Here is a 57,671-nt window from a genome sequence, read left to right on the forward strand (position 1 = left end):
ACCAAGAAAGGAAATTCTACCGGACAGAGAAATATTCATTTTTCTACCGGATTGACTTTTGATAAAGCGTTCAGCCTGCCTAAGATGCAAAATCACTATGGAGTAAGTGACGCGGTAGACAGTTGGGGGGAAAAGGGGTATTTGCCGACGAATAATACTCTGAAAGATTTCTTCCGTACGGGACTGACATCCATCACTTCCGTATCCGTAAGCTATGGAAATGAAAGCCTGCAAACTTACTTCTCTTATGCCAATACAACCGGAAAAGGGATTATTGACAAGAATAAACTGAGAAAACACAATTTCAATTTGCGTGAAACAGCCACCATGTTCAATAAACGTCTGAAACTGGATGGTAACGTTAATGTCATGAAGCAAACGGTAGAGAATAAACCCGTTTCAGGTGGTTTCTATATGAATCCGTTGGTAGGACTTTACCGCTTTCCCAGGGGAGAGGATTTATCTTATTATAAAGATAACTTTGAAACCTATGATGCCGAAAGAAAACTAGGTGTGCAAAACTGGCATACGTTTACCGAGGACTTTGAACAAAATCCCTATTGGATTGTGAACCGCATACAAAGTAAGGAAACACGTACGCGCGTCATCCTTTCCCTTTCAGCCAGTTTCAAAGTAAATAACTGGTTGACAATTCAGGCTCGTGGCAATATGGATTATTGGAGTGATAAGTTACGCCAGCAATTCTATGCCACTACCGCTACCGCTTTGTGTGGAGCAAACGGACGTTATATTGAGATGGACTATCAGGAGACGCAGATGTATGGCGACGTCATGGCTATGTTTAAGAAAACCTGGGGGGACTTTACACTGGATGCAGCCATTGGTGGCAGTATCAATGATAGAGTTACCAACTCCACGCGCTATGACTCGAAGAACGCTTCTTTGAAATTTGCTAATGTGTTCAATATAGCCAATATCGTAATGAATAGCTCCGCCAGTATCGACCAAAAAATAGATGAACATCGACAATTGCAATCTCTCTTTGGAACGGCACAGATTGGCTATAAGGAAAAAATATTCCTTGACTTGACAGCCCGCAATGACTGGGCGTCCACTCTCTCTCATACAACGCATGAAAAATCAGGTTTCGCTTACCCTTCCGTCGGTCTTTCCATGCTGCTCGATAAATGGGTAAAGATGCCCGAATGGGTTTCTTTTGCAAAACTGCGTGGTGCTTACAGTAAGGTAGGTAACGATATTCCACCGCATATAACCAATCCCTCGTCACATGTTAATGCCGGCGGAGAGATACAGGCGAATGATGCAGCCCCTTTTAGAGAAATGGAACCGGAAATGACTCATGCCATCGAATTTGGAACGGAATGGCGATTCTTCCAGCATCGCTTGGGAGTCAACCTGACTTTTTATCGTACCAATACTTATAATCAGTTTTTCAAACTTCCTGCGCTTGCCGGAGATGAATATGCTTTCCGATATGTAAATGCCGGAAATATTCAGAACCGGGGATGGGAATTAACACTGAATGCAACTCCGGTGCTGACCTCTGATTTCAGTTGGAAAACTTCTCTGAACTTCTCTTCCAATAAAAATAAGATTGTGAAGCTGCATGATGATTTGCAGGAGATGGTCTATGGCCCTACCAGCTTTTCGTCCAGCTATGCAATGAAACTTATCAAAGGCGGCTCTATCGGCGATATTTATGGCAAAGCTTTTGTGCGTGACGACAAAGGAAATATTGTCTACGAAACAGAAGGCGATAATAAAGGGCTTCCGTCAGTGGAAGGAGACGGCAATACGATAAAAGTAGGAAATGCCAACCCCGTCTTTATGATGGGATGGAACCATACCTTCTCTTACAAAGGTTTCAGCCTTTACTTCCTGCTCGATTGGCGTTACGGCGGCAAAGTGCTTTCACAGACACAGGCAGAAATGGACCTTTACGGAGTCTCTGAAGTAACGGCCGATGCCCGTGATAAAGGATATGTCATACTCGAAGGGCAGAAAATAAACAACGTAAAAGGATTCTACAAGACAGTGGGCGGACGTGCCGGAGTGACGGAGTACTATATGTACGATGCCACCAACCTGCGATTGCGCGAGGTGTCGTTAAGCTATAATCTCCCCAAGCAATGGTTGCAGAAAACGAAAGTCCTGAAAGATGTGCAGCTTGCGTTTGTAGCCCGCAATCTCTGTTTCTTGTATAAGAAAGCTCCTTTTGACCCGGATTTAGTACTTTCTACGGGAAATGACAACCAGGGTATCGAAGTATTCGGAATGCCCACCACCCGGAGTTTGGGCTTCTCAGTGAAATGTGAATTTTAAAAGTAGGAGAGAGGAATGAAGAAGAAATATATACATCTATACCTGATAGGATTACTGCTGCTTTCCGTCGCTTGTACCGGAAACTTCCGTGACTATAACACCGACTTGTCCGGTATCACGGACGACGACCTGATTATTGACGATAACGGCTATGGAATCCGCATAGGAATTATCCAACAAGGCATTTACTTTAATTACGACTTCGGAAAAGGAAAGAACTGGCCTTTCCAGTTGATACAGAACCTGAATGCGGATATGTTCAGCGGCTATATGCATGACGGCAAACCATTGAACGGCGGTTCGCACAACTCCGACTATAATATGCAGGATGGCTGGAACAGCGCCATGTGGACACATATGTACTCCTATATCTTTCCTCAAATATACCAATCGGAGAATGCTACCCGTAACACGCAACCGGCTCTGTTCGCTATCACCAAAATCTTAAAGGTAGAAGCCATGCATCGGGTAACGGATTATTACGGCCCTATCATCTACAAAAACTTCGCCAACGCAGCCAACCATTATCGTCCCGACACCCAAAAGGATGTCTATTATGAATTCTTCAATGAGCTCGACTCTGCCGTTGTTGCCCTTACCGGCTACATAGAGGAAAATCCGGATGCTAACGGCTTCGCCCGTTTCGATATTCTGCTGGATGGCAAATATTCCTCCTGGATGAAATTCGCCAATTCCCTGCGCCTGCGTCTTGCCATGCGTCTTGCATCTGTTGCTCCCGGTAAGGCACAAACTGAAATTGCAAAAATAAAGGAAAACGACTACGGTTTCTTTGAAATGGTAACTGAGGGAGCGTCAGTCTCCACCCAATCTGGATATACCAACCCGTTAGGAGAACTCAACCTCGTTTGGAATGAAACCTATATGAGTGCCCCGATGGAATCCATCCTGACAGGCTACAAAGACCCCCGCTTAAAAGCCTACTTCACACCTTGTACGGACGCAGCACTCAACAAAGGATATCGTGGCATCCGCCAGGGAACCTGCTTTGCCCACAACCATTATGCCGGACTGTCAAAACTCTCTGTCACCCAATCTACCGACGCCCCTCTGATGACCGCCTCGGAAATTTGGTTCCTGCGCGCTGAAGCCGCTTTACGTGGATGGACAGACGAAGATGAAGAAATCTGCTATCGGAACGGAGTGATTACTTCTTTCCAACAATGGGGAGTCTACGGTGTAGAAGACTATTTGCAAAGCGAACTGACTGCTTCGGACTTTATCGACACCTACGACGAAGAAAATAACATCGAAGCCCGTTGCAAAGTCTCCCCAAAATGGAGTCAGCAGGACGATAAAGAAACGAAACTCGAAAAGATAATCACTCAAAAATGGATTGCCATGTTCCCCGAAGGCTGTGAAGCCTGGGCTGAACAAAGGCGAACCGGCTATCCACGCCTATTCCCCGTGCGCTTCAATCACAGCAAAAACGGATGCATAGATACGGAAATCATGGTACGCCGTCTCAACTTCCCCGGCACCCTGCAAACAGAAGACCCGGAACAATATCTTGCCCTCGTTGAAGCTCTGAACGGAGAAGACCATGGCGGCACCCGTCTTTGGTGGGATACAGGAAATAACAACCTGGAATAAAAAATCTATGAAAGTAATGTGTGTATATGTATAGGTTTAACTAATTTTGCACCTTCATTTAAACACATTTATTCATGAAACAGATTATTTCTGCTTTTTTCCTCTGTATGCTGCTTTCTGCCGTACCGGAATTGCGGGCGCAAAACATTCAGTTACATTACGATTTTGGACGCTCTCTGTACGATAAAGACCTGAAAGGCCGTCCCTTACTGACCTCTACCGTAGAGAAATTCCATCCCGACACTTTTGGAAGCACCTATTTCTTCGTAGATATGGACTATACTTCCAGCGGAGTAGCTTCCGCCTATTGGGAAATAGCCCGTGAATTGAAATTCTGGAAAGGCCCTTTCTCCGCCCATCTTGAATATAACGGCGGCCTGGCCAAAGAATTTTCCTACAACAACGCCTACCTGGCCGGAGCTACCTACACTTTCAACAACACCTCTTTCACCAAAGGCTTCAGCCTGACTGCCATGTACAAGTACATCCAAAAACATAAATCGCCCAACAACTTCCAGTTGACAGGAACCTGGTACATACACTTCTGTAACAACCTGCTGACATTCTCCGGCTTTGCCGACTGGTGGCGCGAAGAAACTGCCTACGGAAAAACAATCTTCCTCACCGAGCCGCAGTTTTGGGTAAACCTGAACCGTATCAAGGGAGTAAATAAAAACTTCAACCTCAGCGTAGGCTCTGAATTAGAATTAAGTAATAACTTCGGTAATCGTGACGGCTTCTACGCCATCCCGACACTCGCCCTAAAATGGACATTGAATTAAATGAAAACAGACCTGATTTACGGTGTAGAAGACCGTCCGCCTTTTAAAGATGCCCTGTTTGCAGCCCTGCAACATCTTTTGGCTATCTTCGTCGCCATCATCACCCCACCGCTTATCATCGCAAGTGCCCTGAAACTGGACGTAGAAAAAACGAGCTTCCTGGTTTCCATGTCCCTTTTTGCTTCGGGAGTATCCACCTTCATCCAATGCCGTCGCATCGGCTCGATAGGAGCGGGACTACTCTGCATCCAGGGAACCAGCTTCTCCTTTATAGGCCCTATCATCGCTACCGGACTCGTCGGTGGCTTGCCCTTAATCTTTGGCTCCTGCATGGCTGCCGCACCTATCGAAATGATTGTCAGCCGCACATTCAAATACCTGCGCAACATTATCACCCCGCTGGTATCCGGTATCGTCGTCCTGCTCATCGGGTTAAGCCTGATAAAAGTCGGCATCGTTTCCTGTGGCGGCGGATTTTCCGCTATGGATAACGGCACATTCGCCACTTGGGAGAACCTCTCAATCGCAGCACTGGTACTCCTGAGCGTATTATTCTTTAACCGTTGCCGGAACAAATACCTGCGTATGAGCTCCATCGTACTCGGACTCTGCCTGGGCTATGGCCTTGCCTTCGCCCTCGGGAAAGTCGACATGAGTGCACTCAACATAGAAATGCTGATGAGCTTCAACATCCCGCAACCTTTCAAATACGGCATTGACTTCAACGTCTCTTCCTTCATAGCCATCGGCCTGGTCTATCTGATAACAGCCATCGAAGCCACCGGAGACGTAACCGCCAACTCCATGATTTCCGGTCTTCCGATAGAAGGAGACGCCTACCTGAAACGAGTTTCCGGTGGAGTAATGGCAGACGGATTCAACTCTTTCCTGGCCGGAGTATTCAACTCCTTCCCGAACTCCATCTTTGCCCAAAACAACGGTATCATCCAACTCACCGGAGTAGCCAGCCGCTACGTCGGCTATTACATAGCTGCCATGCTGATACTTTTAGGACTATTCCCCATCGTAGGAGCCGTATTCTCCCTGATGCCCGACCCCGTATTGGGTGGCGCCACCCTGCTAATGTTCGGCACAGTAGCCGCAGCAGGTATCCGCATCATTTCCTCACAGGAAATCGGTCGTAAAGAAACTCTGGTATTAGCAGTCAGCCTTTCTTTGGGATTGGGTGTAGAATTAATGCCGGACGTATTACAACAAGCCCCCGAAGCGATTCGAAGCATATTCTCTTCAGGAATCACCACCGGCGGCCTCACTGCAATTATAGCAAATATAGTAATACGGGTGAAAGAAAATTAAGTATCAGGTATCAGTATTAAGTATTAGCCGTAGTCGATTAATACTTGATACCTAATTCTCAATACTTAAATTACTCATTTTATCAGTAATATGGAAGGGGAAATCAGGATACTCGTAAAGACTGAAACGAGGTTCGGTTTCCCCTTTCGTATAGCTCCATATAGAAGCATAATCTTCCGGGTCTTCCCCCATTCGTGCCAACTGGCGCAGGTAAGCCGCCAACGACTTATTCTCCACAATATAAATCTGTCCCATCTGATTGATAATCGGACTATGATGGCGCGTGCCATCATGCTCAAAACGCAGAATACGTTTCCCTTCTTCCGTCAGTCCCACCAACTGGAAAGTCATACTCTTACCGATAGCCGGCAAATTCAATACGCTACGGTCTGTAGCAAGGAAAGGTAAATGATGCTTTCTCATAAAGCGTCTCAACTGCTTGGCGACATCCTCTTTGGTCTCCTCTTCCGTTCCCACTTTCGTCTCCAAAATCCGATACAACTCTTCCGCCTGCTCCGAAGTCATCCGTCCATATATCTTTTCCTCCTGCTGCTCCTGCATCGAACGACTGTTCGGCGCAAATACCGCATAATTCTCATTGAATCCCTTCACGGAAAAAGTATAATAACACATCACTCCCAAAGAATTGAGCACCTGCCGAAGCCGTGTAGTATGTCCCCGTCGCGAAGCCGCCACCGTATATACCAACTGATTCGTAATAATCCATCCCGCAGAAAGAATCTTCCGAATCGCCTCTTTAGCTTCCGGCGTCACCTCCAGCGGTGTCTGAAAATGCGTCTGAATAATAAACTGCTTCACCCCGACAGCCGAAGCCTTCTCCTTAAACTCACGCAAAAGTTCCACCAGCCCGTCATTGATACGCATCGGCAAATAAGCCAACAACCGCGACCCCAACCGTACCCGTTGCAACTCCGCATATTTCTCACCTTCCGGCCGTTCAAGATTCGCTTTCTGCTTACGCACAGCCATCCGATACACCGCATCCAAAATATGCTGAAGCGTCTTATTCTGACTCATCAACGCATCCCCACCGGTAATAAGAATATCCCGCAACTGCGTATCCTCTTCAAAGTATGTCATCAACCGCCGTAACTTGCGGTCCCACGACTCCTTCGGCCGTAAAGACTCAAACTCAAAATTCAACCGTTCACTCTGAAAATCATACATCCGCTGGCAAGAAGCACAAAGTCCGCCGCAAGCCCTTCCCATCGTATCAGGAATAAGAATAGCCACTTCCGGATACCTCCGGTGAATATTATGCCCGTCCGGCAACAACCACCCCGCCGCATTCGGCTTCCCAGACTCTACAATATCTTCTTTCTCCCACGCATGAATATTCCCATACGTCTCCACCAACCGCGGCGAATAAAGAATATAACTCCGAATTGCATCGTCATTATACCCATATCCCGTAACATTCAGCAACGACAAATAATAAGGAGTCGCAAAAAACGGCATCCCCTTCTTCCGGGCCCGATAAAGCAAATACATAGTCTCCGACGAAAGCGAATTTCCCAAGAACCGGTTCAACTCCCCCGGACTCTTCACCGCCATCGCCAAATGAAAGCGGAAATCATTCCACCACTCACTCACCAACCGGTACTTCTCCTCATAACTCATCCCATCCTCAAAGTGAAAACGCACCGAAGGCTTCGACTTCCTGTTCTCAATCTTCTGAATCAGCAAATGCAGCATCCGTTCCTTATTCTCGTCCCGCACCTCGCGTACCTCTTCATCCAACCCCGTTTCCCACCGGTCATTCCGATTCTTAATACGCTGAACCGACGGCAAAGGTACTGCATCCCCCTTCAACCGACCGAACATCTGAAAAATCTCAATAAACAAATCCGTCGGCATCTCCATATTCTCCAACGTCCCCGTCAGAAACTCATAAAGCAACCGAATCGTCCGTACCGGCATATCCTGTCCCGTAGACAGTTCATGCACATCCACTCCATCATACTGAAGTAAAAGTCGAATTTGCTCCCTCGCCTCCTCCGCAGCCTCATTCTTCATACCACAAGCCCCCAGGAATTTCAGCAATCCAGCCTTAAAGTCGTCAACAGTAACGCTCCCCTCAGCTATCTCCACCAACTCCGGTATCTCCTGATTATAAATTTGTTTCAACTGTGAAAAAGTAAGCGTAAGCATTTTCTTTTGTTTCATAAGCAATCTATCTTTTTTTTATTATTGTTGTTTATTACAAAGTATAAGTCTAAAACATGAGTACTCCCCACACCCCGCATGGTTTCCCCGGCCTCGTCTGAACGGCGTCAAGCGTAGGTCTTATTCCCGGCGTTAAGAAGGGCAGACTGTTTGAGCGAAGCGAGTTTCTGCCCTTTAGCCGGGGATGAGACCGAAGTAGCCGGGCAGACGCAGCCTTGATTTTTTCTTTTTGGTACTTTTTCTTTTGTATCAAGACAAAAGAAAAAAGTACATAAAGATAACAAAAAAAGCGGAAGTACAAAACCCCCGCTTTTTCTATCATGTCAATCTTTACGATTTTCTAACATTTAAAGCAACTTATTTTTTCGTTTCCGTGTCATCATTCTTCCGTTTCGGCTCTTTCTTAGCCAGCAGAACGATATTATAAACATAATCCGTCATCCACTGCTCCGAATACCCCAAACGCTCTTTGTACTGACGCACAGCCGCCGCCGTCTTATGCACATCATCCGCTTTCCACACCGTCTTGGTGCAAACATCATGTACCGTCTTCTGCGTCATGCCGTAAAGAGCCTTCTTGAAGATAGACGGCATACGGAACTTCCACTGCATCAGATTCCCCATCAACATCATCAAGTCATTAGAGAATCCCTGATACATAAACAAATACGACTGAATATCATTCTGTGTACGGCAATTACGTTTCACCGAAGCATCTATCTCTTTAAAGAAACTCTCCTTCAGCCCATAATCCTGCATCAACATCTTGCGGGAAGCCGCCTTCTCCGCCAGCCCCAACTTACCATTCTGCGTAGGTACCTTAAACAAACGTTTAAAATTAGCCACGTCCGGCAAGAAGCGGATATTTGTAATACCAAGATTAGTGGCGATAACTGACTGGAAATAAACCCGTGTCAGAGATATGAAATCTTCTACATTGCCGACTTTCGTTTCATCGGATTTCTTCTTGAATAAACCAAATAAGCCCATTGTTATAGTTACAATTTTATTATTTACAATTTACTATTTGAACGTGTGGCAGTCATACTACATTCCAACCACCTGATGCTTTGCGCGCAAAGGTACAAAAACAGTTGGGTTTTACCAACATTCCAAGTCCTTTTCGATGTCCGGCATTGTCTCTTTTTTGAAAACCGGACTCTGAATCCCCGCTTTCTTCTGCGCCCGGTAATCATTGAGCAACCGGATTGCATACTTCCCGAGGAAAAGAATAGCAACCAAGTTACAGATAGCCATCAATGCCATTGTGACATCTGCCAGACTCCATACCATATCCAGCGTAGCCAGCGAACCGAAAAGCACCATCCCGCCGACTAAAATCCTGTACGCATGAAGCACCCACTTCCTTTGAGTAATAAAACGTATATTAGCCTCTCCATAATAATAATTTCCCAAGATACTACTGAAAGCAAAGAAGAAAAGAGCCACAGCCACAAAGATACTCCCCGACGCACCAATCTCATTCGTCAACGCCTGTTGAGTAAGCTGCACCCCGTTTGCCGAACCATCCAACGGCGCCCCGCTGAACAAGATAATAAAAGCCGTACATGTACAAATCAATAACGTATCCGTAAAAACCGCCAAAGTCTGTATCAACCCCTGCTTTACCGGATGGCTGACATGAGCCGTAGCCGCCGCATTCGGAGCCGAACCCATACCGGCCTCGTTACTGAACAATCCCCGCTTAATCCCCTGCATCAACGCGATGCCGACTCCGCCTGCCAACGCCTGTTCCCATCCGAAAGCATGACTGACAATAAGCGCGATCACATCCGGTAAATGCCTGATATTAAGAACCACAATCACCAACGCCAAACCGATATACCCCAACGCCATCACCGGCACAATCACACTACTGACACGGGCAATCCGGTGAATACCGCCAAAGATGATAGCCAACGTCAGAATCGTCAGCACCCCACCCAATATAGCATGATTGAAACCGAACGCATGCTCCGCAGCGGCGCAAATCGTATTACTCTGCACAGAATTGAACGCAAACCCGAAAGTAACGCTAATCAATACAGCGAAAAGCATCCCCATCCACGGCTGTTTCAAGCCCTTCTTCATATAATAAGCAGGTCCGCCGATGAACGAATCCTTCCCCCGTATCTTGTACAACTGCCCCAGTGTAGATTCAATAAAAGCACTCGAAGCACCTAGCAAAGCAATCACCCACATCCAAAAGATAGCCCCCGGACCACCGATAGCGATAGCCGTAGCCACTCCCGCAAGATTTCCCGTCCCTACACGACTGGCAATAGAGATTGCAAACGCCTGAAAAGACGACACATGTTTCTCTCCGTGTTTCCCTTTTCCGGCAGATTCGCTAAGTAATACAATCATTTCGCGAATCATGCGGAACTGCACGAAGCGTGTCCGTATGCTGAACCAAACGGCACATCCTAAAAGCATGATGATTAGGATATACGTCCAAAGAACATCATTTATTTCATTGATAAAAGTCATAGTTAAGTATTAAGTATCCCAATATTGTGTGGCTATTCGCTTTTCATCCGGAAGTAAAATTTATGATTTTCGAATACAGGCTCCACAATATCATAACGAACAAATTTGGCAAGCAGATGTTCAGCAGCCCGGCGTGAAACTCCTGCTTGGCGGCAATAGCGATTGAGTGAAAGCAAAGTCCCCTGTTCCAGCTGGTCCAGTAAAAGCTGTTCGCGCTCGGTGTAGCGGATAAGTTCCCCGCGTGGGCTGTCACTCTGCTGCCATACACGTAGATGTATAGTCGTTGCCAATATATTTTCGTCTTTGATGCGGAGATAGGCGAGCGGTTTGCCTGTTTCGTCTTTGGCATATACCGGTTTGTGCGGCGTTTCTTCAATCGTAGCCACTAAGACCTGTCGTCCTTCCACTATATATGTTTTCAGGGTATATTCCACTTCCGGCACACAGTAAAGTTGCGCGGCAGCTTCAATCATATATTTCTCCTCTTCGGAGCGTACCCCTGCAATTTTCCCATTGTCTTTTACACCAATAAGTAACCGTCCTCCGTCGGTGTTGGCAAAAGCAGAAAGAGTCTTGGCTATTTTGCGTGCATCGGAAATTTCGAACTTAAAATCCTGTTGTTGATGCTCACCTTCAGCAATCAGTGCATGTATATAATCGGTATCTGTAAGCGGTTTCATGGCTGCAAAGGTAGATAAAAAAGGTGAAAACCCCTTTTTTTGCATAATTTTCGAGGAATAATTCAAAAAAAATATTGTTTTTATGCGTTTATTTCGGGAAACAGTGTATTTTTGCGGCACATTATTAACGAAAAAAATAAAAGGATTATGAAAGAATTGGTAGAAAAGGTAGCAGCTCTTTATGCTGACTTCTCAAAAGATGCTAACGCTCAGATTGAAAACGGTAACAAAGCAGCAGGAACTCGTGCTCGTAAGGCTTCTTTGGAAATCGAAAAAGCAATGAAAGAATTCCGTAAAGCATCTTTGGAAGCTTCTAAGAACTAATAGTTAGAAGACTACTAAGATATTAGAAAAATGGGAGGGTCTATCGTAAGCGATAGGCCCTCTTTCTTTTTTCTAATTGGTTGAAAATTCATTTTCATACGGTTATGGATTAATTCATTCCACAAGCTCTTGTCTTATGCATCTCACTATAAAATAAACTAAGAACCTATATGGATGATGTATTTGGTTATTCACATTTTTCACATCATGCTAAGTTGCTTATTCACAAATGTTTCCTGTGAATAAACAGTGCTGTTTTCATTCTTCACTACCCTTCACCCTCTTCACCAATCGGGTATTTACTTATTTCATCAATTTCCGTTTTTTGTCAAACGTTTAGCAAAAAAATATTCGTTTTCTTTCAATATAAGAATTAGCCTTTCTTACTACTTATAAATCAATGTCTTATCGTATATTTTGTTTCTATTTACTAATCGCCGACTATTGTTGTCTATCTAGCCAACTAGAGTCGGCTCTTTAGACAACAATAGTCAGCTAGATAGACGACAATAGTCGGCTTCTTATATGCAAACTATTTAATTTGATAAGATTGCCATAGCTGAGACGAAGGCTACGAACTGTGAAGGTACAAACTGCGAAAGTGTGAACACTGTGAAGGCGTGAAGACCATGAAGAAGAGGTTTCCTCTTTATCTGTTCACCGGGAACACCTATCAGACAGATAATTATCTTCCAGTGAAGAAAGTGAAAGAGATGAATTCAACTTTATTGTGTCTTTCGTCATTTTCGGTGCGATTCGTTCATTTCCGTACGGTTTCTAGTGAATAAAGAACTTTATGGAATCATTGAAAATGAATACTAGAATCAAATTTAATCGTATATTTGCGCAGGTAATCAGAACGGGAATTTATGAACGAAAATGTCTTGGCTAAACTGAAGATACTTGCGGAATCTGCGAAGTACGATGTTTCCTGCTCTTCCAGCGGCACAGTGCGCTCCAACAAACCGGGGACACTAGGCAATACTGTGGGAGGATGGGGGATATGCCATAGTTTTGCCGAGGACGGGCGGTGCATATCACTGCTGAAAATCATGCTTACCAATTACTGTATCTACGATTGCGCCTACTGCATCAACCGCCGTAGCAACGACCTTCCACGCGCCACCTTCTCCGTATCCGAATTGGTGGAGCTGACGATGGAATTCTATCGTCGCAACTATATAGAAGGACTATTCCTAAGCTCCGGCGTTGTCCGCAACCCGGATTATACGATGGAACGCTTGGTGCGTGTTGCCAAAGACCTGCGCCAGGTGCACCGCTTCAACGGATATATCCATCTGAAAAGTATCCCCGGCGCCAGCCGCGAACTGGTGAACGAAGCCGGACTGTATGCCGACCGTCTTAGCGTTAACGTAGAAATTCCCAAAGAAGAAAACCTGAAACTGCTTGCACCGGAAAAAGACCATAAAAGCGTCTTTGCCCCAATGAAATATATCCAGCAAGGTGTACTGGAGAGCAAGGAAGAACGGCAGAAATTCCGCCATGCCCCGCGCTTCGCACCTGCCGGACAGAGTACGCAAGTCATCGTCGGCGCCACTTCCGAGTCGGATAAAGACATCCTTTTCCTCTCGTCGGCACTCTACAACCGTCCCACGATGAAACGTGTCTACTACTCCGGCTACGTCTCCGTAAATACCTACGACAAGCGTCTGCCCGCATTGAAACAGCCGCCGTTGGTACGTGAAAACCGGCTTTACCAAGCCGACTGGCTGCTACGTTTCTACCAGTTCAAAGTAGACGAAATAGTGGACGACTCCTATCCGGACCTTGACCTCGAAATAGACCCGAAACTCTCGTGGGCCTTGCGCCATCCCGAACATTTCCCCGTCGACATCAATAAGGCGGATTACGAAATGCTTCTCCGTGTGCCGGGCATCGGTGTGAAATCGGCGAAGCTGATTACCGCTTCCCGGCGTTTCTCCCGACTGGGCTTTTACGAATTGAAAAAGATAGGAGTAGTGATGAAGAAAGCGCAATATTTCATCACCTGCAAAGAACTCCCCCTGCAAATGCAGACCGTGAACGAGCTTTCCCCGCAACGGGTACGCACCTTGCTACTGCCGAAACCTAAAAAGAAAGTGGACGAACGCCAGTTGATGCTTGACTTCGGAGAATGAACATTTATATCTACGATAAAACCTTTGACGGTCTGCTGACTGCTGTCTTTGACGCTTATTTCCGCAAGACCTTTCCCGATGAACTCTTGTCGGAAGGAGATGCTTTGCCCTTATTCTATGATGAGTTGCATACGGTGGTCACCGACGAAGAGAAAGCCGCCCGCGTATGGCGTGGATTACAGAAGAAAGTTTCGTCCTCGGCATTGGGTTGCCTTACTCAAAGTTGGCTGTCGGAACTGCCGGAAGTGGGAATCCTTATTTTCCGCTATATCCGCAAAGCGATTGATGCTCCCTGTTCCGTTGAAACCAATTTTGCCGACCCGGATGTCCTGCAACTGGCGCAAATATGGAAAAAGGTAGATGGAGAACGGATGCATCTGATGCAGTTCGTCCGTTTTCAGAAAGCGGCGGATGGAACGTTTTTCGCTGCTTTTGAACCGCAATTTAACGCATTGCCGCTTACTGTCCACCACTTCAAAGACCGCTTTGCCGACCAGAAGTGGATTATCTATGATATGAAACGCCGCTACGGCTTTTATTACGACTTGCAGGATGTGGCAACGATTTCTTTCGATGATGACAGCCGCGAATCCCATCTGATTACGGGGATGCTTGACGAAAGTCTGATGGATAAAGACGAGAAACTCTTCCAACAGCTTTGGAAAACATATTTCAAGGCGATTTGTATAAAAGAACGCATGAACCCGAGGAAGCACAAGCAGGATATGCCTGTGCGCTATTGGAAATATTTGACGGAGAAGCAAAAGTGAAAATCACCATAAGGCAACTTTCCCTAAATTGTCTATTTCTAATTTGGCACTTATACCCATCGCTTTAAAGACTTTAGCTAGCGTGGAAAGAGTTAAGTTTTTCCCACTTTCTATGCGGGAGATTTGGGCTCTTTGTACACCTATCAGATTTCCTAGTTCTTCTTGAGTGAGATTTTTGGATTGTCTGGCTTTTTTTATGGCTTCTCCAATAAGGAAAGATTGTAAGTCCTCTTCAAATTTATCACGTGCAGGAGTTCCCTTCTTTCCTATATGTTTATCTATAATTTCTTCTTCTGTATAAAACTTCATCTTTTCCATATTCTTATTTTTTAGAATTAAAATATATTTTTCTTATCTCTTCCGCTTTTGTTATTTCTTTGGAAGGAGTCTTCTGGGTTTTCTTTATAAATCCATGGGTAGCAATGACTAAAGTATCTACTCCATCCACTTTATCTCAAAAAGCTAATAGTCTATATTGGTTTTTGTTATAGAGTGTCCTGAACTCCCATATATCTGTATTGTCTAATTTTTTAAAGAGTTCCGGGTCTATAACAAATTTAGACTTTGCTATTTTGTAAATAATTTTATCTTTTACTTTTGGGGGCAATTGGTTAAGAAAATTGTCCGCTTCTTCTGAATATACTATTTTAAATTTTGCTTTTGCCTCCATGAATTTATTTTTTTACGTAGCAAAGGTACTGAAAATAGTTCTATATATGGAAACATCCGAGACGTTTTTTTAAGGAGTTATATGTACTTTTCTCTTATTCAATTCTTTGCACCGTTACGTCCGGAAATTCCTGTATCAGGGAAAGCAGATGCCCTTCATCATTGTTACGCTTGGACTTGATAACCATTGTCACTTGATAAAATTCCGATTCGCCCGGATGCAATGTTTCCATTTCGTAGGAGACTATCAGATAGTCCTTGGAGTTGAATCTGTCCGCTATCAGTTTCAGCGTGTCTTTATTGGCGGTAGAGAAAGAAACCAGGGAACTTTTCATGCCGATACTTTTGAAAAGGTAACTAAGCAGTTCCAGTCCGACGAGAGTCAGCACCATGGCGGCAATACCGATGGTGTACATTCCTGCGCCGACTGCCAGTCCGATACCTGCCGTTGCCCAAATACCGGCAGCGGTCGTCAGTCCGCGGACGATCTGTTTCTGAAAGATAATAGTTCCTGCACCGATAAATCCGATGCCGCTGACGACTTGTGCCGCTACACGACTGGGATCGAGCGTGACGCTGCTTTCTTTGATAATCTCTTGAAATCCGTATTGGGAAACAATCATAATGAGGGCACTGCCCAGCGAAACGAGGAAATGAGTGCGGTATCCGGCTTCTTTGGCGCGATATTCACGGTCTAGTCCGATAATGGCTCCAAGTATTCCGGCAACTAGCAAGCGTAATACAAAATCCATATTCAACATCATACGTTCGGTCTCCTTTCTGTTTTTAATTGTTTGTGGAAAAAATGCTTAGACCTATAAATATACAATTATTTCCTCTTTTTGTGTCATTAATTTAGTAATATTTGAACGTAGCCGTTGCATTTTATCGTATATTCGCACACCAAAATGAATGTTTAACTCCGTGATTGAGCGAATAATGAAGAAAAGAATATTTTATATAATCAGCTTTTTGGTTATCTTTTGTATAGAGGTATTGATAGCTTTGTATGTACGTGATAATTTCGTGCGTCCTTACGTCGGCGATGTACTGGTCGTTGTATTGGTGTATAGTTTTGTGAGGATATTTCTTCCGACAGGGATACCCCGGATGCCGTTTTATGTCTTCCTTTTTGCCTGTTTTGTGGAAGTGCTCCAGTACTTTCAGTTGGTGGAGACATTGGGAATTACGAATCGTGTAGCCCGAGTTGTTTTAGGTTCTACGTTCGATTGGGCGGATATTGCCTGTTATGCGGTAGGATGTGTGCTTATTATTTTATTTGAACGATTGTTTCAACGGAAATAACAAAAAAGTATTTCAACGAGCATAACAAAAAACGGTGTGAGAATCGTACATACGACCATCACACCGTTTTTTTATTTTATAGGATACTGCTTGCCTTCTTATCGGCTTTCAATCTCCAATACACCTTTCGCCAATCCTTTTCCCGTAGCTTCCAGTGTGATTTTTCCCGGCTTGTCCGTTGAAGAAACGATAGCAGTCATCATGCCGTTGAATACCTTCATCTTCGGAGTTTGGAACGATTCGAGCGAAGCAGGGTTGCCATTGGCTCCTGCGCGGTATGTTCCTGCGCCTTTCACTTTGAAGCTGATAAGATTGTCGGCCAGCGGACATAGATTTCCGTCTTTATCCACTACTCTGACGGTGACAAATGACAGGTCTTTTCCGTCCGCTTTAATTTGTGCGCGGTCGGGAACCAGTTCGATATGATGCGGTTTTCCGGCTGTGTGGATTTCCTTTTCGGCAACGGCTTTGCCGTCTTTATCATAAGCCACCACTTTCACTGTGCCCGGCTCATATTTGGTGTCCATCCACATCAGGCGATAACGCTGCTGACGTTTGAGGTTAGCCATTGAAGCCGAATCGGCACTGTTGTCTATCGTCACGGAGAGATCTTTCGTGCGTTTGCCTTGACTCTTGCCGTTGATAAACAGTTCGGCGGATGGATGGTTGGTGTAGACAAATACAGGTACTACTTCTCCTTCGTGTCCTTCCCAATTCCAGTGGGGTAGGATATGGAGCGTTTCTTCTTCCTTGTTCCAATGACTGCGATAGAGATAATAACGGTCTTTCGGCAATCCGGCAAGGTCGATGATGCCGAAGAGGGAAGAGTGGCTGGGCCAGTCAGTATAATAAGGAGTCGGTTCACCCAGATAGTCGAATCCCGTCCATACGAATTCTCCGATGCAATAGGGCAGGTCTTCATGCTGAATGAAATCATCTTCGGGCAGATTAGACCATCCGCAGTGTTCTACGTCATAAGAAGAAGCCTGATGGTCGGGATATTTCTGCATGGAACGGCGGGCAACAGGCAGTTTGTATACACCGCGTGAGCTGAGTGTAGAAGCCGTCTCACTGCCCAGGATAATCTGCTGCGGGAGTTTCTTGTAATTCTCCTGATACTTGTGCGGACGATAGTTGAATCCGGCTATGTCCATCACGGCAGCCATATTGTTGTTTACTACGGCATCAGGAGCGTCCATACCTTGAGTGACGGGACGCGTAGGGTCTTCACGGTGGCAGATGTCTTGCAGGAAACGGGAAAGTTTCGGGCCCCGGTCACCATTCCACTGGTCGGGAACTTCATTGCCAATACACCACATCACCACACTGGGACTGTTGCGGAATTGATGAAGAAGATTTACCAAATCCTTCTCTGCCCATTTGTCGAAAACTTTGTGATAACCGTTCTGTAATTTGGCACCTTTCCATTCGTCGAATGATTCCGACATCACCATCATACCCATTTCGTCGCAGGCACGAATCAATTCCGGCGCAGGCATGTTGTGGGAAGTGCGGATGGCGTTGCAACCCATATCCTTCAAGATACGTATCTGCCGACGGATACCGGCTTCGTTGGCAATGCCGCCTAAAGGCCCTAAGTCATGGTGATTGCAGAGGCCTTTGAACATAGTGCGTTCTCCGTTCAGATAAAATCCTTTGTTCGGGATGATTTCGATGGAACGGATACCGAAAGGCGTGGTGTATTCGTCTTTCAGCGTGTTTCCTTCGTACACTTTGGATACGGCGGAGTAGAGTGACGGTGAGTCAGGCGACCAAAGCAGGGGAGCGTCTACTACGAAGTTCTGTTCAAATACTTTTCCGTCATACTTCGTTCCTTTCTCCCCGCTGGTGGCTACTACTTTGCCGTCGGGAGTTTTCAACTCGGTCACGATGCGATAATCCGTGAGGGACTTGCCGGACGGAATTTCGAGACTGGTTTTCAAGTTTACCTTGGCAAACTCCTTTTTCACGACCGGAGTAGTCAGTTGCGTTCCCCATGTCGGGATGTGGGCGTCTTCGTTAATCACCAGATGAACATTCCGGTAAAGACCTGCGCCCGGATACCAGCGTGAAGATTCGGTTTCGTTCTCCAGGCGGATGGCTAATGTGTTCTGTTCATTCGCTTTGAGGTAAGGGGTAGCGTCGATGCTGAAGGAGTTGTAACCATAGGGCCAGTAGCCGGCTTCTTGTCCGTTGATGTAGACACGGGCGTGGCTCATGGCTCCATCAAGAATAAGAGTTGCTTTCTTGCCGGAAGAGAAACCCGGAGCTTCGAAGTTCAGGCGATACCAGCCCACTCCGACAAAGGGAAGTCCGCCGGTACGACCTGCGTGTTCCAACGCTTCTTTCTGTCCGTCTTGGGTGATGGCTACTTTTTGCTTGTCGTTGTCGATGCTGAAAGGGCCGTAGATAGCCCAGTCGTGCGGGACGGTGACAGATTGCCACTTGGTGTCGTCATACTGTTTCTGACTGAAATTCTTGTCGTCTTCACGAGTGAATTTCCATCCTTTCTCAAAGGTTTGTGAGGTACGTACTTGTGCGTTGACAAGTGTCGGCAAAGCTACCAGGAGAGCTGCTGCGATTTTAAGATGTTTATTCATATATATGGGGGTTAGAAAATGTTTTTCATTTTTTGTTTTGGGTTATGTGTTGGCTTTCACTTCGTCTTTTGTTTCGTCTTTCGGAATTTCTTTGGCGTCGGACGGGTTCAGGCTGCTTCCGCAGTATTTGCAGAATTCGGCGTTGTCCTCATGCCCGGAACGGTGGCAGTTGGGACATTCTTTGTCTCTTCTGCGCTTGTAATCTTTCATCATAGAAGCCGATACGATACCCGTCGGCACGGCGATGATGGTGTAACCGATAAGCATCACGCAGGCGGAAAGGAACTTTCCCAAACCGGTGGCGGGAGTGATGTCTCCGTAGCCTACGGTAGTCATGGTGACGATGGCCCAGTAAATGCTGTTCGGGATATTGTTGAACTGGGAATTGGGTTGCGTACCTTCAATCATGTACATCAGTGTCCCGATGGACGTCACCAGGATGACGACAAACATGAAAAACACCGCTATCTTTTTGCTACTTTCGCGAAGGGCGGTGAGCAGTCGTTCGCCTTCGTTCAGGAAGTTGAATAACTTGAATACACGGAATACCCGTATCAACCGGAAGGCACGGATGATGAGCAGATAGCGTGCGCCCGGGAAAATCAGACCGATATAGAGCGGCAAGGTAGCCAGTAGGTCGACGATGCCGAAGAAGCTAAAAATGTATTTTCGGGGACGGGGCGAGCAATAGATTCTCGTTAGATACTCGAAGGTAAAGAAAGCGGTGAAAAGATATTCTAGTATGACGAATGGAGTGGACAGGTATGTGGGAAGCCCTTTCAGGCTTTCGATAATGACGAGTAACACACTGGTCAGGATACAGCCGATAAGAATCACATCGAACAGTTTTCCTGCGGGAGTGTCCGATTCGAAGATGATGACGTATAACTTTCGTTTCAGTTTATCGTCATGCAAAAAACGTTGGATTCTTTCTTTCAGTTTCATAATAAAAATGTGTCTCGGATGAAATACTCTATTCTTTCATTCTTTGTCCTTTGTTCTTTGTCTTTTCTCCTTTCTCCTTTGTCCCGGCTTATCAGACGTGTTCTGACGATATTAATCAATCACCCAGTTTTTGTTGTAGGCAACTGTCTTTTGCGGGTCGTAGTACATTCCTTCTTGTGTGGGAATATGGAGAATGTAAGTCTTTCCGGTTTTGTTCTTCAGTGAAGTGTCACGCAGCCACGGGTTGGCGTCACGGAGTTGTGCGTAGGTGATGCCTTGTTGCTTGGCGTAGTCGCTCAAGTTGTCGATGGGGGTGCTGACGGTCACTTTCTTGTACGGGATGGGCGGGTAGAGATGTTCTCTTTTCAGCAGGAAGCCGTAGCGCTGCGGGTTGTTGAATATCTCTTTGGCAGCCAATAGGCGAAACATATAGCGGGAGGTTTCTTCTACCAGCCATAAGTCCATGGCATGACTTGCCAGTTGCTTGTCGAGTTGGGAAGAGATACGTGCCTGTCCGGCGTTGTAGGCGGCGGATACGGCCATCCAGTCACCATATTTGGCGTATGCTTGTTTGAAGTATTTGCAGGCGGCGACGGTTGCTTTTTCAATATTGTAGCGTTCGTCTACATTGTCGTTTACTTCCAGTCCGAATTCCCGTCCGGTGGTGGGCATGAACTGCCATAGTCCGGCAGCTCCGGCAGGGGAGCGGGCGATGTTGTTCAGATTACTTTCAATCACCATCAGGTATTTGAAGTCGTCGGGGATACCGTTCGCTTTCAATATCGGTTCCACGATGGGGAAGTAACGGTTGGCACGCTTTATCAGAAGCATGGTAGTGGAGTGCATATAGGTAAAAGCCATCATCTCGCGGTCCATCCGTTCGCGGCGGTCGTAGCGGCGAAGGTCGATGGTAGTTCCATCGAAAGTGACTTGGGTAGGTACGGTGGGAGAGGTGACACAATAGGGCACTTCCGACTTTGCCGAATGCTGTTCATTAACTTGGCTGCTACCTATCAAAGTAGGGACGGTAGCACCGATACAGAACACTAATATCAGAGTAAGGATATAGTTGATTTTAGTTTGTTTCTTCATTTCATTCATAATTTTAGTTTGATAAGTAGTCCTTGAACATAACTTATATTTGACTTAAAGCAATCATACTTAGAGCGATTACGCTTAAAACAATCATACTTAAAACAATCATACTTAAAACAATCACGCCTAAGACAATCATGTTTAAATCTATCGACTTAAAGCCATTATGCCGCAAGGAAACCTTGCTCCAGCGCTACGCTGGAGCTGGCGGCGCTATGCTGGCGGCTGGCAGCCTCGGCAGTAGTAGATGCTGCCGCCGAGGTAGTTCTCTTTTACGATGGTTTCTCCGCAACGGGGACAGGCTGTGCCGGCGGTGTCTTTCGACAGGCAGGCTACGTATTTGCCACTTTCTCCGAAGAGGTCGGTTTCCGTGCTTCGTCCACCTTGGCGGTATAAGTCGTTCATTGTCTCCTTTACTTGATAGAACAAATTTTCTTTCTCTTTGTCAGTCAGTTCGGCGATTTTTTTCTTCGGATGGATGCGGGTATGGTAAAGAATATCCTGCAAAACGCCGTTTCCAAGTCCGGGAATGGTCTGTTCGGTGGCTAGAAAAGCTTTGGCAGATTTCTTTTGTGCACTTTCCGCGTTGATGAGTCCGAGGAAATATTCTTTGGTGAAGTCGTCGGACATCACTTGCGGTTTACTTTTGGCAGTGAGGTAATAATCGGAGAGACTACCTGCGGTGGCATCTTTGTCATAACACATCATTCCGCCGTACATACGCACGGAAGCTACCAGGCAACTCTCGTCCTCAAAAGCAATGAGCAACTGATGTTTGGCGGGCAACTTCGTCCCCGGAGACAGATAACGCAAGTTCACACCATCCGTCAGTACGAGGACTTTGTCGCCTATCGTTATCTCCACCATGCCGCCTTGCGACTGCGCATGGTCTATTGTCTTGTCGGACAGCCACTCAGTATATTCATCCGCGCTGCCTGTAAACCAGGCAAACTTGTGCGGACTGAATTGTGTGTACACATCCGTTATTTTTTTTCCTCTGACCGTTTCGTTCAACTGTTCGCTAAGAATGCGGGCTTCGGGGGCTTCTATCATATTGATTTTCCTTTCAATGTTTAAGTCTACCTTGCAAAGATAACCTCATTTTGTTTTTTTCAAAGAACTTTTCCTGCATTTTATACGTTTTTCTAGTAGAGTTGAATATACAATAGAATTAAGATGAATATAGGAATGACCGGAGCCACCGGATATATAGGTAAACATCTCTCCAATTATCTGACCGAAAAGGGCGGACATCGTGTGATTCCTTTGGGAAGGTCGATGTTTCGCGAGGGTATGTCCGGACATTTGATTCAGACGCTGGCACATTGCGATGTTATCATCAACCTGGCAGGAGCACCGATTAACAAACGTTGGACGCCGGAGCATAGGCAAGAACTTTTCGACAGCCGCATAGTCGTCACGCACCGCATTATCCGTGCGTTGAATGCTGTCAGGACAAAACCGAAGCTAATGATTTCCGCTTCTGCCGTAGGATATTATCCTGCGATGGCGGAAGTGGACGAATATACCCGTACGCGGGGAGACGGCTTCTTGTCCGACCTTTGTTATGCCTGGGAAAAAGAAGCGAAACGTTGTCCGGAACATACGCGGCTTGTCATCACACGTTTCGGCGTTGTGCTTTCACCGGATGGGGGAGCAATGCAACAGATGCTTCGACCGTTGCAGGCAACGAAGATTTCCGCTGCCATCGGCCCCGGCAATCAGCCTTTCCCGTGGATAGATATGCGCGACCTCTGCCGGGCAATGGAATTTTTTATCACTCATGAGGAAACACGCGGGGTATTCAACCTGGTTGCTCCGCAACAAATTTCCCAATATACTTTTGCCCGTGAGATGGGGAAAGCCTATCATGCATGGACAACAATTGTCGTTCCGCAAACGTTGTTTCGGATGCTGTATGGCGAAGCGGCTTCTTTCCTTACATCTGGCCAGCGGGTTCGCCCCACCCGGCTTCAAGAAGCAGGATTCCGCTTCTCCGTCCCCAATGTAGAACGGCTTTTCAAGGGAACCGACCATAGTACGGTTCCGGCTCTCGACTTACATCGCTATATGGGACTTTGGTACGAGATAGCCCGTTACGAGAATCGTTTCGAGCATGGATTGGTGGATGTGACTGCCACGTATACGCTTCGTCCCGATGGCTCTGTCCGTGTGGAGAATCGCGGATGCAAGCGCAACTCTCCCTATGATATTTGCAAGACTGCCAACGGGCACGCCAAGATTCCCGACCCTTCGCAGCCGGGCAAACTGAAGGTTTCTTTCTTCCTCAACTTCTATTCGGACTATTACGTATTGGAGTTGGACAGTGAGAACTACAACTATGCGCTCGTAGGCAGCAGCACCGACAAGTATCTGTGGATATTGAGCCGGACACCGCAACTGCCGGAAGATATAAAGAAAAAACTCGTCACCGCTGCCGAACGCCGCGGCTACGATACAAACCGCTTGCAATGGATTGAACAATTCTGATTGCAACGAATAGAACAACTTTTAAAAACAGATAGCATTATGGATTACGAAATTATTCATCAGCCCGAACAGAAACTGTTCAAGACGGAAGTAGACGGTCGTACCGCCTTTGTACAATATCGCCTGTTAGGTGATTCTCTCGATATTATCCACACTATTGTTCCCGGTCCGATAGAGGGGCGCGGCATTGCTGCCGCACTGGTGAAAGCCGCTTATGAGTACGCTGTGGCGAATGGAATGAAGCCGAAAGCTACTTGCTCGTATGCGGTGAAGTGGTTGGAACGGCATCCTGAAATGAATGGTTAAATAGCTGTTTTTGATGTGTTGGAAAAGGAAATAATATTATCTTTGTGATGAGAAATCAATGAAGGTAATAATAGTATTATGATAAAAGAAGGTGAAAAAGTAAAAGTTGACCCTAAACTAACAGGGCTTGACGAGTGGATAGAAGGTACGGTGATTGATATTGAACATAATCCGTTCAAAGGATTGGTTATAGCCATTCGTGATAATTTAAATCGTATTTTCTTTGGTGAGCAGAAATATTTTGTTCCTTTAAATAAGGATAATGTATGTATGCAATAGCCTTTGACATGGTCATCACTGACCTGCGCGATAATTATGGTGAACCTTATAACAATGCTTATTTCGAGATAAACAAAGTTTTACGCCAATACGATTTTTATAATACGCAGGGTAGTGTTTATCTTACGGAGAAAACAGATATGGCTAATCTTTTTCGTGCGATTGATGCATTGAAACGTATCCCTTGGTTTCAGGCATCTGTGCGTGATATTCGTGCATTCCGTGTAGAAGACTGGTCGAATTTTACTGATTTCGTGAAAGAAGAAAAATAGAACTGGGTAAATAATATAAGCTTTCAGGTCTGACATACATACCTGAAAGCTTATATGTTTTTATCACTGTCTCCACCGTTTCAACTGCGGAAAGAACTCTTTCATTGTTTTACGTGCTTCCTCTATACTGTATTTCACTTCAGAATCTTTATTGAATTCATCCAGATAATTCAGATTAAGCTCGATCATTTCATCCATAGTGCAGTCTTTAGTAAACTTCCCGTCAGCATAGCAGTAGTGGCAATATTCTTCATTCTTGCTACCGTCTGCTTCTGTTCCAAAGGTTGAGTTGTCTATTGGCATAGCGCAACATTGACAAATTTTCTGTTCCATCTTTATTTTTGCTTTTAAGTGTATGTTATCTGACAAAGATAGGTAGATTTATCGAAACAACAGTTGTCCGAACTTGCTAATTATCAATTCTTTTTTCTATAAATTCGTTCTGTTACCCGTTTGTCTTTACAGGCAGGCGTTTCCACAACCAACGGGGAATCATTTTCCAAAAGAATACAAGAATCCGGTAACGCCAGTCGATGACTACCACCCGTCTTTTGTTTTTCAGTGCACGGGCAATGTGCCATCCCACTTTGTCCGCTTTCATCAGCATCGGATAATGCTTCCCATCATTCAATAAATCTGTGGCGACAAATCCGGGACGAATATCCGTAAAATGAATGTTTAACTTCTGAAGATGGGCAAGTTGTTCGAGAGCATCGATATAAGTATTCTGAAAACGTTTGGTTGCAGAATAAGCAGGAGCTACGCCAAGTCCCTTTGTCCCTGCAATGGAACTGATAACTGCCAAATGTCCGCCACCATTCTTCTTGAAATACGCAAAAGCAGTATCCACTATGCGGGTGAATCCCTCTACATTGGTGCGTGCCGTATTCAACTCCACTTCCATATCCAGTTTCATATTCTGAAAACCGATGCCGGAACTAAGAAGAAACAAATCCATACCCCCCATTTTATCAATGAGCATGTTCAGCTTTTCCGCTGCGTCTTCCTGCGTTACGTCCAATGCCTGAATTTCAATTTGATTCGGTGCAACCCGTTGCAGAGTTTCGAGGGCAGACTGCCGTCTGCCTGCTATTCCAATCTGCCAACCTTCCAGCAACAGGCATTTTGCAACTTCTTGCCCGATGCCGGAAGTAGCCCCTATAATAATAGCTCGTTTCATGACAAATATATATGTTTAGAATCCTGGTTCCCTATAAATTCAGTAAGTGCCGGAGCGCTTCCCAAGGCGCATACAACATCATCCGTGGGCCGGAGAATCGCATCACCAACCGCATCCGTTCGCGCATTGCCGGCTTGTAGCAATGTACCGTGCATTTTTTGCACGAACTCTTCTTCTCCCCGAACGGACAACGGTCGAGACGGGCATGTGCATAGCAGAGCAATTCCTCGCAATCAGGGCAAAGATCGGCGTTCTTCTCTTTCTTTCGGCAGTAGATACGAATCATCAACTCCACTACCTTCTTCTCATGCGCAATGCGCTGTTTCTTCCATTTCATATTATGATATTCTTCGACAAAGATAATAACTAATCCTATATTCTGAAAAGAACAGGCGAAAGAGAATTTGCTGTTATAGGAAACTATCCATATCTTTGCGGCATGAGAAAGTTATTGTGTCCGCAATGTAAGATTGCCGCCTTATATGTAAAGAATGACCGGAACGAGAGGTTGCTGGTCTATGTAATGGAAAATGGAGAAGTCGTACCTAAGAATCCTGCCGATTCTATGGAAGGATTCGATTTGACAGAGGTCTATTGCTTGGGATGTTCGTGGCATGGTTCGCCTAAGAGATTGGTAAAGAGATAGAGAGAGGAAGATTTCCATTCTGTGTGTTTTTTGATTTATGTCAATGAAAGTGGAAAGGGTATTTGAATCTTTCTAACAGGATTTTCCGTATCTTTGCACCCGATTTTAGAACACAGACGTATGGCAACTTCTAAAGAGATGACGGCAGGGCCGGCATTACCGCTTATTTTAAAGTTTACACTGCCGCTTTTACTCGGCAATCTGCTGCAACAAACGTACTCGCTTGTTGATGCTGCAATCGTTGGAAAGTTTTTGGGAATCAATGCGTTGGCTTCGGTAGGAGCCAGCACATCGGTCGTATTCCTTATCTTGGGATTCTGCAACGGGTGTTGCGGTGGTTTCGGCATTCCTGTCGCGCAGAAGTTCGGGGCGAGGGATTATAGCACGATGCGTAGTTACGTCTCTGTGAGCCTGAAACTCTCTTTGGGAATGTCAGTGGCTATCGCTGTTATCACGAGTATTTATTGTGCGGATATTCTGCGCATGATGCGTACGCCGGAGAATATTTTTGAAGGGGCATATGCTTATCTGCTCGTGACCTTTATTGGTGTGCCTTTTACTTTTTTCTATAATCTTCTGTCGAGTATCATCCGGGCACTGGGGGATAGCAAGACGCCTTTTTGGTTTCTGCTTTTATCCACTGTTCTCAATATTGTGCTCGATTTGTTCTGTATCCTCGTACTTGGCTGGGGAGTGGCGGGAGCTGCTATCGCTACTGTTATCTCACAGGGACTTTCGGCTGTGCTCTGTTATATTTATATGTATCGTAAGTTTGATATTTTGCAGAGTTCTCCGAAGGAACGCCGTTTTCAGCCGAAACTGGCAAAGACGCTACTTTATATCGGTGTGCCTATGGGACTTCAATTCTCTATCACGGCCATTGGCAGTATCATGTTGCAGAGTGCGAATAATGCGTTGGGTACGGCTTGCGTGGCAGCCTTCACTTCGGCTATGCGCATCAAGATGTTCTTTATCTGTACATTCGAGAGCCTGGGTATTGCCATGGCGACGTATAGCGGACAAAATTATGGTGCAGGCAAACCGGAACGTATTTGGTCGGGAATTAAGGCAAGTGCTTTGATGATGGTTATCTATGCTGCCTTTACTTTTGTGCTATTGATGGTAGGTGCCAAGTACTTCGCTCTTATTTTCGTAGACCCTTCGGAAGTGGAAATTCTGGCAAAGACGGAGCTTTTCCTTCATATCTCCTGTATGTTCTTCCCGACACTTGGATTACTTTGCATTTTGCGATATACGATTCAGGGAGTGGGATTCACCAATCTTGCCATGTTTTCGGGAGTGGCGGAAATGATTGCCCGTATCCTGGTCAGCCTTTATGCGGTTCCTGCTTTCGGCTTTATTGCTGTCTGCTACGGTGACCCGATGGCTTGGATAGCGGCCGATTTATTCCTTGTTTCGGCATTTATCTATGTTTACCGGAGACTGAAGAAGCAAGTGTTTACGGCTGCGAACGTTTAGAATTCCGCCTCTTTCTGTATGCAGATAATATCTCCGTAGATGGGGTGGCGAAACTCGATATATTCGGCATGAAGATAAAGCCTTCCGGCTTTTTTGCCGTAGAGTTCGTCTCCTGTTATGGGACAATCCAACCCTTTCGGATGGGCGGCATGCATACGTAACTGATGCGTCCGTCCCGTCAACGGGAAGAAAGCAATACGTGTATGCCCGCCCGAAATACTTAGTATCTGATAGTCCGTAATAGCTTCTTTTCCATATTCCTCGCTCACCATTTGTCGTGGACGGTCGAGAGGATTCAGACAGAGGGGAAGTGAGATTCTTCCTGTCTTTTCTATATCTGAAAGGCTGCCGTCCAGTAAAGCTACATACCGTTTTCTGATACTCCGCTTCTCGAACTGCTCCTGTAAATGCTGATGGACTTCTTTCGTTTTGGCAACTAACAAAAGTCCCGAAGTTGCCATATCCAGCCGATGTACAATCATAGGCCCGGTAGCATCCGGATACAGCTTCTTTAAGTGATGATAAACCGAATCCACCTCGTCCGCTTTCCCCGGAACAGACAACATTCCCGCCGGTTTATTGACTACCAACAGCCATTCATCTTCAAATACGATTTCCAGTTTCGTATCTTTATGAAGATTGCCCAATAACGGATTATCGTCCACTTCCAGTCCTTGAAGCATATGTTGAAGAATCGGTTCACACTTCCCTTTGCAGGAAGGATAATAATAACCATGATGCCTGACTTCGTTTTTCGGTGAATCTCCCCACCAAAACTCTGCCATTGCCAATGGCTTTAATTGATGAAGATAGGCATATTGCAACAACTTGGGCAGCGCACATTCACCCGCACCACCGGGTGGTAATTTATGAACTGTTTCCTCAAAGATGCTACATAAATCTTTCACTTCCCCTTTCGCGTTCAACATTCGGAATTGCTCGAATAATCTTTCCTGCAATGCTGCCGAACGTTCTTTCCGTTCCATCTTCATCCGTTCTATTTCACTTTCAAAACGGGTGACTTCCGCTTCAAGTTCTTCGACCTGTCTCTTCCATTCTCTTTCCAGTCGCTTGTACTCTGCCTTCTGATACTGGCTTTCACGAATCAAGTCTGCTTGTTCCTCTTCGGAAAGGGCGGGAGAGGATTGGCGTCGAAGTTCTCTTTCTTCTTTTGCCGCTTTTAGCCCGGCTTTCGCCTGACTCAAAGCTATCTGTCCCTTTGCTGTTTCTACTTTCTGTCTTTCTTTAGCTTCGAGATAGGAAGCATTGTTCTCTAATTCGTCAATCCGTTGATTGATAGCGGAAATCTGTTCTTCTTCTATCTTGAAGAACCCTTGCGGCTGCAACAGGTCATAGACTGGCGGAACGAAGAAAGAATGTATGTTTTTACCCGCAAGATTGCCGGAAAAGGCGGCGAGGTAACCGATATCAGTACTTTGCGGCATCTGCACCACTAATACCCCGAACATTTTTCCTGCGGTCAGTTCTTCCTGCCATTCCTTCCGCCCTGCTATATATTCTTTCACTTCCTCTGCCGCAAATACACATAAAGAATGCGGTGTATAGTGAAAAGGATAAGTGAACTTCTCCGGCAATGCAATATGCGAAACGGCCTGTTTGAAAAAATGTATCATCGGTTTGTACATGAATATCGTTATTGATGCAAAAGTAAAGTAAATCTGCGAATTTTATTCTATATTTGTTCTGTTGTTTGAATGAAACGGAATGGATAGGATAGAAGAAATACCGAAATTTGCTTTTGTAGGCAATAGTCATATGGCATTTTGGGCACTGGAGATTTATTTCCCCCACTGGAAATGCATGAACTATGGCGCGCCCGGTGAGGGACTGGCCTATGTCGAATCTTTTGCTGTGGATACTTCTGATTGTCAGGTTATTATTCAATTCGGCAGTAACGACATCTATCGGTTGAACGATGAGAATGTGGACGATTATGTAGAACGTTATATAAAGGCGGTTCTTGCCATTCCCTCTCAGAAGACCTATCTTTTCTGTATTTTTCCACGAAATGATTATGATGATTACAGCACGGCAGTGAATAAATTCATCCGTATGCTCAATCAGAAAATACATGAAAAACTGCAAGGGACGGATATTATCTACCTGGATGTATTCGACCGCTTATTGCTGAACGGCAGACTGAATCCTGGTTTAACCATCGACGACTTGCATCTGAACGGCAAAGGCTACAGCATATTGGCGGAAGCGGTGAAACAAGCCGTCAATTTATGAGATATACCCAACTTCTTTTGTTACTGCTTTTATTGTATCAATTTGATGGCATATCAGTTTATTTTTCCTATTTTTGCCGCTAATTAAATTTATAATAATAACCCCCATAAAGCGATAGGACAATGGAAAAAGTAATTATTAATTCGTATGAAGAATTTGAAAAATTGGTAGGAAAACAGATAGGTGTCTCTGACTATGTGGAACTTTCTCAAGAACGCATTAACCTTTTTGCAGATGCAACATTAGACCACCAATGGATTCACGTAGATACAGAACGTGCCAAAGTAGACAGCCCTTATCATAGCACAATAGCTCACGGTTACCTGACATTGTCTATGCTCCCATATCTGTGGAATCAGATTATCCAGGTGAATAATCTGAAAATGATGATTAACTACGGTATGGATAAGATGAAATTCGGTCAGGCTGTACTGTCAGGACAGAGCGTTCGCTTAGTAACTACCCTGCATTCATTGACCAACCTGCGTGGTGTAGCAAAAGCTGAAATCAAGTTTGCTATCGAAATCAAGGATCAGCCGAAGAAGGCACTCGAAGGTATTGCCGTATTCTTGTATTATTTCAATTGATTGAATTAGAATGGTATTATAAAGAAGCTGCTTCCCAAGTGGGAAACAGCTTCTTGTTTTTTCTTAGTTTTTCCCTGTGCTTCAAACAATACGAATTTATATCTGTTTTAATACATATTCGAGGTATCAATGAAGCATTAAAAAATTAAGAACTATGTCATTAAGTAGTCTTCTCATCATATTTTCGTCATCGTTTATGGCGTTGTTCCCGGTGGTAAATCCTTTGGGGAACGGTTTTGTCGTAAATGGATTTTTTACGAACCTGGATCCACAGCAGCGAAAAGCGGCTATTCAGAAACTTACTTTCAATTTTATAATGATTGGTGTAGGTACGTTGGTGATAGGTCATTTGTTCCTGTTGATTTTCGGTCTGGCTATTCCTGTGATCCAATTGGGAGGTGGAATACTTATTTGTAAGACGGCGATGGAGTTGCTTGGCGATTCGGGTTCTTCCGATAAAGGAGAATCCAGTCAGAATGTGGATAGCTTCAGATGGAAGAGTATCGAACAGAAAATATTCTATCCTATCACGTTTCCTATCAGTATCGGGCCGGGCAGTATATCTGTCATATTTACGTTGATGGCATCTGCCAGTGTTAAAGGAAAGCTGTTGCAAACGGGAGTTAACTATTTAGTCATTGCTCTTGTCATTATTTGCATGGCTGCCATACTTTATGTATTCCTTTCGCAAGGACAGAGGATTATTCAGAAGTTGGGACCGGTGGGAAACCAGATTATCAATAAGCTCGTAGCCTTTTTTACATTCTGTATCGGTATTCAGATTTCGGTGACGGGTATATCGCAGATATTTCATTTGAATATATTATGATAATTGACCGAAACCGGCAAGTGTGGAAATTAAGACGGAATTTGAAATCTTTTAGTTATGATCGTTTGTTTATTCTATAGATGTGTGTCACATTTAATTTTAAGAGAGACAATTCTAAATAATTGAAGTATGAAAACTAAAATGATTTTCGCAGCCATATTGATCCTGCTGCTTGTCGTTATATTGGTGTTGGTGCTGAGAACCGTCACTTATAAATTTGGAAAAGTAGAGAAGAATGTGAGTGATAAAGAACTGGTGAACACGACCCCTTCCGAACAAGCTATACGCCGTTTTGTGGGTGGAATACGGATTCCGACAATCAGCAATGAAGTTTATGAAGAAACAAATTTCAAGCCATTCGATGAATTTATGACGTATTTGGCTGATTCGTATCCCGAAGTATATAAGACGATGGAGGTAGATACCATTAATACTTATGGACTAGTCTTTCACTGGAAAGGAAAAAACAGTGACTTGAAACCCATCTTATTCTTGTCCCATTATGATGTCGTTCCCGTAATAGGATATGACCCTGCTACGGCGACTGCTCCCGATACCGTTTTTCAAATCAATGATAAGCCGTTGCCGCCTATCGAGTCATACTCGGAGAAATGGGATTATCCCCCATTCTCAGGAGCTGTTGCAGGTGGACGTATATACGGTCGCGGCACGCTCGATATGAAATGTATGCTGTTCTCGCTGATGGAAGGTGCGGATAATCTGATAGCTGAAGGTTTTCAGCCGGAAAGGGATATTTGGTTTGCTTTCGGACAGGACGAAGAGGTAAGTGGACGCCAGGGTGCGTTCAAAATAGCAGACTATATGAAAGAGAAAGGGCTGCGTTTTGATGCGGTATATGATGAAGGTGGCATAATTGCAGCTCCCGGTTCGGCTATGGAATCCATAAAAGAGCCGTTGGCTTTGGTAGGAGTGGGAGAGAAGGGTTTTCTTACTCTGCGCCTCACGGTCAAAGGAATGGGCGGTCACTCTTCAATGCCCCCGGCAAAAGGTTCTTTGGTATATGCTGCGGAAATCATTGAGAAACTGAATAACAACCAATTTCCTGCACAGATTATTTCTCCTATCGCTGCATTCTTCGATAATGTAGGGGGAGAAATGGGATTCTTTTCACGAATGGCGATAGCCAACCAATGGCTGCTTGAACCGTTACTGTTGAAAACAATGGAGAAATCTCCCGCTTCCAACGCACTGGTGCGCACAACGACAGCCGTGACTATGGCAAAGGGAAGTGACGCAGCCAATGTGTTGGCTTCGGAAGCGGAAGTTACTGTCAACTTCCGTATTTTACCCGGTGGTTCGGTTGCCGGAGTTATTGAACACGTGAAGAAGTTATGCGAAGGCTATGATGTTACTATCAATGTAGTATCCGAACGTGAACCTTCGGGCATTTCTCCCGAAAACGTAAAAGGCTTCGAGATTATCAAAGAAGAATTGGCTAAGATATATCCTGCCGCTATCGTTACCTCTTATATTACAATCGGCGGTACTGATTCGTATAAATACCAGATTGTGAGCGATGATATTTATCGCTTCCTGCCGATTTGCCTGAATCAGTACGAGCAACGTACGATTCATAATGAGAACGAATATATTTCTCTGGAAAACTTCGGTAAAATGGAATGGTACTTTAAAGAGGTGATGAAAAACTATTAGTTCTTCTTCGCTTTCATAGCCTTTAGTGTATTTCTGCGCACAGCACGGATAGCGGGATTCAGTAATTCGGGTTCCATGATTTCCAGCATTGTGCGCAGTTCTTGTTGTAACTCAGGGATGGAGCAGGTCAATTGGTGGGCAAGTTTTATACAGAGAGACTGCACTCCGCCCGGTTCCCGCCGGGATATGACACGCTCCATACAGAAATCAAGGAAGTCCATTCGCGGCGGGTTAGCTGGCTGTTGTTGACTAAGCAGGTTCAGGAACATCCTTCTCTTTCCGGAGTGTGGACAAGTAAGTGCCGCGTCAATCAACTCGTCCTGTCTTTGGCTCAACCATTCTACATCCTGATTTGAGAAATGTGTACAGGTCCACAAAGCCTGATAAGAGACGATATCGTCTTCGTCAAACATCAGTTGATAGATTTCTTCCCGAAGCCGTTCATCATCTTGTATGAAATGAAGTACTTCTCTGATGTCTTCGATATGAAAACGAACGGATAATTTAGCACGTAAGTTCATGTAGTTTTGTTTCTTAGGGTTAGCCTTTTGTTGTAGTATTCGCTTCTTTCAGTTGCAAATGAAGAATCGGGTAAGGTTTTCCCATACTGTCCGTTTCGTCCTTTACGATGATTTGGAATCCCATACGAAGATAAAAACCGAGTGCTTTTTCATTCTGCTCGTTTACATCTACTTTGTCAATATGCTTTTTCTGAGTAGCATATTCCAGTAATCGTTTGCCATATCCTTTTCCTTGTTCGCCGGGGCTTACGAATAACATTTCGATCAGTTCGTCGCTCAATCCCATGAAAGCTACAATCTTCCCTCCGGCATTCCGGATGATGTATAGTTCTACCGCCGGCAAATAGTGATTGCGCACTAAGGGTTTATAAAACAGAATATGTTCTTCCGTAAGGAAATGATGCGTATAGCGTACTGATGCTTCCCAAACTTGCAGAATCTCATCGTAATCTTCCGGGATGGGCCGGCATATATTAGGAAGATAATAGCACAAATGGTCAAGTATATTCCCATTGTATGTCAGTTCTGCCTGATGGAGTACGCCTTCATGGATAAATCCATTTCGTTCAAGTACTTGTTGCGACCGCTTATTATGCGGGTAACAATTGGCAGTGATGAGGCTAAGTTGAAGTTCGTTGAAACCATAGTTGAGTACAGCCTGCACTGCTTCCGTCATATATCCTTTGCCCCAATGTGCTTCGTCAAGCCAATAACCCAGCATACGAACCAGCGGATTCTCCCGCTTCGGGTCGGGGATGATTCCGAGGGAACCAATAAGTTGCTGTGTATCTTTCAGTGTTATTGCCCAGACATTCTCTTGTCCGATAAATACATTTTGAAGAATTTCACGCGATTCTTCTATTGTTTTATGGGGTGCCCATCCGGCATTATTCCCTATATTAGGATTCTGACAACAAGCGAAAAATGCTTCCGCATCATTTTCCTGAAAAGGACGAATTACCAAGCGTCCCGTTTCAAGAGTATGGGTCATTGTTTCATTGGTTTCTGCTTTTTCTCCTGTCTCCGTCTCTTCTCCTGATTCTTTCTTATACACACATTCTATACGGTTTCCATCAGGATCGAGAACTACACTTTCAAAATAACCATCTCCCGAAGTGCGTGGCTCACCTACGACGGAATAACCCTCGGAACGTATCTCTTCAGTGAAACGAAGAACTTCCGCCTGACTGGGAAAAGTGAAAGCAAGATGTGTCAGCCCGACTCTGTTTTCTTCCACCGCCGTATTCTGTACATCCGGCCGGCTCATTAACTCCAAAGAAGGCCCTTCATCGAAGGATATAAAGTAGGACTCGAATCCCTTCTTGGGATTAACATATTTCTCATTGCTTTTCCCACCGAAAAAGCGGATATAGAACTCTCTCAATTCTTCCAGGCGAAAAGTCCAAATGGCGATATGATGCAGTTTCATTTTAAATCAGATTTTATTCTTTATCGTTATAACTCTTTATTTTACTGTCTTCATCACGTATTCGTAAACGATACGTGAAATATCTGCAATAATCTTACTGTTTTCTGGAGAACTCTCTTCGGAATCTTTCACGAAGACAGCTATACTGTAAGTATGTCCGTCAGGCAAAACAACAAAGCCGATATCATTGCAGCCAATCTGCTGTCCTTGGGCATTGCGGTCTCCCGTTCCCGTTTTATGTCCGACTATCACTCCCTTATCCAACAAAGGAGCGACCAAACGATCCTGTCCAGTCTGACACTCTACCATTGTCTGATAGATAAAATCTTTATATTCCTTTGCAAACAATGGCTCCCGACGGAATATCTCCAATAACTCTGCGGCAGCCAACGGCGTACTCCAATTACTGTAACAGAGGTCTAAGTCCTCATGCATATCATTTTCCGTATGAGTGATTTCACAGTCCTGAATCCCCAATGACCGGATATACTTATTCGCAGAATCCGGCCCGCCCTGATAATGAAAAAGAATATCACAAGCATTGTTATCACTCTGCTGAAGGGTGTACTTCAGTAACTCTGCAATACTCATGTCAAATCCCCCTTCCGGATACTTATCCCGTAGAGGACTATACGTGTCCGGCTTTAAATCCGACTTCTCTACCATCAACAGAGTATCCAATGACTGATTGCGCTTCCCCATATAGTCAGCCAGCGCCAACGCCTGATGAAACTTGAAAACACTCATCAAAGGATAATGAGTATCATTATTAACGGTTACCGTATCTTTTCCATCTATGATGACGGCAATCCCTATTTCAGCTTTCTTATCTTTGATCGCCTCTTTCAATTGTGTCTCAAGAGAAACACTCTGGCAAGAAAATAGCAGGACGGGAATTAAACAAAGAAACACAATGAATGAACGCATAATTAATATTCTCTTTTAATAGGTTTTTATTTTTCTATTGGGAGACACAAAGATATGAATACTAATTTTAGGAACAAATTCTTATTCGATAATTGTAGTCCCAAATTTATTCTTGTACTTTTCAAAAATGAAATAAGATTCAAAAAGGAATAATTGCCAATACAAAAGGATAAATCGCCAACAATAGTATCCCGAAAAGTCCTGAACTTTGTACCGTCAATAATAGGCTATTGCCTTTTTGAGTATTTTGATAAAATAAAGAACAAGTGAAAAAGTATCTGTCGGTCATATTAATCCTGTTTTATATTGTAGTGTCATCCGGCATTATGATGAGCTTCCATTATTGTATGGGAGGATTGGCCGATTGGGAACTCGGAACAGTCGCCACTTGTTCCTCATGCGGACATAAGCAGGGAATCTCTTCCAAATGCTGTTCGATGGAAACTCAATTTATCAAGTTGGCGGTAGACCAGAATGTCGAACATGCTCATGCAATAGACTTTGCTCCCCTCGTACTCCAACTTTTACCGGATTTATGGGGAACTTATATCATTCCTGATACGGAAACCGGATGGATTTCCTTACTTTATCCTACCGATGATTTCAGGAAAAATGAAGTCCCGATTTTCATCCAAAACTGCCTTCTGCTGATTTAGCGAACTCATTCTTATTATTTTCTGCATATTTCTCACTCAATAATGTATCTTATTGAGAACTAGAATTATGTTCTTTTTGTTTTAAAATAAAGCGAACAAAAAGAAAGCTATTCATGTATTGCAAACCACATAAATAAGATAAGAATGATAAATAAAATTATCCGTTATTTCCTTGAGAACAGGGTAATAACAATCCTATTGCTCCTGTTGGTGATAGTATGGGGCATTTCCACCGCTCCGTTCAACTGGCACGGAGGCATTATTCCACGAGATCCCATACCGGTAGACGCCATCCCTGAAATTGGAGACAACCAGCAAATAGTAGCGACCGAATGGATGGGACGTTCGCCCAAAGACATACAAGACCAGATAACCTATCCCCTGACAACCTCTTTGTTAGGAATCCCGGGGGTAAAAACTATCCGTAGCTCTTCCATGTTCGGTATGTCCTTCATCTATATCATATTCGAAGATAACATCGAATTCTACTGGAGCCGCTCACGTATCCTGGAAAAACTGAACTCCCTGCCACCGGGAACCTTGCCCGAAGGTGTCCAGCCTGCATTAGGTCCTGACGCCACCGCGCTCGGACAAATTTACTGGTACACCCTGGAAGGACGCGACCCCGCAACCGGAAAACCGACAGGAGGATGGAATGCCGAAGAACTCCGCACCATCCAGGACTTCTACGTGAAATATACTCTTTCCTCTGCTGAAGGTGTATCCGAAGTCGCTTCCGCCGGAGGGTTTATAAAAGAATACCAAATCGAACTGAACCCCGACGCCATGTACCGCTTCAACGTCTCGGTGATGGACGTGATGAACGCTGTGAAGAAGAGCAACCTGGATATTGGCGCCGAAACAATGGAAGTCAACAAAGTAGAATACCTGATTCGCGGACTCGGATATATCAAGAACATTGCCGATATAGAAAATACCGTCATTACCGTGCGCGAAGGTATTCCGGTACGTATTTCCGATATTGCGTTTGTCAACATAGGCCCCGGCACACGTCGTGGCGGACTGGACAAAGAAGGTGTCGAAGCAGTAGGAGGGGTAGTTATCGCCCGCTACGGCTCCAACCCCTTGGAAGTGATAGGCAATGTAAAAGAGAAAATCAAAGAAATGGATGCCGGACTTCCCCAAAAAGTCCTGGCAGACGGAACAGTATCTAAAGTAACCGTCGTACCTTTCTACGACCGTACAGGACTAATCAAAGAAACCATCGGGACACTTGAAACGAGTCTTTCCCATGAAATACTCATCTGCGTGATTGTCATTATCGTACTGGTTCTCAACCTGCGTGCTTCGGTAGTCATTGCGAGTATGTTGCCGATTGCCGTCCTCGCCACCTTTATTCTGATGCGCTACACAGGAATAGAAGCCAATATTGTCGCCCTGTCGGGCATCGCCATCGCTATCGGAGTCATGGTGGACGTGGGAGTCGTCTTTGTAGAAAGCATCATCCGCTATATGGAAATTCCGGAGAACAAAGGCGTCACCCGTGGAAAAGCATTCGTGCAACTCATTTATAATGCAGTCAGCGAAGTGTCCGGTGCCATCGCCACAGCGATGATAACCACCATTGTCAGCTTCCTGCCCGTATTTGCCATGCAAGCACAGGAAGGGAAGATGTTCTCGCCACTGGCCTATACCAAAACTTACGCACTGGCTTCCGCCTTTATCCTGGGACTGATTCTGTTACCGACACTGGCTTATTTCCTGTTCTCGATACGAATCAACTCCCGAATGATTCGCCGGATTCTGAACTATATCCTTGTTGCGGCAGGCATCGCACTAGCCATTCTCTATACTAGTATTCCGGCTCTCGGCCTGACAGCCGTAGGACTTAACAACCTGTTATCTTCTCGCTGGAACAACCCGGAGCTGACCAACTACATTAATATCGGTATCACCCTGTTTATCGCCGTCTTTTATCTTTCCGAAGAATGGCTGCCTATGGGTCCTCAACGCGGACTGCCTGTTAATGTCCTGTTTGTCGCCGGCTGCGTAGCCCTTATATTGGCTCTGCTTTGGCTATTGGTCATCTTCTACGAGCGTATTCTCCGTTGGTGTCTGGCAAACCGTTGGAAGTTTATGGCAATTCCGGTAGTGACCGTCATCTGTGGTTTTCTCATTTGGCGGGGAGTAGGCGAAGAATTTATGCCCAGCCTGAACGAAGGCTCCTTCCTGCTCATGCCGACGAGTATGCCCCATACCGGTATCGAACAAAACCTAGACTACGTGGAGAAACTGGATAAACGTTTGGCTGCCATCCCCGAAATAGAAACCGCCATAGGCAAATGGGGGCGTGTCAACTCCGCTCTCGATCCCGCCCCGGTTCAAATGTTCGAGAATACCATCAACTACCGTCCCGAATATATCCTGAACGAGAACGGACACCGTGAACGCTTCAAAGTAAACCGCAAAGGAGAATTTATCCTGAAAGGCGGAAACGTATATAACCCGGCCGATGGCTTCCGCCTGATTCCCGCCGACAGTCTGATAACCGACTCTCGTGGTGACTACTTCCGCCAATGGCGTCCTGAAATAAAGAACGCCAATGACATATGGCAACAGATAGTAAACGTCACTCACCTTCCGGGACTTACTTCCGCCCCTAAACTGCAACCGATAGAAGCGCGTTTGGTAATGCTCTCCACCGGAATGAGGGCACCGATGGGACTGAAAGTATATGGTCCCGACCTCGAATCTATCGAGCAGGGAGGAAAAGCGCTCGAACAGGTATTGAAAGAAATCCCGTCCGTGATTCCCTCTTCTGTCTTTTACGACCGTGCGGTAGGCGCCCCTTACCTGGAGATAAAGTTGAATCGTGAAAATATGGCACGCTATGGCGTTGCCGTAGCCGACCTGCAGGAAGTCCTTAGCGCAGCAGTAGGCGGGATGGCACTCACACGCACCGTGGAAGGTAGGGAACGTTTCCCGATTCGTCTGCGTTATGCACGTGAGTTGAGAGATGATCCCGAAACACTCTCCATGCTGCTTGTCCCCACCGCGACAGGTGCTCAAGTCCCGCTGAAAGAACTGGCTGATATAGAATACTCACGCGGAGCGCAGATGATACAAAGCGAAAATACCTTCCTGGTCGGCTATGTCATCTTCGACAAGCTATCCGGCAAGGCCGAAGTAGATGTTGTAAAAGAAGCCGGAGCCTTTCTCGAAGTAAAAGTAAAAAATGGCGAACTCGTACTTCCGAAAGGTGTATCCTATAAATTTGCGGGCAATTACGAACAGCAGCAACGTGCCACAGATCGCCTGCTGATTGTCGTTCCACTGGCACTCCTTATCGTATTACTGGTTCTTTACTTCCAGTTCAAAACAGTGACCGCCTCATTGATTCATTTTTCGGGAGTGTTTGTTGCTTTTGCCGGAGGATTTATCCTCTTATGGCTGTACGGACAACCCTGGTTTATGAATTTCAGTATCGCAGGCGAGAATATGCGCGACCTTTTCCAAATGCACCCCATTAATTTGAGTGTAGCGGTATGGGTTGGTTTTATCGCCCTGTTCGGAGTCGCCACGGACGACGGCGTACTGATGGGAACTTACATTCATCAAGTCTTTAAGGAACGCCGCCCGCGTACTAAACACGACATTCGTGAAGCCGTCGTAGAAGCCGGATTGAAACGTGTGCGTCCGGCGGCCATGACTACTGCGACTACACTGATTGCTTTACTCCCCGTACTGACATCCTCGGGAAAAGGAGCGGATATTATGGTTCCGATGGCTATTCCCACATTCGGGGGAATGTTGATACAATCCATGACCATGTTCGTCGTCCCCGTACTGCAATGCTGGTGGCGTGAAGGAGCGGAGAGGAGAGCGGAAAAGAAAGAAACTAAAATGATGGAGGATGAAAACAATGAAAACTAATCAGATAAAACAACTCATATTGTTAGCCACGGTTTGCCTGACAAGCACAGTCACCTTTGCTCAACAGCAACAATCGCAACAGCAGCAATCGCAACAACTACCGCAGCAGCCGCAGCAACTACCTCAGCAGCCGGACAGCCTTAACCATTATCTGGAACAGGCCGCCCGTAACAACCCGCAAATCAACTCCGACTTTATGCTCTATAAGGCGTCCTTGGAGAAGATACCGCAGGCAGGTGCTTTTCCCGACCCCGAACTGGAAATCGGTTTTCTCTTCAAACCGATGGAAACCCTTATGGGAAAGCAAGTCGCAGATTTCACGCTGATGCAGATGTTCCCCTGGTTCGGCACCCGCAAAGCTGCTCGTAGCGAAGCATCCGAAATGGCACGTATGGCGTACGAGAAATTCCGTGACAGCCGTAACACCCTTTGGTATGAAGTGAAAGCCCAATGGTACCAACTCGCCAACCTGAGCGAGCAGTATAAAACCACAGAAAACAATATCGCCCTGCTTAAACAACTGGAACAACTGGCTTTGAACCGTTTTTCCGCCCCCTCGGCACAAGGAACACAATCTCCGGCTCCTGCATCTTCCGCATTCGGAAACAGCCAGCCCGCACAACCGTCTTCGGGAACTGCAATGAGTGGCATGGACGGCATGGGCAGTTCCGCATCTGCTGCGGCTACCAGTTCTCCATCCGCCACCTCCCCATCATCCTCCGCCAGTGGAATGTCAGGAATGGGAGCCGGCTCTATGTCCGTAGCATCGGGAGGAATGTCGGACGTACTGCGTATTCAAATGGAACGTGCCGAACTTGAAGATAACCTGAAGAACCTTGGTTCTCTTCTCCTGGTGGCGGAAGCGCAATTCAATTCCCTGCTCAACCGCCCGTCAGGAACTCCCGTAGCCGTTCCCGACTCATTGCAACAACTCGCCTTCCATTTAGACGAACAACAACTGATGGACAGCATCTTTACCCGCAACCCCATGCTTACGATGATTGACGCCGAAGCGGACGCCTATCGGGCAAAAGCAAAGATGGACAGAAGGATGAGTTACCCAATGATTGGCATCGGCTTGCAATATTCACTGATAAACAAAATGGATCATCCCATCGGAATGGCGGATATGAACGGCAAAGATATGGTGATGCCTATGGTAAAAATCAGCCTGCCATTATTTCGCCGTAAGTATAACGCCCAGCAAAGGGAGAGCGAAAACTACTGGCGTGCCAGCGAACTGAAACGTGACAACGTACAAAACCAACTGCACACCGAGTATATCAGCACCCGTCAACAACTGGAAGATGCGGCACGAAAACTGGAATTGTATTCCCGCCAATACGATTTATCTCTTTCCACCTGGCGACTGATTGTCCGTGAATTTTCAGCCGGACGCCAATCCTTGACCGACGTCATACAGGTAGAGCGTCAGATGCTCGACTACAAGCTGAAGAAAAGTGAAGCTGTGGCTGCCTACAACACAAGTGTCGCCGCCATAGAAAAATTAATATCCACCTCTATAACTCTTGATGACAAATGAAAAAGATATATGATATACTTCGCAAGAAACAAGTACTCTACACGCTTATTGCCGTAGGAGGTTTCTTTATTGGCTGGTTAGTATTCAGCCACCCGTCCACCCCCGTTGCCGTGACCGAAGGACACGAATCCCACAATCACGCAGATGGTGGCGGGCACAGCCATGACTTAGTACAGGACGAAAGCGGTATATGGACTTGCTCCATGCATCCGCAGATACGAATGGACAAACCGGGGAAATGCCCGATCTGCTCTATGGACTTGATACCTCTGAAGAAATCCTCTTCGGGCAGTAGCGCTGAAGCAGACCCTTCCGCCATCCAGCTTTCTGATGAGGCTATGGCTTTGGCTGATGTGCAGACTTCCCGTGTGAGCCGTAAAAATCCTGTAAAGAAAGTCCGCCTGTACGGTAAAATCGCCCCCGATGAACGCAGCCTGCAATCACAGACAGCCTATGTGGGCGGCCGAATCGAAAAACTGGAAATTGAATTTACAGGTGAAGAGGTACGTGCCGGACAGAGTTTGGCTACTATCTATTCCCCCGAACTATTCACTGCCCAACAAGAACTGCTGCAAGCTATCAGCATGCAGCAACCGCCATTGATACAGGCTGCCCGTGAGAAACTAAGACTTTGGAACATGACTGACGCGCAAATTGATGCCGTCCAGCAATCCGGCAAAGCCTCGCCCACAGTAGAAATAAAGGCGAACACAAGTGGCATTGTCATGGCCAAACGGGTAAACCGGGGTGATTATGTATCCCAGGGCGCAGTCTTGTTCGATATAGCCAATCTATCCCAGGTCTGGGCTATATTCGACGCCTTTGAAGTTGACTTGCCTTTTTTAAGCAAAGGGGATAAAGTCGAATTTACCCTTCCTGCCTTTCCGGGAAGAAAGTTTGCGGGAAAGATTTCCTTTATCGACCCTATCATCAATCCGACCACCCGCACGGCACGTGTCCGTGTGGATGTTACGAACCCAAAACAGGAAATGAAACCGGAAATGTATGCTACCGCCGAAGTGAACGCTCCCCTGAAAGGATATAAGGATTTGATTGTCATCCCGCAAACCGCAGTATTATGGACAGGAAAACGTTCCATCGTCTATGTGCGCCAACCTGATACTTCTGTACCTTCTTTCCTGATGCGTGAAGTCGAACTGGGTCCTTCTCTCGGTGGTGCCTATGTAGTAATGAACGGCCTTTCGGACGGTGAAGAAGTAGTAACGAACGGAGTTTTCTCTATTGATGCCAGCGCCCAACTGGAAGGAAACCCCTCCATGATGAATAACGGCGAAGCAACTGCCCAACCCATGACCGGACACTCGGGACATCATATGCCCGGCATGAATATGGAAGAACATCATACAGCGGAACCCACCGTCCAGCATGCCATGTTTACCGTGAAAGGCTCGTGTGATATGTGCAAAGACCGCATTGAGAAAGCAGCTTTGAGTGTCAACGGTGTCCAGACCGCCCATTGGGATAAAGAGAAGCAAATGGTTCACCTGAATTTTGATTCCGGCAAGACATCGGAAGATGCCATACGGAAAGCAATAGCCAATGCAGGGCATGATACGGACAAATACAAAGCGGCTGATTCTGTATATAACCAATTGCCGGGTTGCTGTAAGTATAGAAACTAACGATTAAACGGATTTCTAAATACCATTATTAATATACCTTGTATGTAGAATATCGAATATAGGATATACATATAAGGTATGTTCTTTTCATAAAAATGAGTCCACCTTAAAAAGTTACTTCTTTCTTGAAGTTGCTATAAACCTTTTAAAGTGGACTCAATGTTGCTAACTGTAAAAAACTACAATCTTAATACCTATTTCTGTACATATCCCGGAGTTTGTTCCAACAGCGGATTGATATTCATCGTACTGACATCCAGCGGCCACAATAATTTGTGTTCTTCCTTCGTGTCAATCAAGGCTTTAGTGGTTGGATAGTTGGCGGAAGCTGAGAATACCAATGATTTATGAGACACATCCTGCATACGTACAACGTCAAACCATCGTTTGCCTTCCCACACAAATTCTTTGTCACGCTCATGTAAAATAGCCAATTCATTAGCTTCAAAACTTCCGTCGCTGTATTCATGACCGGGATAGTCATCCCCATAAGCACGTTTGCGTACGTCATTGATATAAGTACTGCATGATTCATCTAATCCGTTTGCAACTTCAGCCATCATCAGCAGGGCATCCGCATAACGATAAACAATCACATCCGTATCATAAATCCGATTATTATTCGAATTAATAGAACCTATGCATTTCTTCAGCACACACCCGAAACTTGTCGCATTCAAATCTTCCTGTGTATAATATTCAAGGAAAGTAGCGTCACGGCGAGTATCTTCGGCATCATAGGTCGACCAGAAATCATGTGTGTATTCATGGCGGAATACACCACCCGTTCCTTTTAGATTCAATGTGTCGGTTTCTATCCGGTTGCCATCGCGTCCATAAACCTGTCCGATAAATACGGCATCTTGATACAGGAACTGACTGCCCCAGTTAGTCGCTTCGCCGTCCGCAAAGTGCAAGGTGAAAATAACTTCCTTGTTGTTACGGTTAGAAGTGCTGAAAACACTTTCGAAACTGGATAATAATTCAAATTTACCTATAATCTGATTCAATGCAGTACGGGCAACTTTCAAATCTTCTGTTCCGGTGGCTGTTTGTCCGGTAATGCTGACTTTGGCAGCCCACATATATATTTCTGCTTTCAGCATTAAAGTCGCTGCTTTAGACCACATCGTCTTATCGTAATTATTCTCTATTGTCACATCCGCATAATTACTCTCTGATTTCTGAATGTCTCCTTTTATAAATTCGAGTGTAGCTCCCGGTGTCGAACGTTCTACGTAAAACTTGTCTGCCGTCACTTTACCGTTCAGCAATTCCACTTCGGTCACGATGGGGACACCTCCATACGTCTTGTATAACATAAAGTAATACAACGCCCTTATACCATATGCCTGAGCCAGATATTGTTTTCTGTTTGTATCATCCAGAAAAGCACACTCATTCTCCACTTTCTGAATAAAGTGATTGACCTGCATGATTGGCGAATAAAGACCATACCAGTTGCTGATGCCCGGCCTATCCTGATCTATAACATTCGAACGTAGATTGGCATAATTCAGACTAGTATTCTCGGATGAAGTTCCTACACGCTGTGTACCACCGCGTACTTCTCCCAGTACATAGAACATATCATAACTATTTCTCAACTGCGAATGTAGTCCGGTCATATAGCCGTCCACTTGCGCTTCATTATTCCAGTAGTTTCCACTTCCGAAGTAATCCTCGGGAGCCAGATCCAAAGCATCGCACGATGTATAGAGTACGGATGTTACGAACAGGGAAACGATGTATATTATTTTTTTCATAATCTGTCTTTTAATGTATTTAGAAAGAAACGTTTATACCAAAAATCACAGTACGGGGCAATGGATATCCACCATTGTTGTCCGCCTTTTCGGGAGAGAACAGATGCTTGGCTTCTGTCAGATAACCTAAATTCTGTCCTGTCACGGACAATTCCACATTACTCAGTCTGGCTTTCTGTACCCATATGGATGGCAGTCGGTATGATAGAGATAATTCGCGGAGTGACAGGTAATTACCATTATACACAAACATGGAAGAACTGCGGCAATAATTTCTTTTACCCAACTGGTCGGCCCAGACATAAGTAGGATATTTGGCATTCGGATTATCAGGAGTCCAGGTGTTCTTTGTCTCCTGAATTGTATTGTAAGTACCTTGTGCACATGCCATAATCCACATTGTTTTCCAATCTACCGCCTTAAATCCTAGGGCATAGTCGAAACGAGCAGATAATGTCAGGTCTTTCCAGCTTACAGTTGTGTTGATACCACCTGTCCACTTCGGAATAGTATTTCCGACTTTCACCATGTCGTAATCATCAATGACTCCGTCTCCGTTAACATCTTTCCATTTCACATCACCCGGCTGGATAGGCAGTGCATTTGCTTTCTGACTGTCTGATAGTTTGTTGTAACCTTCCGCTCCGCCATACAAAGGACGACCCGTAGAACCGTTATTACCGGAAGTGATGTCAACCAGTCCGGCAGGTATTTCATCTTGGGATTTGTAGATACCTTCGGCAATAAACATATACAAATCACCCGGACGCTGCCCTTCCTGATAGCCGCTTACCCACATTTTATCGTTTCCGTTACCCGAATAAACCTGATAGGCACTTTGGCGATTCCGTTCCAAGCCATTGTCAGGTAATGCCACTACCTTATTCTTGTTCAGCGCACCGTTCCAGTTCAGATTCCATTTCCAGTCTTTGCGGTCGATGACGCGGAAAGCCAGTTCGAATTCGAAGCCTTGATTTTGAAACTTACCGTTATTGGAAACAACGGAGCTTACTCCTGAAGTTGACGGCACAGTGATATTGGCATATTTGTCACTGGTCAGACGATTGTAATAAGTCAGGTTTGCATTGATGCGATTCTCGAGGAAACCGAGGTCGAGTCCCACTTCGAAAGTTCTGGACTTTTCCCACATCAGGTAAGGGTTGGGGATACTGCCCAAGAGGAAACCTGTTACGCCATTATACGTATTGCTACCATATGAACCTTGAACGGTATAGTTACCTACGAAGTTCTTGTTCACGTTACCATTCAAACCAAAACTGGCGCGTAATTTACCAAATGAAAGTATATCGGTTGTGTTTGCCATAAATTTCTCCTTGCTGAAAACCCATCCGGCAGATACACCTGGGAATACTCCCCAGCGGTTTTCTTTGGCAAGTTTCGAGTAGCCGTCTTTTCTAAGTACCAGTGAGAGAAGATATTTTGATTGATAATCATAGTTCACACGACCGAAGAATGACATGATACGCTGACGTGAATGCCAGGAGTCAATAGAACGCTTGTTCTCATCCTTCGAAGTGTATTGTAAATCCATGAAATCATCGGTCGGTGCACCCGAACCGGATGCGTTGAATCCTTTGTTATAAGAATCGTAATATTCGAATCCGACCATCGCATCCAGATAATTATCTTTGTTTATTTGGTAATTGTAGTTCAATACGGCGTTATAGGTCTGATCCAGTGTGCGGTCATAGCTTGCAGCAGAGCTGCGTGAAGTAACCGTATTACCCGGAGAACTCAAATAGTCTTTGTTGAAAGATTCGGTTTTCTCTTCCTGATAATACCAGATAGCACCTAACTTCAGAGAAAGTCCTTTCATAAAGTTAATAGTGAACGCTTGGTTCATCGTAAACTTATCTGTGTTCTGATCTCTGACGAATTTGTCAAAATTGTATTGTTGATTACCATCGCCGGAGTTAGGACCGAGCAACATTTCTCCGTCCGCATTGTAACCACGAAAAGTTGGGGGTAATGATAGACAACGCGAAAAGTAATTGGCTTCGGCAGTTTGGGTGGCAGGCAACCCATTCCATGTAGCGTCTGCAAAGCTGAAACTTGAATTGGAGGTCAGCCATTCTTTCAGCTTGTAATCGGCATTGAATGTGAAGGTGATACGCTTGTACCAGTTGCCATAAGCCGTACCGTCACTTTTGTTGTATCCTAATCCGGCGTAGTAATTTCCTTTTTCGTTTCCACCGCTGACACTCAAATTGTAATCTTGAGAGAAGGCGGGAGTTTGAACGTTAAAGTCTGCAATATCAGTATTCTTATAGATCAGTTTATCCCCATATACGGGATCGATCATAGTCTGCCAGCCCTGGTCGAGTAAAAATGCCAGGTTATCGGCGTACTTCATCGTGCTCCAGATGGCAGAAGACGTTTTATTACCGTCCAGTGGAGTAACTCCGTCACTGGCAAAATAGGCGTTGCCTGTACCATACGGAGTTGCGCTCGTCAGTCCGCTAAGAGAAGACCATCCTTTCACGGCTGTTCCGTCAGGATGTGTCATATCACTGACATAAGCATTCATGTAGCCCGTACGCATCCAGTAAATATAATCTCCGGCATTCAGAAAGTTATAAGAGTTTTTGAAATAGTTCAATCCGAACTTTGCTTTCAGGTTCACTTCCGCTCTTCCACTTTTTCCGCGTTTGGTTGTGACAAGAATTACACCGTCGTTGGCACGCGCGCCATATATAGCGGTAGCTCCGGCATCTTTCAGTACTTCCATCGACTCTATATCATCCGGATTGATGTCGCTTAACGAGGAACGGACTTGCCCGTCAATCAAGATAAGCGGAGAACCCGAACCGTCAAAGTTCGTACCACCACGAAGCACCAAAGTCGGCGTACTACCCGGATTACCGGAAGTCTGGCTCACGGACAAACCCGCAACTGCTCCTGACAATGCTTGTCCCGGATTGCTGTATAGTCCTTGTTTCAATGTCTCTTCCTTTACTTTGGAAATGGAGTTGGTTACTTTGGTACGCAACTGCTTTCCGCCATAACCTGTCACTACGACTTCATCCAGCATCTCCGAATCCTCTTTCAATTGAACTCGAACCGAAGTTTTTCCCTTGAGTTCGATGGTCTGCATCTGATATCCGACGTACGAAACTTTGATTTTCCCATTCGGATTCATGTTTAATGTAAATTTACCATCAACATCGGTAATAGTACCATTTGTAGTACCTACCTCAATTACACTCGCACCAATGATCGGCTCACCAGTGGCATCCGTCACCAACCCGCTAATTGATTTTGTTTGTGCCACAACTCCTATAGAGCTGAATAAGCACAACATCAGCAAAAGGATGTTTTTCTTCATTAGTATTACTTTTTAGTTAATAAATAAGGGTTAATTAAATATTCGCATAAGTTCAATAAGAACTAATGCCTTTGTAATACCATGGATTGTCAGAGTGAATCAGGACTTGAAGTTTTGAAAGCACCGAAATATGAATTTAAAACCTGACTCTTTTGCTACCCGACCGGAGATGCAGGATGCTTTCTTGTACATCTCTTATATAAATCGTATTTTTGTATATGTATCAGGTATATAGAAAATATTTTTATTAAATATTTTGGTGTTACTAAATAATGTACGTATATTTGCAACGATTTAGAATAAGAACTATAAATATCTACGGTCTATAACCTATGAAACGAAATGAATATAAAAGAAATAATAAACTAAGTTCTTATTGGACTCATCCATTCTATATAAATCACTATACATTTATTTGAAATATATCACTTGCGAAGAAGCAGCTACTCCTATCAAATCTTCCATTAACTCAATATAATAAGTGAAGGGTAGTACAGATAAAACCAATCATCGATATGGTAACAGATATTGCTGCCTAAATAGCTGTTGATAGGGACGTTGTAGAAGTGGGTACCACAAAAGATATAACTACTCTAATGATTTTTTTTTGTTCAAACATCTGTCATCCCAACTATTGATTCGCATAAATAATAAAAGTCTTAACAGTGAAATTAGGTTTGTTGTTCCATTTGTATTATTTTTGTGATACTTTGTTGTTTTGCAAAGTTCTTAGTAATAGAGATCTATTGAAGAAGTAATCGTTATTAAAAGACAAAACTAATATGAGCACTTTTCGTTCCATAGAAGAACTGGTCAAAAGTCTCGACCGGGAGAAAGAACTCCTGAAAGAAATGTTTTCCAAGCGGAAGTCTCTTTCGTTCCGTTATGATTATGCGCTTGAAATGACCGAGTACAAAGAAGAACGCATCCGCTATTTGATAGACTATGGAGTGATCCGGGATACCGGCGATTTCCTTGAAATGGAAGACATCTATCTGAAGTTTTTTGAAGATGTGCTCGAAGTGAATGAGGAAATCAATGTCTCTTTCGTGCAGGATTACCTGACACGACTGAATGAAAACATTGATTATTACTTGAAGGAAAATAACGAACAACGCAAGTACAACTACCAGCGGGAAGTGAAACGCTGCCTGAAAAATATAGCTCTGACTACTGTCCGTAATGTGATGGACTTGAAGCGGAATATGGATAATACCTATAAGAACGAGCCTAATTACAAGATAAAGAAAACCAAACTCGTCCGGCTTGATGAGAAACGGAACAATATTGCCCTGTTGATTCGTAAAAGTGAAGAATTAATAGATTATGGGCAGCCCACTTTCTTCCGGGTAGCAATGGATGTTCAAATGCGGAATGTAGTGAGTGACGTAAAGCTCCAGTTGAATGATTCATACCACAACCTGATTGAAATTCAAAAGCAAATCATCCATTATCTGAACCTGATAGATTATCAGAACCGTATCCTTGAAAAAGTAAAGAAACTGAAGTACCTGAAAGACCAGTTCTTGTTGGAAGAACATACAAGCATCCGTTCTGTTGCCGCTCAAAAGAGCCCTGTTTGGATGGAGTCACAGGTTGGCTATCGCATTAAACTTTCCATTGATAATCTACGGACTTCCGATGAGGCATTTCAAATCTTGAAGAAACTTGTTGCGCGGCAGAAAAATTCTCCGAAAGGAATGAAACAACTGGCGGATGCTATTCCGGAAGGATATCTGGATGACCAGTCACAAATGATAGACACTGTGAATCTACAAGAAGTGCATAACTCATTTATGGCATCCAGCACCCATCTATTTTCTTTTGTGATGAACTATCGCTACCGGAAAGAAGTGACACGCGGAGAAAAATTAATCTTTTTCTGCCAACTGGCATCACAGTATGCCGACGAACTTCGTTTTACAGATACTTATGAAATATCCGACGAAGTGGAATACCCTTTAATATATGCCAAATGATGTATGCTGGATACTAAAAACAGATGACCATGAAATACACTGAAGAGATATTTAATATACTTAGCAAAGGGGGATTCATATCTTCTAATAGTGTCTCTACCCAAGTGAAACGCTTGTATGACGCCATTGAGGAAGATTTGCCCGATTATTATGATTACTACAAAGGTATCGGTTTCTATCTGGAAGGCGGTGACGGTTATTACTACTTTACCCGCAAGGAATCAAAAGTCGATTTAGAACGTAAACTGGAAGCCATTCAGAAGTGGATTGATTACCTGAGTTTCCTGAAAACCTATCATTCGGCATTCGGACCGGGATTCTTGTTCCGTGCCGCTGATATTGAGATTCAGATAGGATGTGATATCGAACTGAAGGAAAAGGCAACCAAACTGTTTTCGGATAAGAAGAAATATGATGAAGTAGTCGGCAAACTGCTGAAAGAACTGGAGAACATAGGACTGATAGAGAAAGAGAACGAACTCGACGGAACATATAAAGTACTGTCGTCTTTCCATTATATGGAAGACTTGGTTGATTGTATCACAATTTCAGAGGAGGTGCAAGATGAGATACCTGAATAAGATTATTTTTCTGAATAGTGCCCATATTCCATATGCGGAAGTGAAATTGGATGGGAACGTGCATTTTATAGGTACGCAAGGCGTCGGTAAGAGTACACTGCTCCGTGCCTTACTCTTCTTTTATAATGCTGACAAGTTAAGACTGGGCATTCCGAAAGAGAAGAAGAGTTTCGATGCTTTTTATTTTCCATATGCCAATTCTTACATTGTCTATGAAGTGATGCGGGAGAATGCCGCTTACTGTGTGGTGGCTGCCAAATCCCAGGGACGGGTATTTTTCCGTTTTATTGATGCGCCATTTCAACAGGACTGGTTCATTGACGAACACAATGTGGTACACTCCGAGTGGGGACGCATCCGCGAACGCTTAGGTTCGAAGACTCACTATACTGCACAAGTGACTAGCTATGAAATGTATCGGGACATCATTTTCGGTAATAACCGTAAGCATGAAATGATACCTTACCGCAAGTTTGCCATTGTAGAAAGTGCGAAATATCAGAATATTCCGCGGACAATACAGAATGTCTTTTTAAATTCCAAACTGGATGCTGATTTTATAAAAGATACCATTATCCGTTCGATGAGTGATGAGGATATCTCTGTCGATTTGGACTTCTATCGTAGCCAGATTAAGGAATTTGAGCAGGAATACAGGGATGTGATGCTTTGGTTTACAAAGAACAAGAATGGAGAAATAGCTGTCCGGAAGATGGCGGAGAAAGTAATGAACGCCTATCGTGATTTGATTTATACACAAAAGCAGATTGGCGAAGGGCGTGCGGAACTTAACTTTGCGGAGAAACGGGCTTTGCATGAGATTCCATTGGTGAAGGAGGAACTGGCTAAAGCGGAGACAGAACGTGAACGGTTGCTGCGGCTTATGGGTGAGTTGCAACAAAAGTACACCAAAGAACGTGATGGCTTGATTGTGGATATAGGGGTAATAAACGACATGCTCAAAAAGATACGTGAGCAACGTCTGCATTACGAGCAGATGCAAATAGAAGAAATCATCAAACGGGTGTCTTGTGAAGAATTACTGGTTCAGGAACTGGAACAAGTTCGGAATATGAAATCGGAACTGACAAGGGCATATGAGGACGTATTAAGTAAGTACCGATTGTTATCTGAAAAGCTGGAAGCCGATTTCCGTACTTTTGAGAATAGTCAGCGGGCCCGGATAAATGTCCGGAATGCGGAGATTGCCGGTAAACAGGAGGAATTGATGCAACAACTTCGTGTGGAAGAGGAGAAAGTAAGGACGACACAAGAAGAGAAAGTACAGACGGTGGATAATCGTATCCGGCAGTTGCGTGACGAACAGGCACAGTGTAACCTGAAACTTCAAAAGGTGAAATACGAACATCCCCATCAAAAGGAAATGTCCGATTGTGAAGACGGCATCAACGAACTACGCAAAAAGGACAAGGAACTGGAACTTAACATCCGTCAGCAACAAGGAGATATAAAGCAGTTGAGACAGGAATGTGAATGGAAAGTGAAAGAATTGAAATGGGAATTTCAGACAAAGATGGAGGCTGTTCGCAAAGAGCGGAGCGCGATTGAAGAACAGTTGCAGACATTGGATGCTCTTATTGAGAAACGAAAAGGTTCGTTGTGCGAGTGGCTGGAGAAGAACAAGCCGGATTGGCAGGAGACGATAGGCAAGGTGGCGGATGAGGAACTGGTGTTGTACAACAATGAACTGCAACCCCAATTAGTGAATAAGGAGTCTACTTTGTTCGGTGTTTCACTCAATCTGACAGCTATCGAACGTTCTGTCCGCACTCCCGAAGAAATGAAGCAGGAACGTGACAGGCAACAAGCAACCCGGCAACTTTGTACCGACCGTCTCACCCGACTGACGGAAGAAGAGGAGGAAACAGTTTCTTCTTTAGAAAAGAAGTATTCGAAGCAAATACATGGTATTTTGGAAGAACAACATCTGATGGAAGCCGAGCGAATGCAGATTCCTGCAAAATTGAAGAATTTGCGGGCTGATTACGCCTCATGGAAGACAAAGGAAGAGGAATGGAAAAGAGAATGTACCGAAGAATTGCAGTCACAACTGAATGAAATCGGACACCGTCTCTATGTGGCGGAAGGAGAGAAGAAGAAGTATTTGGATGAACGGGAAAAACTGTTGAAAGCCTGCCGGAAAGTTTATAATGACAGCAGGATTGAACTCAAGAAAGAACTGGAAGAGTTTATTGCCGGTGTCCAGCATGAGATAGACCGGATGAAACAACAAACTGCGGAGCGGGAAAAAGAATTGAAACAGGCGCAGGAGAGTGAATTGAGTGGAAAGGGTGCTGATACGGTCACTATCCGCAAGTATGATGACCGGCTTGCCGAAATAAATAAAGAATTGGAATCTATAAGTAAATCCCGCCCGCTAGTTCTTTATTATGAAAGAGATAAGGCTGAACTGTTTGATAAAGAACCTGCTACGCGAAGCCGGAAGAAAGAGCTGGATGCAAAGCTGTCTGCATTGGATGAACGTTTTGATCTGAAAAAGAAGAAGTTGCAGGTGCAGAAAAAAGGTGCGGATGACCATCTTGACCGGATTCGTAAAGAACTAGACTCATTAGAAGACGGGTTGAATAAAGTAGATATGTTTCGGAAAGATGAAACTTTCTGTCCGCCTTCCGTGATAGAAATAGGAGAGAAGCCTACCCGGAAAAGTTGCGACGTCATTGTGGATGAGTTGAAGTCGCTTATCATATCTACCATCAGGAAAACGGACGATTTCAAGAAAGCAGTGACGCAGTTCAATGGAAACTTCTCGTCGAAAAACACCTTCCATTTCCGTACGGAACTGATTGGGGAACAGGATTACTATGATTTCGCTTCCAATCTGTGCGAGTTTGTGGATAATGATAAAATCTCCGATTATCAGAAACATATCAGTGAACGGTATACGGATATAATCCGCCGTATTTCGCAGGAAGTGGGAGGACTGACCCGTAATGAAAGCGAGATACACAGAACGATAAAGGATATCAATGACGATTTTGTCAAGCGGAATTTTGCCGGAGTAATAAAAGAAATAGCTCTTCGCCCGCTTCAGAGTAGCGATAAACTGATGCAGCTATTGCTGGAGATTAAACGGTTTAGTGATGAGAACCAATATAATATGGGAAAGGTTGACCTGTTTTCGCAGGATTCCCGTGAAGATGTCAATGCGACGGCTGTCCGACATTTGCTGTCGTTTATGAAATATTTGCTTGACGAGCCGGGACGCAGACGGTTGGCACTTGCCGATACATTCAAACTGGAGTTCCGTGTGAAAGAGAATGATAATGACACAGGATGGGTGGAGAAGATTGCCAATGTAGGTTCTGACGGTACGGACATTCTGGTGAAAGCAATGGTCAATATCATGCTGATTAATGTGTTCAAGGAAAAGGCGTCACGTAAGTTCGGTGACTTTAAAATCCATTGCATGATGGATGAAATAGGCAAATTGCATCCCAATAATGTGAAAGGTATTCTGGATTTTGCCAATTGCCGGAATATCTTGTTGGTAAACAGTTCTCCCACTACTTATAATGTGGAAGACTATCGTTATACTTATTTGTTAAGTAAGGACGGGCGGTCAAATACACGAGTTGTTCCATTGTTAACCTATAATCAGAAAGAAAAATGAGTGGTAGTTTATTTACTTTAGCAATGGCACGGCAGGTGCTGAAAATGCTGGATGGTAATCTCATTCCTTACTCAAAGTTTGATGGATTGATAGCAAATACATTGATGGGTGAGGGAATCATTACGATTGTCTCCCGGGGAAGTATGCGCAGCTTTCGTATGATTGACCCGGAAGGATGCCGCATTTATCTTGCTCAGAATTATACTTCCGGCATGGAACTGGAAGATTGGATTGAGATGAAGAGTTGGCCGGATGAAGTGTCACGTTCGGCGCAGGTGGCAAAAGCAGGAGACTCTAAACTGAGATATACCCGTACATTCAAAGGTTTTCTTCTTAATTGTTATACACCTATAGACGCAATTCTTCATGGTGAACCATTCGTGCTTTCTCCTTTGCCAGGCACTTCTATCTTCATGCAGGATTACGAAGATTTCCATATACCTGAAGATGTCGTAGTGGTAGGTATAGAGAATGGAGAGAATTTTCAGCATATCCGTGCCCAAGAGTACTTATTTAAAGGAATGAAAGTTCTTTTCGTATCCCGTTATCCGCAATCGAAGGATTTGTGTGACTGGCTAAAGATGGTCCCCAATCGTTATATTCATTTCGGAGACATAGATTTGGCTGGCATTTCTATCTTTTTAAATGAATTCTATGTAAAATTGGGCAATCGTGCGGAATTTTTCATTCCTGCGGATGTGGAGAAGCGTCTCAAAACTGGAAACCGGCAGCTTTATGATAATCAGTATTTGCGTTATAGGGCCATGTTGGTTTCTGATGAGCGTTTAAAGCCATTGGTGGCAATGATTCATAAGTATGGGAAAGCGTATGAACAGGAAGGATATATACAGGAATAAATTAGTCATATGATTACACTGGATAATTTTGAGAACTTTGTCCCCTATAAGATATTGATGCGTGGGGAAGAATATTATGATACGGATGCCGTTTCCGAACTGGAAGAAACTTCACCCGGTGAATGGGCTGCAACCGTAGAGGGAACGGACGATTATAATGTAGAAATATCAATGAACGGAAAGGATGTAGAATCCTGGTACTGTGATTGTCCGTATGATGGAGGAATTTGTAAGCATGTCGTGGCAGTACTTTTGGCAATCCGTGATAATAATAAACGGGTGAGTCGTAGTGCATTTTCAAAAATGAGAATAGTAACAAAGGAAGAGGAGGCAGTACAGCCTGATGTGGACATCAAGCAATTGTTGTCATTCGTTAATCCGCAGGAACTTTCTACATTTATTAGTGAGTATGCCTCGACGAATCCGGAATTTAAGATGGTGCTTTTGAATCGTTTTATATCCGAGGAATCGTCTTCGACATCAAAGGGAAAAGATTATAGAACGGAGATTCAGAAAACTTTTAATAGCTCTGGTGGTGGTAAAAAGTCCCGTTATCATAATCGTTATGATGATTACAACCGTGATTGGGAAACTATTTTCAATCGAGTGGATGTTTTTCTGAAGAAAGCAGACTTCTTCTTGAGCTTGGGAGATATAGATAATGCGATTGCCATAGTTCTTCAAACACTTCGTTCTATCGGTGAGAATTATGAGGATGAATTACTATATGCTGACGATGATGATGACTTTGGCACTTCCCTTTATTGCGAGCACGCAGGAGACTTACTTGTGAAAGTGGTTGGACATCCTAAAACAACTCAGAAACAAAAGACGGATATTCTAGAGGAATTACGTCAGATTGCTGAAATATCAATTTATCGTAACTACGGAATTTATGATATAGACGAACTAATGATGCAAATCAATCTTTCTATTCAATCGACAGAAAAAGCTCTGGAATTGATTGATGGACTTCTTGAAACAAGAAAGGACACTTATGATTTATATCAGTTAGTTCTTCGCAAAGTCAATTTATTATTGGGGCAGAATGAAGAGCAAAAAGCGAATGATACGATTCGTCAATATCTTTATCTGCCTGAAATACGGGAGATGGAGGTTGAGAAACTGATTGTCTATTGCCAATATGATGAAGCTATTCGTTTACTGAATGAAGGTATAGATATTGCGAAAGAAGATATATATTCCAGTACTGTTAATAAATGGTTGGAAATAAAATTGAGGATTTACGAGATGACCAATCGGACTTCTGAAGTAATTGATACATGTCGTCTATTGTTTGTGACAGGTAGAGATAAACTGACATATTACGGTAAACTTAAAACTCTGATTCCGAAAGAACAATGGAAGAGTTATTTGGATACGATGATGAAAGAAACTGAATTTAGTAACTATTTTTCTTTCGGTGGAAGTGATGAGGCTGATATCTATGTGAAAGAAAAGGACTATGAGCATTTGTTCACCTTGTTGTCATCTACTAGATATGATCGACTGGAGGCATTGATGCGGTATGCTCATTATTTGAAGGATACTCATTCGGAACAGCTGATTGCTATGTATACTTCTTCGTTGAATGACTATGCCGAGCGGAATATGGGACGGAAGAATTATGAATTTATCGCACAAGTATTACCGTGCATACATAAA

47 protein-coding genes and 1 pseudogene (2 of these 48 cut by a window edge) are annotated in these 57,671 nt (G+C 44.5%); 28 read left to right on the forward strand and 20 right to left on the reverse strand.

Annotated elements, in window-relative coordinates:
• From HC965_RS19975 to HC965_RS19990, 4 genes are all read left to right on the forward strand, one after another.
• On the forward strand, nucleotides 1–2,304 hold the 3' portion of the coding sequence (locus HC965_RS19975; RefSeq protein ID WP_191033103.1) for a TonB-dependent receptor. The gene continues 825 nt to the left of window position 1, outside the view; the window shows 2,304 of its 3,129 coding nt (coding positions 826–3,129); the start codon falls outside the window, past its left edge; the stop codon is at nucleotides 2,302–2,304.
• Nucleotides 2,305–2,319: 15 nt separating this feature from the next.
• Nucleotides 2,320–3,915 (forward strand): SusD/RagB family nutrient-binding outer membrane lipoprotein, encoded by a 1,596-nt coding sequence (locus HC965_RS19980; protein ID WP_191033104.1) that lies wholly within the window; start codon nucleotides 2,320–2,322, stop codon nucleotides 3,913–3,915.
• 74 nt (nucleotides 3,916–3,989) lie between these two features.
• Nucleotides 3,990–4,697: a DUF5020 family protein gene (locus tag HC965_RS19985; protein WP_191033105.1), complete on the forward strand. Its 708-nt coding sequence runs from the start codon at nucleotides 3,990–3,992 to the stop codon at nucleotides 4,695–4,697.
• Nucleotides 4,698–6,014 carry a nucleobase:cation symporter-2 family protein gene (locus HC965_RS19990; protein WP_191033106.1) on the forward strand — a complete coding sequence of 439 codons (1,317 nt, stop codon included), beginning with the start codon at nucleotides 4,698–4,700 and terminating at the stop codon, nucleotides 6,012–6,014.
• A gap of 51 nt (nucleotides 6,015–6,065) precedes the next feature.
• On the opposite strand, the gene HC965_RS19995 is transcribed toward HC965_RS19990, so the two are convergent.
• The 4 genes from HC965_RS19995 to HC965_RS20010 form a co-directional block, all read right to left on the reverse strand.
• Entirely contained in the window at nucleotides 6,066–8,201 is a 2,136-nt protein-coding gene (locus HC965_RS19995) for a KamA family radical SAM protein (RefSeq protein ID WP_191033107.1), read from the reverse strand.
• 357 nt (nucleotides 8,202–8,558) lie between these two features.
• Entirely contained in the window at nucleotides 8,559–9,191 is a 633-nt protein-coding gene (locus HC965_RS20000; protein WP_191033108.1) for a hypothetical protein, read from the reverse strand.
• 111 nt (nucleotides 9,192–9,302) lie between these two features.
• Nucleotides 9,303–10,691 (reverse strand): sodium:alanine symporter family protein, encoded by a 1,389-nt coding sequence (locus HC965_RS20005; RefSeq protein WP_191033109.1) that lies wholly within the window; start codon nucleotides 10,689–10,691, stop codon nucleotides 9,303–9,305.
• A gap of 32 nt (nucleotides 10,692–10,723) precedes the next feature.
• Nucleotides 10,724–11,371: a helix-turn-helix domain-containing protein gene (locus HC965_RS20010; RefSeq protein ID WP_191033110.1), complete on the reverse strand. Its 648-nt coding sequence runs from the start codon at nucleotides 11,369–11,371 to the stop codon at nucleotides 10,724–10,726.
• A gap of 147 nt (nucleotides 11,372–11,518) precedes the next feature.
• On the opposite strand from HC965_RS20010, the gene HC965_RS20015 reads away from it, so the two are divergent.
• The 4 genes from HC965_RS20015 to HC965_RS20030 all read left to right on the forward strand — a co-directional run bounded on the left by HC965_RS20015 (nucleotide 11,519) and on the right by HC965_RS20030 (nucleotide 14,603).
• The gene (locus HC965_RS20015; RefSeq protein ID WP_008760134.1) at nucleotides 11,519–11,695 is read left to right on the forward strand and encodes a histone H1; all 177 of its coding nucleotides are present in this window, start codon (nucleotides 11,519–11,521) and stop codon (nucleotides 11,693–11,695) included.
• Nucleotides 11,696–12,324: 629 nt separating this feature from the next.
• A complete protein-coding gene (locus tag HC965_RS20020) occupies nucleotides 12,325–12,483 on the forward strand; it encodes a hypothetical protein (RefSeq protein WP_191033111.1) in 159 nt (52 codons plus the stop codon).
• A gap of 81 nt (nucleotides 12,484–12,564) precedes the next feature.
• The gene (locus HC965_RS20025; protein WP_191033112.1) at nucleotides 12,565–13,833 is read left to right on the forward strand and encodes a putative DNA modification/repair radical SAM protein; all 1,269 of its coding nucleotides are present in this window, start codon (nucleotides 12,565–12,567) and stop codon (nucleotides 13,831–13,833) included.
• Complete coding sequence (locus HC965_RS20030; protein WP_191033113.1) at nucleotides 13,830–14,603, forward strand: TIGR03915 family putative DNA repair protein; 774 nt, start codon at nucleotides 13,830–13,832, stop codon at nucleotides 14,601–14,603. Before HC965_RS20025 ends, HC965_RS20030 begins: the two co-directional genes overlap by 4 nt.
• Nucleotides 14,604–14,606: 3 nt before the next feature.
• Here the strand turns inward: HC965_RS20030 and HC965_RS20035 are convergent, their stop codons facing one another.
• From HC965_RS20035 to HC965_RS20045, 3 genes and pseudogenes are all read right to left on the reverse strand, one after another.
• Complete coding sequence (locus HC965_RS20035) at nucleotides 14,607–14,921, reverse strand: helix-turn-helix domain-containing protein (RefSeq protein WP_191033114.1); 315 nt, start codon at nucleotides 14,919–14,921, stop codon at nucleotides 14,607–14,609.
• A 4-nt stretch (nucleotides 14,922–14,925) separates the two neighbouring features.
• A pseudogene (locus HC965_RS20040) lies at nucleotides 14,926–15,273 on the reverse strand (type II toxin-antitoxin system RelE/ParE family toxin).
• Nucleotides 15,274–15,367: 94 nt separating this feature from the next.
• Complete coding sequence (locus HC965_RS20045) at nucleotides 15,368–16,036, reverse strand: MgtC/SapB family protein (RefSeq protein ID WP_191033115.1); 669 nt, start codon at nucleotides 16,034–16,036, stop codon at nucleotides 15,368–15,370.
• Nucleotides 16,037–16,211: 175 nt separating this feature from the next.
• On the opposite strand from HC965_RS20045, the gene HC965_RS20050 reads away from it, so the two are divergent.
• The gene (locus HC965_RS20050) at nucleotides 16,212–16,577 is read left to right on the forward strand and encodes a DUF2809 domain-containing protein (RefSeq protein WP_044653478.1); all 366 of its coding nucleotides are present in this window, start codon (nucleotides 16,212–16,214) and stop codon (nucleotides 16,575–16,577) included.
• Nucleotides 16,578–16,675: 98 nt separating this feature from the next.
• On the opposite strand, the gene galB is transcribed toward HC965_RS20050, so the two are convergent.
• The 4 genes from galB to HC965_RS20070 form a co-directional block, all read right to left on the reverse strand.
• Entirely contained in the window at nucleotides 16,676–19,177 is a 2,502-nt protein-coding gene (gene galB, locus HC965_RS20055) for a beta-galactosidase GalB (protein WP_191033116.1), read from the reverse strand.
• Nucleotides 19,178–19,219: 42 nt separating this feature from the next.
• On the reverse strand, nucleotides 19,220–20,122 hold the full coding sequence (locus tag HC965_RS20060) for an ion transporter (RefSeq protein WP_191033117.1): 903 nt from the start codon (nucleotides 20,120–20,122) through the stop codon (nucleotides 19,220–19,222).
• A gap of 111 nt (nucleotides 20,123–20,233) precedes the next feature.
• A complete protein-coding gene (locus tag HC965_RS20065) occupies nucleotides 20,234–21,214 on the reverse strand; it encodes a lytic transglycosylase domain-containing protein (RefSeq protein ID WP_191033118.1) in 981 nt (326 codons plus the stop codon).
• Between the two features lie 216 nt (nucleotides 21,215–21,430).
• Entirely contained in the window at nucleotides 21,431–22,270 is an 840-nt protein-coding gene (locus tag HC965_RS20070; protein WP_191033119.1) for an endonuclease VIII, read from the reverse strand.
• A 123-nt stretch (nucleotides 22,271–22,393) separates the two neighbouring features.
• Here HC965_RS20070 and HC965_RS20075 point away from each other — a divergent pair, with 123 nt between their 5' ends.
• From HC965_RS20075 to HC965_RS20090, 4 genes are all read left to right on the forward strand, one after another.
• Nucleotides 22,394–23,707 carry a TIGR01777 family oxidoreductase gene (locus HC965_RS20075; RefSeq protein ID WP_191033120.1) on the forward strand — a complete coding sequence of 438 codons (1,314 nt, stop codon included), beginning with the start codon at nucleotides 22,394–22,396 and terminating at the stop codon, nucleotides 23,705–23,707.
• Between the two features lie 39 nt (nucleotides 23,708–23,746).
• Nucleotides 23,747–24,013 carry a GNAT family N-acetyltransferase gene (locus tag HC965_RS20080; protein ID WP_191033121.1) on the forward strand — a complete coding sequence of 89 codons (267 nt, stop codon included), beginning with the start codon at nucleotides 23,747–23,749 and terminating at the stop codon, nucleotides 24,011–24,013.
• A gap of 78 nt (nucleotides 24,014–24,091) precedes the next feature.
• Nucleotides 24,092–24,292 carry a hypothetical protein gene (locus HC965_RS20085; RefSeq protein WP_191033122.1) on the forward strand — a complete coding sequence of 67 codons (201 nt, stop codon included), beginning with the start codon at nucleotides 24,092–24,094 and terminating at the stop codon, nucleotides 24,290–24,292.
• Complete coding sequence (locus HC965_RS20090; RefSeq protein ID WP_191033123.1) at nucleotides 24,280–24,564, forward strand: virulence protein; 285 nt, start codon at nucleotides 24,280–24,282, stop codon at nucleotides 24,562–24,564. The genes HC965_RS20085 and HC965_RS20090 overlap by 13 nt, the downstream gene beginning before the upstream one ends.
• Before the next feature lie 63 nt (nucleotides 24,565–24,627).
• On the opposite strand, the gene HC965_RS20095 is transcribed toward HC965_RS20090, so the two are convergent.
• The 3 genes from HC965_RS20095 to HC965_RS20105 form a co-directional block, all read right to left on the reverse strand.
• A complete protein-coding gene (locus HC965_RS20095) occupies nucleotides 24,628–24,897 on the reverse strand; it encodes a zinc ribbon domain-containing protein (protein ID WP_191033124.1) in 270 nt (89 codons plus the stop codon).
• Nucleotides 24,898–25,009: 112 nt separating this feature from the next.
• Complete coding sequence (locus HC965_RS20100; protein WP_191033125.1) at nucleotides 25,010–25,744, reverse strand: SDR family NAD(P)-dependent oxidoreductase; 735 nt, start codon at nucleotides 25,742–25,744, stop codon at nucleotides 25,010–25,012.
• 31 nt (nucleotides 25,745–25,775) lie between these two features.
• The gene (locus HC965_RS20105; protein ID WP_191033126.1) at nucleotides 25,776–26,081 is read right to left on the reverse strand and encodes a nitrous oxide-stimulated promoter family protein; all 306 of its coding nucleotides are present in this window, start codon (nucleotides 26,079–26,081) and stop codon (nucleotides 25,776–25,778) included.
• A gap of 102 nt (nucleotides 26,082–26,183) precedes the next feature.
• On the opposite strand from HC965_RS20105, the gene HC965_RS20110 reads away from it, so the two are divergent.
• Together HC965_RS20110 and HC965_RS20115 are read left to right on the forward strand one after the other, a co-directional pair.
• Nucleotides 26,184–26,390, forward strand: coding sequence for a hypothetical protein (locus HC965_RS20110; RefSeq protein WP_191033127.1), 207 nt, complete (start codon nucleotides 26,184–26,186; stop codon nucleotides 26,388–26,390).
• Nucleotides 26,391–26,510: 120 nt separating this feature from the next.
• Nucleotides 26,511–27,869, forward strand: a complete 1,359-nt coding sequence (locus HC965_RS20115) for an MATE family efflux transporter (protein ID WP_191033128.1) — start codon at nucleotides 26,511–26,513, stop codon at nucleotides 27,867–27,869.
• Here HC965_RS20115 and HC965_RS20120 read toward each other — a convergent pair.
• The gene (locus tag HC965_RS20120; protein WP_191033129.1) at nucleotides 27,866–29,503 is read right to left on the reverse strand and encodes an RluA family pseudouridine synthase; all 1,638 of its coding nucleotides are present in this window, start codon (nucleotides 29,501–29,503) and stop codon (nucleotides 27,866–27,868) included. The two genes, HC965_RS20115 and HC965_RS20120, sit on opposite strands and share 4 nt — an antisense overlap.
• A 91-nt stretch (nucleotides 29,504–29,594) precedes the next feature.
• Here HC965_RS20120 and HC965_RS20125 point away from each other — a divergent pair, with 91 nt between their 5' ends.
• The 4 genes from HC965_RS20125 to HC965_RS20140 all read left to right on the forward strand — a co-directional run bounded on the left by HC965_RS20125 (nucleotide 29,595) and on the right by HC965_RS20140 (nucleotide 33,212).
• A complete protein-coding gene (locus tag HC965_RS20125; protein ID WP_191033130.1) occupies nucleotides 29,595–30,122 on the forward strand; it encodes an SGNH/GDSL hydrolase family protein in 528 nt (175 codons plus the stop codon).
• 122 nt (nucleotides 30,123–30,244) lie between these two features.
• Entirely contained in the window at nucleotides 30,245–30,709 is a 465-nt protein-coding gene (locus HC965_RS20130) for a MaoC family dehydratase (protein WP_191033131.1), read from the forward strand.
• 154 nt (nucleotides 30,710–30,863) lie between these two features.
• Nucleotides 30,864–31,538, forward strand: coding sequence for a MarC family protein (locus tag HC965_RS20135; RefSeq protein ID WP_191033132.1), 675 nt, complete (start codon nucleotides 30,864–30,866; stop codon nucleotides 31,536–31,538).
• Between the two features lie 129 nt (nucleotides 31,539–31,667).
• Nucleotides 31,668–33,212: a M20/M25/M40 family metallo-hydrolase gene (locus HC965_RS20140; protein ID WP_191033133.1), complete on the forward strand. Its 1,545-nt coding sequence runs from the start codon at nucleotides 31,668–31,670 to the stop codon at nucleotides 33,210–33,212.
• On the opposite strand, the gene HC965_RS20145 is transcribed toward HC965_RS20140, so the two are convergent.
• From HC965_RS20145 to bla, 3 genes are read right to left on the reverse strand one after another with little or no spacing between them, the layout of a single operon-like run.
• On the reverse strand, nucleotides 33,209–33,733 hold the full coding sequence (locus HC965_RS20145) for a hypothetical protein (protein WP_191033134.1): 525 nt from the start codon (nucleotides 33,731–33,733) through the stop codon (nucleotides 33,209–33,211). The two genes, HC965_RS20140 and HC965_RS20145, sit on opposite strands and share 4 nt — an antisense overlap.
• 19 nt (nucleotides 33,734–33,752) lie before the next feature.
• The gene (locus tag HC965_RS20150; RefSeq protein ID WP_191033135.1) at nucleotides 33,753–35,162 is read right to left on the reverse strand and encodes a GNAT family N-acetyltransferase; all 1,410 of its coding nucleotides are present in this window, start codon (nucleotides 35,160–35,162) and stop codon (nucleotides 33,753–33,755) included.
• Between the two features lie 36 nt (nucleotides 35,163–35,198).
• Nucleotides 35,199–36,089 (reverse strand): class A beta-lactamase, subclass A2, encoded by an 891-nt coding sequence (bla, locus tag HC965_RS20155; protein ID WP_191033136.1) that lies wholly within the window; start codon nucleotides 36,087–36,089, stop codon nucleotides 35,199–35,201.
• A gap of 266 nt (nucleotides 36,090–36,355) precedes the next feature.
• Here bla and HC965_RS20160 point away from each other — a divergent pair, with 266 nt between their 5' ends.
• From HC965_RS20160 to HC965_RS20175, 4 genes are all read left to right on the forward strand, one after another.
• Complete coding sequence (locus tag HC965_RS20160) at nucleotides 36,356–36,745, forward strand: hypothetical protein (protein WP_191033137.1); 390 nt, start codon at nucleotides 36,356–36,358, stop codon at nucleotides 36,743–36,745.
• Nucleotides 36,746–36,889: 144 nt separating this feature from the next.
• Nucleotides 36,890–40,639 (forward strand): efflux RND transporter permease subunit, encoded by a 3,750-nt coding sequence (locus tag HC965_RS20165; protein WP_191033138.1) that lies wholly within the window; start codon nucleotides 36,890–36,892, stop codon nucleotides 40,637–40,639.
• On the forward strand, nucleotides 40,620–42,182 hold the full coding sequence (locus tag HC965_RS20170; RefSeq protein ID WP_223854955.1) for a TolC family protein: 1,563 nt from the start codon (nucleotides 40,620–40,622) through the stop codon (nucleotides 42,180–42,182). The genes HC965_RS20165 and HC965_RS20170 overlap by 20 nt, the downstream gene beginning before the upstream one ends.
• The gene (locus HC965_RS20175; protein ID WP_191033139.1) at nucleotides 42,179–43,825 is read left to right on the forward strand and encodes an efflux RND transporter periplasmic adaptor subunit; all 1,647 of its coding nucleotides are present in this window, start codon (nucleotides 42,179–42,181) and stop codon (nucleotides 43,823–43,825) included. The genes HC965_RS20170 and HC965_RS20175 overlap by 4 nt, the downstream gene beginning before the upstream one ends.
• 194 nt (nucleotides 43,826–44,019) lie before the next feature.
• On the opposite strand, the gene HC965_RS20180 is transcribed toward HC965_RS20175, so the two are convergent.
• Nucleotides 44,020–45,591: a RagB/SusD family nutrient uptake outer membrane protein gene (locus HC965_RS20180; protein ID WP_191033140.1), complete on the reverse strand. Its 1,572-nt coding sequence runs from the start codon at nucleotides 45,589–45,591 to the stop codon at nucleotides 44,020–44,022.
• Nucleotides 45,592–45,610: 19 nt separating this feature from the next.
• Nucleotides 45,611–48,937, reverse strand: a complete 3,327-nt coding sequence (locus HC965_RS20185) for a TonB-dependent receptor (protein WP_191033141.1) — start codon at nucleotides 48,935–48,937, stop codon at nucleotides 45,611–45,613.
• A 782-nt stretch (nucleotides 48,938–49,719) separates the two neighbouring features.
• On the opposite strand from HC965_RS20185, the gene HC965_RS20190 reads away from it, so the two are divergent.
• The 5 genes in view from HC965_RS20190 to HC965_RS20210 are tightly spaced (at most 29 nt apart) and all read left to right on the forward strand, a layout consistent with a single transcriptional unit that may run on beyond the window.
• Nucleotides 49,720–50,916 (forward strand): hypothetical protein, encoded by a 1,197-nt coding sequence (locus tag HC965_RS20190; RefSeq protein ID WP_191033142.1) that lies wholly within the window; start codon nucleotides 49,720–49,722, stop codon nucleotides 50,914–50,916.
• A gap of 29 nt (nucleotides 50,917–50,945) precedes the next feature.
• A complete protein-coding gene (locus HC965_RS20195) occupies nucleotides 50,946–51,497 on the forward strand; it encodes a hypothetical protein (protein WP_191033143.1) in 552 nt (183 codons plus the stop codon).
• The gene (locus tag HC965_RS20200; protein ID WP_191033144.1) at nucleotides 51,481–55,149 is read left to right on the forward strand and encodes an ATP-binding protein; all 3,669 of its coding nucleotides are present in this window, start codon (nucleotides 51,481–51,483) and stop codon (nucleotides 55,147–55,149) included. Before HC965_RS20195 ends, HC965_RS20200 begins: the two co-directional genes overlap by 17 nt.
• Complete coding sequence (locus HC965_RS20205) at nucleotides 55,146–56,006, forward strand: hypothetical protein (protein WP_191033145.1); 861 nt, start codon at nucleotides 55,146–55,148, stop codon at nucleotides 56,004–56,006. Before HC965_RS20200 ends, HC965_RS20205 begins: the two co-directional genes overlap by 4 nt.
• A gap of 9 nt (nucleotides 56,007–56,015) precedes the next feature.
• Nucleotides 56,016–57,671 carry the 5' portion of an SWIM zinc finger domain-containing protein gene (locus HC965_RS20210; protein WP_191033146.1) on the forward strand. 99 nt of this gene lie beyond the right edge of the window, so only the first 1,656 of its 1,755 coding nucleotides appear in the window; it begins with the start codon at nucleotides 56,016–56,018; its stop codon lies off the right edge, out of view.

Origin of the sequence: Bacteroides sp. GM023 (assembly GCF_014750685.1) — a bacterium.
Lineage (GTDB): Bacteria > Bacteroidota > Bacteroidia > Bacteroidales > Bacteroidaceae > Bacteroides.

Excerpts from the sequence above, each read along its gene's own strand:
- HC965_RS19990 (WP_191033106.1), top strand. The coding sequence starts at position 4,698 with ATGAAAACAGACCTGATTTACGGTGTAGAAGACCGTCCGCCTTTTAAA.
- HC965_RS20205 (WP_191033145.1), top strand. The coding sequence starts at position 55,146 with ATGAGTGGTAGTTTATTTACTTTAGCAATGGCACGGCAGGTGCTGAAA.
- HC965_RS20045 (WP_191033115.1), bottom strand. The coding sequence starts at position 16,036 with ATGATGTTGAATATGGATTTTGTATTACGCTTGCTAGTTGCCGGAATA.
- HC965_RS19995 (WP_191033107.1), bottom strand. The coding sequence starts at position 8,201 with ATGAAACAAAAGAAAATGCTTACGCTTACTTTTTCACAGTTGAAACAA.
- HC965_RS20090 (WP_191033123.1), top strand. The coding sequence starts at position 24,280 with ATGTATGCAATAGCCTTTGACATGGTCATCACTGACCTGCGCGATAAT.
- HC965_RS20025 (WP_191033112.1), top strand. The coding sequence starts at position 12,565 with ATGAACGAAAATGTCTTGGCTAAACTGAAGATACTTGCGGAATCTGCG.
- bla (WP_191033136.1), bottom strand. The coding sequence starts at position 36,089 with ATGCGTTCATTCATTGTGTTTCTTTGTTTAATTCCCGTCCTGCTATTT.
- HC965_RS20100 (WP_191033125.1), bottom strand. The coding sequence starts at position 25,744 with ATGAAACGAGCTATTATTATAGGGGCTACTTCCGGCATCGGGCAAGAA.
- HC965_RS20145 (WP_191033134.1), bottom strand. The coding sequence starts at position 33,733 with ATGAACTTACGTGCTAAATTATCCGTTCGTTTTCATATCGAAGACATC.
- HC965_RS20125 (WP_191033130.1), top strand. The coding sequence starts at position 29,595 with ATGGATAGGATAGAAGAAATACCGAAATTTGCTTTTGTAGGCAATAGT.
- HC965_RS20050 (WP_044653478.1), top strand. The coding sequence starts at position 16,212 with ATGAAGAAAAGAATATTTTATATAATCAGCTTTTTGGTTATCTTTTGT.
- HC965_RS20035 (WP_191033114.1), bottom strand. The coding sequence starts at position 14,921 with ATGGAAAAGATGAAGTTTTATACAGAAGAAGAAATTATAGATAAACAT.
- HC965_RS20080 (WP_191033121.1), top strand. The coding sequence starts at position 23,747 with ATGGATTACGAAATTATTCATCAGCCCGAACAGAAACTGTTCAAGACG.
- HC965_RS19985 (WP_191033105.1), top strand. The coding sequence starts at position 3,990 with ATGAAACAGATTATTTCTGCTTTTTTCCTCTGTATGCTGCTTTCTGCC.
- HC965_RS20015 (WP_008760134.1), top strand. The coding sequence starts at position 11,519 with ATGAAAGAATTGGTAGAAAAGGTAGCAGCTCTTTATGCTGACTTCTCA.
- galB (WP_191033116.1), bottom strand. The coding sequence starts at position 19,177 with ATGAATAAACATCTTAAAATCGCAGCAGCTCTCCTGGTAGCTTTGCCG.
- HC965_RS20000 (WP_191033108.1), bottom strand. The coding sequence starts at position 9,191 with ATGGGCTTATTTGGTTTATTCAAGAAGAAATCCGATGAAACGAAAGTC.
- HC965_RS20085 (WP_191033122.1), top strand. The coding sequence starts at position 24,092 with ATGATAAAAGAAGGTGAAAAAGTAAAAGTTGACCCTAAACTAACAGGG.
- HC965_RS20195 (WP_191033143.1), top strand. The coding sequence starts at position 50,946 with ATGAAATACACTGAAGAGATATTTAATATACTTAGCAAAGGGGGATTC.
- HC965_RS20185 (WP_191033141.1), bottom strand. The coding sequence starts at position 48,937 with ATGAAGAAAAACATCCTTTTGCTGATGTTGTGCTTATTCAGCTCTATA.
- HC965_RS20200 (WP_191033144.1), top strand. The coding sequence starts at position 51,481 with ATGAGATACCTGAATAAGATTATTTTTCTGAATAGTGCCCATATTCCA.
- HC965_RS20075 (WP_191033120.1), top strand. The coding sequence starts at position 22,394 with ATGAATATAGGAATGACCGGAGCCACCGGATATATAGGTAAACATCTC.
- HC965_RS20150 (WP_191033135.1), bottom strand. The coding sequence starts at position 35,162 with ATGAAACTGCATCATATCGCCATTTGGACTTTTCGCCTGGAAGAATTG.
- HC965_RS20170 (WP_223854955.1), top strand. The coding sequence starts at position 40,620 with ATGAAAACAATGAAAACTAATCAGATAAAACAACTCATATTGTTAGCC.
- HC965_RS20165 (WP_191033138.1), top strand. The coding sequence starts at position 36,890 with ATGATAAATAAAATTATCCGTTATTTCCTTGAGAACAGGGTAATAACA.
- HC965_RS20030 (WP_191033113.1), top strand. The coding sequence starts at position 13,830 with ATGAACATTTATATCTACGATAAAACCTTTGACGGTCTGCTGACTGCT.
- HC965_RS20140 (WP_191033133.1), top strand. The coding sequence starts at position 31,668 with ATGAAAACTAAAATGATTTTCGCAGCCATATTGATCCTGCTGCTTGTC.
- HC965_RS20135 (WP_191033132.1), top strand. The coding sequence starts at position 30,864 with ATGTCATTAAGTAGTCTTCTCATCATATTTTCGTCATCGTTTATGGCG.
- HC965_RS20005 (WP_191033109.1), bottom strand. The coding sequence starts at position 10,691 with ATGACTTTTATCAATGAAATAAATGATGTTCTTTGGACGTATATCCTA.
- HC965_RS20095 (WP_191033124.1), bottom strand. The coding sequence starts at position 24,897 with ATGGAACAGAAAATTTGTCAATGTTGCGCTATGCCAATAGACAACTCA.
- HC965_RS20065 (WP_191033118.1), bottom strand. The coding sequence starts at position 21,214 with ATGAAGAAACAAACTAAAATCAACTATATCCTTACTCTGATATTAGTG.
- HC965_RS20060 (WP_191033117.1), bottom strand. The coding sequence starts at position 20,122 with ATGAAACTGAAAGAAAGAATCCAACGTTTTTTGCATGACGATAAACTG.
- HC965_RS20120 (WP_191033129.1), bottom strand. The coding sequence starts at position 29,503 with ATGATACATTTTTTCAAACAGGCCGTTTCGCATATTGCATTGCCGGAG.
- HC965_RS20180 (WP_191033140.1), bottom strand. The coding sequence starts at position 45,591 with ATGAAAAAAATAATATACATCGTTTCCCTGTTCGTAACATCCGTACTC.
- HC965_RS20105 (WP_191033126.1), bottom strand. The coding sequence starts at position 26,081 with ATGAAATGGAAGAAACAGCGCATTGCGCATGAGAAGAAGGTAGTGGAG.
- HC965_RS20175 (WP_191033139.1), top strand. The coding sequence starts at position 42,179 with ATGAAAAAGATATATGATATACTTCGCAAGAAACAAGTACTCTACACG.
- HC965_RS20110 (WP_191033127.1), top strand. The coding sequence starts at position 26,184 with ATGAGAAAGTTATTGTGTCCGCAATGTAAGATTGCCGCCTTATATGTA.
- HC965_RS20115 (WP_191033128.1), top strand. The coding sequence starts at position 26,511 with ATGGCAACTTCTAAAGAGATGACGGCAGGGCCGGCATTACCGCTTATT.
- HC965_RS20130 (WP_191033131.1), top strand. The coding sequence starts at position 30,245 with ATGGAAAAAGTAATTATTAATTCGTATGAAGAATTTGAAAAATTGGTA.
- HC965_RS20070 (WP_191033119.1), bottom strand. The coding sequence starts at position 22,270 with ATGATAGAAGCCCCCGAAGCCCGCATTCTTAGCGAACAGTTGAACGAA.
- HC965_RS19980 (WP_191033104.1), top strand. The coding sequence starts at position 2,320 with ATGAAGAAGAAATATATACATCTATACCTGATAGGATTACTGCTGCTT.
- HC965_RS20020 (WP_191033111.1), top strand. The coding sequence starts at position 12,325 with ATGAAGAAGAGGTTTCCTCTTTATCTGTTCACCGGGAACACCTATCAG.
- HC965_RS20010 (WP_191033110.1), bottom strand. The coding sequence starts at position 11,371 with ATGAAACCGCTTACAGATACCGATTATATACATGCACTGATTGCTGAA.
- HC965_RS20190 (WP_191033142.1), top strand. The coding sequence starts at position 49,720 with ATGAGCACTTTTCGTTCCATAGAAGAACTGGTCAAAAGTCTCGACCGG.